Source organism: Streptomyces milbemycinicus, from assembly GCF_002154605.1.
GTDB lineage: Bacteria > Actinomycetota > Actinomycetes > Streptomycetales > Streptomycetaceae > Streptomyces > Streptomyces milbemycinicus.
The window spans coordinates 1-46,081 of sequence record NZ_MUNE01000172.1 but is presented as its reverse complement, the minus strand read 5'-3'; the positions used below and the strand labels follow the sequence as shown (position 1 = coordinate 46,081).

At 71.4% G+C, this 46,081-nt stretch carries 43 protein-coding genes; 19 read left to right on the top strand and 24 right to left on the bottom strand.

Going from position 1 to position 46,081, the window contains the following annotated elements; all coding sequences use genetic code 11:
* Window positions 1-738 (bottom strand): beta-ketoacyl synthase N-terminal-like domain-containing protein (locus CCN51_RS15395; RefSeq protein ID WP_211303225.1); only part of this gene is annotated, 738 nt, incomplete at its 3' end.
* Between the two features lie 96 nt (window positions 739-834).
* Window positions 835-2,031 (bottom strand): cytochrome P450, encoded by a 1,197-nt coding sequence (locus tag CCN51_RS15390; RefSeq protein WP_014180967.1) that lies wholly within the window; start codon window positions 2,029-2,031, stop codon window positions 835-837.
* A 194-nt stretch (window positions 2,032-2,225) separates the two neighbouring features.
* Between CCN51_RS15390 and CCN51_RS15385 the strand changes: the two genes are divergently transcribed.
* Entirely contained in the window at window positions 2,226-3,239 is a 1,014-nt protein-coding gene (locus CCN51_RS15385) for a LacI family DNA-binding transcriptional regulator (RefSeq protein WP_014180966.1), read from the top strand.
* Window positions 3,239-4,189, top strand: a complete 951-nt coding sequence (locus CCN51_RS15380) for an AraC family transcriptional regulator (protein WP_014180965.1) — start codon at window positions 3,239-3,241, stop codon at window positions 4,187-4,189. Before CCN51_RS15385 ends, CCN51_RS15380 begins: the two co-directional genes overlap by 1 nt.
* Here the strand turns inward: CCN51_RS15380 and CCN51_RS15375 are convergent.
* Window positions 4,149-5,333: a glycosyltransferase gene (locus CCN51_RS15375; protein ID WP_014180964.1), complete on the bottom strand. Its 1,185-nt coding sequence runs from the start codon at window positions 5,331-5,333 to the stop codon at window positions 4,149-4,151. The genes CCN51_RS15380 and CCN51_RS15375 overlap by 41 nt on opposite strands.
* Before the next feature lie 351 nt (window positions 5,334-5,684).
* Here CCN51_RS15375 and CCN51_RS15370 point away from each other — a divergent pair, with 351 nt between their 5' ends.
* The gene (locus CCN51_RS15370; protein ID WP_014180963.1) at window positions 5,685-7,520 is read left to right on the top strand and encodes a glycosyltransferase family 2 protein; all 1,836 of its coding nucleotides are present in this window, start codon (window positions 5,685-5,687) and stop codon (window positions 7,518-7,520) included.
* A 9-nt stretch (window positions 7,521-7,529) separates the two neighbouring features.
* Here CCN51_RS15370 and CCN51_RS15365 read toward each other — a convergent pair whose 3' ends face one another.
* From CCN51_RS15365 to CCN51_RS15350, 4 genes are all read right to left on the bottom strand, one after another.
* Window positions 7,530-8,591 carry a glycoside hydrolase family 6 protein gene (locus CCN51_RS15365; RefSeq protein ID WP_014180962.1) on the bottom strand — a complete coding sequence of 354 codons (1,062 nt, stop codon included), beginning with the start codon at window positions 8,589-8,591 and terminating at the stop codon, window positions 7,530-7,532.
* Between the two features lie 139 nt (window positions 8,592-8,730).
* Window positions 8,731-9,417, bottom strand: coding sequence for a cytochrome b/b6 domain-containing protein (locus CCN51_RS15360; protein WP_078610710.1), 687 nt, complete (start codon window positions 9,415-9,417; stop codon window positions 8,731-8,733).
* Window positions 9,401-10,195: a molybdopterin-dependent oxidoreductase gene (locus CCN51_RS15355; RefSeq protein WP_014180960.1), complete on the bottom strand. Its 795-nt coding sequence runs from the start codon at window positions 10,193-10,195 to the stop codon at window positions 9,401-9,403. Before CCN51_RS15355 ends, CCN51_RS15360 begins: the two co-directional genes overlap by 17 nt.
* A gap of 103 nt (window positions 10,196-10,298) precedes the next feature.
* The gene (locus CCN51_RS15350) at window positions 10,299-11,954 is read right to left on the bottom strand and encodes an FAD-binding dehydrogenase (RefSeq protein ID WP_014180959.1); all 1,656 of its coding nucleotides are present in this window, start codon (window positions 11,952-11,954) and stop codon (window positions 10,299-10,301) included.
* A 486-nt stretch (window positions 11,955-12,440) separates the two neighbouring features.
* Here CCN51_RS15350 and CCN51_RS15345 point away from each other — a divergent pair, with 486 nt between their 5' ends.
* Genes CCN51_RS15345 through CCN51_RS15330 form a run of 4 tightly spaced genes read left to right on the top strand, consistent with a single transcriptional unit; the run spans window position 12,441 to window position 14,592 of the window.
* Window positions 12,441-13,103 carry a hypothetical protein gene (locus tag CCN51_RS15345; RefSeq protein ID WP_014180958.1) on the top strand — a complete coding sequence of 221 codons (663 nt, stop codon included), beginning with the start codon at window positions 12,441-12,443 and terminating at the stop codon, window positions 13,101-13,103.
* A 45-nt stretch (window positions 13,104-13,148) separates the two neighbouring features.
* Entirely contained in the window at window positions 13,149-13,733 is a 585-nt protein-coding gene (locus CCN51_RS15340; protein ID WP_014180957.1) for an NUDIX hydrolase, read from the top strand.
* Window positions 13,734-13,745: 12 nt separating this feature from the next.
* Window positions 13,746-14,174: a YidH family protein gene (locus CCN51_RS15335; RefSeq protein WP_014180956.1), complete on the top strand. Its 429-nt coding sequence runs from the start codon at window positions 13,746-13,748 to the stop codon at window positions 14,172-14,174.
* A gap of 4 nt (window positions 14,175-14,178) precedes the next feature.
* Entirely contained in the window at window positions 14,179-14,592 is a 414-nt protein-coding gene (locus CCN51_RS15330; protein ID WP_014180955.1) for a DUF202 domain-containing protein, read from the top strand.
* 73 nt (window positions 14,593-14,665) lie between these two features.
* Here CCN51_RS15330 and CCN51_RS15325 read toward each other — a convergent pair whose 3' ends face one another.
* Together CCN51_RS15325 and CCN51_RS15320 are read right to left on the bottom strand one after the other, a co-directional pair.
* A complete protein-coding gene (locus CCN51_RS15325) occupies window positions 14,666-15,592 on the bottom strand; it encodes an NADP-dependent oxidoreductase (RefSeq protein WP_014180954.1) in 927 nt (308 codons plus the stop codon).
* Between the two features lie 113 nt (window positions 15,593-15,705).
* Entirely contained in the window at window positions 15,706-15,957 is a 252-nt protein-coding gene (locus tag CCN51_RS15320; protein ID WP_014180953.1) for a hypothetical protein, read from the bottom strand.
* 203 nt (window positions 15,958-16,160) lie between these two features.
* On the opposite strand from CCN51_RS15320, the gene CCN51_RS15315 reads away from it, so the two are divergent.
* Both CCN51_RS15315 and CCN51_RS15310 read left to right on the top strand, forming a co-directional pair.
* On the top strand, window positions 16,161-17,183 hold the full coding sequence (locus CCN51_RS15315; RefSeq protein ID WP_043487943.1) for a phosphotransferase family protein: 1,023 nt from the start codon (window positions 16,161-16,163) through the stop codon (window positions 17,181-17,183).
* 7 nt (window positions 17,184-17,190) lie between these two features.
* On the top strand, window positions 17,191-18,405 hold the full coding sequence (locus CCN51_RS15310) for an acyl-CoA dehydrogenase family protein (RefSeq protein ID WP_014180951.1): 1,215 nt from the start codon (window positions 17,191-17,193) through the stop codon (window positions 18,403-18,405).
* Between the two features lie 19 nt (window positions 18,406-18,424).
* On the opposite strand, the gene CCN51_RS15305 is transcribed toward CCN51_RS15310, so the two are convergent.
* The 5 genes from CCN51_RS15305 to CCN51_RS15285 all read right to left on the bottom strand — a co-directional run bounded on the left by CCN51_RS15305 (window position 18,425) and on the right by CCN51_RS15285 (window position 25,814).
* Window positions 18,425-19,018 (bottom strand): TetR/AcrR family transcriptional regulator, encoded by a 594-nt coding sequence (locus CCN51_RS15305; protein WP_405385174.1) that lies wholly within the window; start codon window positions 19,016-19,018, stop codon window positions 18,425-18,427.
* 45 nt (window positions 19,019-19,063) lie between these two features.
* A complete protein-coding gene (locus tag CCN51_RS15300; protein ID WP_014180949.1) occupies window positions 19,064-20,725 on the bottom strand; it encodes an AMP-binding protein in 1,662 nt (553 codons plus the stop codon).
* Between the two features lie 51 nt (window positions 20,726-20,776).
* Entirely contained in the window at window positions 20,777-21,556 is a 780-nt protein-coding gene (locus CCN51_RS15295; RefSeq protein ID WP_238545498.1) for an SDR family oxidoreductase, read from the bottom strand.
* Window positions 21,557-21,674: 118 nt separating this feature from the next.
* Window positions 21,675-22,724: a LysR family transcriptional regulator gene (locus CCN51_RS15290; RefSeq protein ID WP_014180947.1), complete on the bottom strand. Its 1,050-nt coding sequence runs from the start codon at window positions 22,722-22,724 to the stop codon at window positions 21,675-21,677.
* 273 nt (window positions 22,725-22,997) lie between these two features.
* Window positions 22,998-25,814 carry a penicillin acylase family protein gene (locus CCN51_RS15285; protein ID WP_014180946.1) on the bottom strand — a complete coding sequence of 939 codons (2,817 nt, stop codon included), beginning with the start codon at window positions 25,812-25,814 and terminating at the stop codon, window positions 22,998-23,000.
* Between the two features lie 190 nt (window positions 25,815-26,004).
* Between CCN51_RS15285 and CCN51_RS15280 the strand changes: the two genes are divergently transcribed.
* Both CCN51_RS15280 and CCN51_RS15275 read left to right on the top strand, forming a co-directional pair.
* Window positions 26,005-26,679: a hypothetical protein gene (locus CCN51_RS15280; RefSeq protein ID WP_014180945.1), complete on the top strand. Its 675-nt coding sequence runs from the start codon at window positions 26,005-26,007 to the stop codon at window positions 26,677-26,679.
* 171 nt (window positions 26,680-26,850) lie between these two features.
* On the top strand, window positions 26,851-27,315 hold the full coding sequence (locus tag CCN51_RS15275) for a MaoC family dehydratase (protein ID WP_014180944.1): 465 nt from the start codon (window positions 26,851-26,853) through the stop codon (window positions 27,313-27,315).
* A 16-nt stretch (window positions 27,316-27,331) separates the two neighbouring features.
* Here CCN51_RS15275 and CCN51_RS15270 read toward each other — a convergent pair whose 3' ends face one another.
* Window positions 27,332-27,733 (bottom strand): MerR family transcriptional regulator, encoded by a 402-nt coding sequence (locus CCN51_RS15270; protein WP_014180943.1) that lies wholly within the window; start codon window positions 27,731-27,733, stop codon window positions 27,332-27,334.
* Between the two features lie 53 nt (window positions 27,734-27,786).
* Between CCN51_RS15270 and CCN51_RS15265 the strand changes: the two genes are divergently transcribed.
* Both CCN51_RS15265 and CCN51_RS15260 read left to right on the top strand, forming a co-directional pair.
* Window positions 27,787-28,620 (top strand): class I SAM-dependent methyltransferase, encoded by an 834-nt coding sequence (locus CCN51_RS15265; RefSeq protein WP_014180942.1) that lies wholly within the window; start codon window positions 27,787-27,789, stop codon window positions 28,618-28,620.
* Window positions 28,621-29,225: 605 nt separating this feature from the next.
* On the top strand, window positions 29,226-29,456 hold the full coding sequence (locus CCN51_RS15260; protein WP_014180940.1) for a hypothetical protein: 231 nt from the start codon (window positions 29,226-29,228) through the stop codon (window positions 29,454-29,456).
* A 339-nt stretch (window positions 29,457-29,795) separates the two neighbouring features.
* Here the strand turns inward: CCN51_RS15260 and CCN51_RS15255 are convergent, their stop codons facing one another.
* A complete protein-coding gene (locus tag CCN51_RS15255) occupies window positions 29,796-30,398 on the bottom strand; it encodes an ArsR/SmtB family transcription factor (RefSeq protein ID WP_043487938.1) in 603 nt (200 codons plus the stop codon).
* 218 nt (window positions 30,399-30,616) lie between these two features.
* Between CCN51_RS15255 and CCN51_RS15250 the strand changes: the two genes are divergently transcribed.
* Window positions 30,617-30,889, top strand: coding sequence for a hypothetical protein (locus CCN51_RS15250; protein WP_106436464.1), 273 nt, complete (start codon window positions 30,617-30,619; stop codon window positions 30,887-30,889).
* 180 nt (window positions 30,890-31,069) lie between these two features.
* Here CCN51_RS15250 and CCN51_RS15245 read toward each other — a convergent pair whose 3' ends face one another.
* Window positions 31,070-31,696 (bottom strand): TetR/AcrR family transcriptional regulator, encoded by a 627-nt coding sequence (locus CCN51_RS15245; RefSeq protein WP_014180937.1) that lies wholly within the window; start codon window positions 31,694-31,696, stop codon window positions 31,070-31,072.
* Window positions 31,697-31,895: 199 nt separating this feature from the next.
* Here CCN51_RS15245 and CCN51_RS15240 point away from each other — a divergent pair, with 199 nt between their 5' ends.
* Window positions 31,896-32,678: a TIGR03084 family metal-binding protein gene (locus CCN51_RS15240; protein WP_014180936.1), complete on the top strand. Its 783-nt coding sequence runs from the start codon at window positions 31,896-31,898 to the stop codon at window positions 32,676-32,678.
* A 163-nt stretch (window positions 32,679-32,841) separates the two neighbouring features.
* Here the strand turns inward: CCN51_RS15240 and CCN51_RS15235 are convergent, their stop codons facing one another.
* From CCN51_RS15235 to CCN51_RS15220, 4 genes are all read right to left on the bottom strand, one after another.
* A complete protein-coding gene (locus tag CCN51_RS15235) occupies window positions 32,842-34,134 on the bottom strand; it encodes an MFS transporter (RefSeq protein WP_014180935.1) in 1,293 nt (430 codons plus the stop codon).
* A 3-nt stretch (window positions 34,135-34,137) separates the two neighbouring features.
* Window positions 34,138-35,577, bottom strand: coding sequence for a CitMHS family transporter (locus CCN51_RS15230; protein ID WP_014180934.1), 1,440 nt, complete (start codon window positions 35,575-35,577; stop codon window positions 34,138-34,140).
* 130 nt (window positions 35,578-35,707) lie between these two features.
* Window positions 35,708-37,954 (bottom strand): molybdopterin oxidoreductase family protein, encoded by a 2,247-nt coding sequence (locus CCN51_RS15225; RefSeq protein ID WP_014180933.1) that lies wholly within the window; start codon window positions 37,952-37,954, stop codon window positions 35,708-35,710.
* Window positions 37,955-38,041: 87 nt separating this feature from the next.
* On the bottom strand, window positions 38,042-38,686 hold the full coding sequence (locus tag CCN51_RS15220) for a TetR/AcrR family transcriptional regulator (RefSeq protein WP_014180932.1): 645 nt from the start codon (window positions 38,684-38,686) through the stop codon (window positions 38,042-38,044).
* Window positions 38,687-38,775: 89 nt separating this feature from the next.
* Between CCN51_RS15220 and hmgA the strand changes: the two genes are divergently transcribed.
* The 3 genes from hmgA (at window position 38,776) to CCN51_RS15205 (ending at window position 42,222) form a co-directional block, all read left to right on the top strand.
* On the top strand, window positions 38,776-40,110 hold the full coding sequence (gene hmgA / locus CCN51_RS15215) for a homogentisate 1,2-dioxygenase (RefSeq protein WP_014180931.1): 1,335 nt from the start codon (window positions 38,776-38,778) through the stop codon (window positions 40,108-40,110).
* Window positions 40,107-40,856: a GntR family transcriptional regulator gene (locus CCN51_RS15210; RefSeq protein ID WP_014180930.1), complete on the top strand. Its 750-nt coding sequence runs from the start codon at window positions 40,107-40,109 to the stop codon at window positions 40,854-40,856. The genes hmgA and CCN51_RS15210 overlap by 4 nt, the downstream gene beginning before the upstream one ends.
* 127 nt (window positions 40,857-40,983) lie before the next feature.
* Window positions 40,984-42,222, top strand: coding sequence for a type ISP restriction/modification enzyme (locus tag CCN51_RS15205; RefSeq protein WP_014180929.1), 1,239 nt, complete (start codon window positions 40,984-40,986; stop codon window positions 42,220-42,222).
* A gap of 309 nt (window positions 42,223-42,531) precedes the next feature.
* Here CCN51_RS15205 and CCN51_RS15200 read toward each other — a convergent pair whose 3' ends face one another.
* The 3 genes from CCN51_RS15200 to CCN51_RS15190 all read right to left on the bottom strand — a co-directional run bounded on the left by CCN51_RS15200 (window position 42,532) and on the right by CCN51_RS15190 (window position 44,429).
* A complete protein-coding gene (locus CCN51_RS15200; protein ID WP_043487934.1) occupies window positions 42,532-42,795 on the bottom strand; it encodes a hypothetical protein in 264 nt (87 codons plus the stop codon).
* A gap of 126 nt (window positions 42,796-42,921) precedes the next feature.
* Window positions 42,922-43,857 carry an anti-sigma factor gene (locus tag CCN51_RS15195; protein WP_078610709.1) on the bottom strand — a complete coding sequence of 312 codons (936 nt, stop codon included), beginning with the start codon at window positions 43,855-43,857 and terminating at the stop codon, window positions 42,922-42,924.
* Window positions 43,854-44,429: a sigma-70 family RNA polymerase sigma factor gene (locus tag CCN51_RS15190; RefSeq protein WP_055414044.1), complete on the bottom strand. Its 576-nt coding sequence runs from the start codon at window positions 44,427-44,429 to the stop codon at window positions 43,854-43,856. The genes CCN51_RS15195 and CCN51_RS15190 overlap by 4 nt, the downstream gene beginning before the upstream one ends.
* A gap of 204 nt (window positions 44,430-44,633) precedes the next feature.
* On the opposite strand from CCN51_RS15190, the gene CCN51_RS15185 reads away from it, so the two are divergent.
* The coding region (locus CCN51_RS15185; protein WP_086859641.1) for a DUF4331 domain-containing protein at window positions 44,634-46,081 on the top strand (1,448 nt) is incomplete at its 3' end.

Here is a 46,081-nt window from a genome sequence, read left to right as displayed (position 1 = left end):
GAACTCCACGAAGGCGCCCGGCGTGGCCATCACCGTCACCCCACCCGCCAACGCCAGCGAGCACTCACCGCCGCGCAACGCCTGCACCGCCGAGTGAAGCGCCACCAGCGACGACGAACACCCCGTGTCCACCGTCACCGCGGGACCCTCCAGCCCCAACACATACGACACCCGCCCCGACAGCACACACGCGAGGTTCCCGGTAGCGGCGTAACCCTCCACGTCACTGCCGGCCATGGCGGTGAGCATCATGTATTCCTGCGATGTCACACCGGCGTAGACGCCCGTGCTGCTCCCCACGAGACCGTGCGGGTCGATTCCGGCGTGTTCGAACGTCTCCCAGGCGGTCTCCAGCAACAGCCGCTGCTGGGGATCCATCGCCACCGCCTCACGCGGCGAAATACCGAAGAATTCCGCGTCGAAACCCCCCGCGCCGGACAGAAAGGCGCCCCGGCGCACATAACTCGTACCCGCGCTGTCCGGATCGGGATCGAACAGGTTTTCCAGATCCCAGCCGCGGTCCTCCGGAAAATCGGCCAGCCCTTCGCCTCCGGCCGCCACCAGCTGCCACAAGTCGTCCGGATTCTCGACCCCGCCGGGAAAGCGGCACGCCATTCCGACGATCGCGATCGACTCGGGTTCCGTGGACTCCGCTTCGCGCAGACGCCGACGAGTGTCACGCAGTTCCGCCGTGACCCACTTCAGGTGGTCGAGAAGCTTCGCCTCGTCCTTCGCCATCGCTGGCGCCTCCTCTTTGCGGGACCGAGATAAGATCATTCTTGACGGGTTCTCTTAAGCTGTCCTAACCGACCTCCCGCTTTCACCAGGAGTGGTTCAGAAGGTGCAGCTCAACTCTTTGAAGCCCTCAATGAAGCTCGATGCCAGCCGGACCGGCTCGCCCTCCACGCGGATGTCCGGCAGTGAGGCGAGGAGTTCGCGGAGCATGGCGATGATCTCGATCCGGGCGAGATGAGCACCAAGGCAGAAGTGCGGCCCCACCGCGCCGAACGACAGATGCGGGTTGGGGTCCCGTGTGATGTCGAACCGGTACGCATCCTCGAAGACCTTCTCGTCGTGGTTGGCGGACCAGTAGAAGAGGAAGATCTCGTCGCCCTTGCGGAACCGATGGCCGTTCATCTCGCAGTCGCCGGTCGCGGTCCGGCGCATCCAGTTGATGGGCGTGCCCACCCGGAGGATCTCCTCGACGGCGCCCCTCGCGTGGAGTTCGAAGTCCGACAGCAGGAGTTGCCGCTGATCAGGATGTTCGGTCAGCAGAACCAGGGCCTGGGCGATGACGTTGCGGGTCGTCTCCATGCCCGCGTTGATGAGGAGGATGAAGAACGAGACCAGTTCCTGGTTGGTCAGTTGCTCTCCGTCTTCCTGCACCTGGACCAGCTTGGTGATCACATCGGGGCCGGGACGGGCGAGCCGGTCCTCGCGGAGCCGTCCGATGTAGTCTCCGAGGTCTCGCAGGGCTCCCAGCACCGCCGCCGCCATCTTCTCCGGGTCGGCCGCGAGTTCGGGATCAGCCCCTCCCATGATCGTGTTCGTCCGCTCGAAGAGGAATTCGTAGTCTTCCCCCGAAATTCCCATCATGGTGCTGAGGACGGCGATCGGCATCTCCGCCGCCGGGCGGATGAAGTCGCCGGGTCCGCGCTCGATGAGCTCGTCCACGATCCGCCGGGCCACCCGCCGGGACATGGCATCGAACTTGGGCACCATTCCTCGGCCGAACGACCGCGCGACGATGCGCCGTAATCTGGAGTGCTCCGGATTGTCCATGTTGATCATGGAGCCATAGAACTCGTCCATCTCCGGCGGCAGGATCGCCGTGGCGCCCTCCGAGGAGAAGTCCTGAGGGCGGCGGCTCACCTCGCAGATGTCGGCGTGTTTCGACAGCGCGTAATAACCGGATGCCAACGGCCCCCAGGGCAGCCGCGGCGGAACGAATTCCGGGCCCGGCAGCGCGCGCAGCTTCTCGAACACCTCGGCCCGCTCATCACGCGGCCGCAGCCAGAAGGACGGATCCATGAAGTCGGGAGGCCTGTTGGCTTTGGCGGACGATGCGGGGGTGGCTTCCGTGGGAGACACAACGCCTCGATTCAAGCTCGGACAGGTACAAAACCGGTCCGCGCAAGTCTCGCAACCGCCTCTTAAGAGTTCCTAACACAACGGCAGGGGACGCCCTGTTTGACGCCGGTGGAGCGGGGTGCCAACCTCGGGGCGTGCAGGTGACGATTCGGGACGTCGCGAAGGCGTCGGGGGTGTCCCCGTCCACCGTGTCGCGGGCCCTGGCGCCCGGCGGGGCGGTGAGCCCCGTGACGCGCGAGCGGGTGCGGGCCGCCGCCGACCGGCTCGGCTACCAGCCCAACCAGGCGGCGCGCGGGCTGATCACCGGGCGTACGGGCCATCTGGGCGTGATCGTCCCGGATCTGCTGAACCCCTTCTTCGCGGACATCTGCAAGGGGGTGCAGGCGCGGGCCCGGGGGCTTGGCCACACGGTGTTCGTGAGCGACACCGAGCGGGACGAGGGCCTGGAGCTGGACGCCATCCGCACACTGGCCCCGCAGGTGGACGGGATCGTGCTGTGTTCACCGCATCTGAGCGGCGAGGAGCTGGCGTCGCTCGGGGACTTCACCGACAAGCCGATCGTGCTGCTGCACCGCAAGGAGCCCGGGTTCGGATGCGTCACTGCCGATCTGGTGGAGGGGATGACCGATGCGCTGACCCATCTGCACGCGCTGGGCCACCGCAGGATCGCGTACGTCGGCGGGCCGCGCAGCTCGTGGGCGGCGCGGGAGCGGGCGGCCGGTGTCGAGGCGGTGGCCGCGTCGGGGTTGGTGGAGATCGTCCAGGTGGGGAGCGTGGCGCCGCATTTCGACGGCGGGGTGACCGGGGCCGCCGATGTGGTGCTGGCCAGCGGGGCGAGTGCGGTGCTCGCGTTCGACGACATCGTCGCGTTCGGGCTGATCAGCCGGTTCACGGTGCGCGGGGTGCGGGTGCCGGAGGAGATGAGCGTGGTGGGCTGTGACGATATCGCCCTGTCGGGGATGGCGGCGCCGCCGCTGACCACGGTCTCGGTGCCCAAGGCGCATGGTGCGCGGGCCGCCGTCGATCTGCTGTGCCGCATACTGGCCACCCCGGCCGCCGAGGGCGAGCAGCCTCCGCAGCGGGTGCTGCCCACCCATCTGGTGGTACGGGGCTCGACGGCCGCCCTCGACCGGCGGCAGCGGGCGTGATGGATCCACTCGCCGGTCTCCTGGACGGGCCGAGGGCCCGGGGGGCGTTTCTGCTCCGGATGGTGATGGACCCGCCCTGGTCGGTACGGATCGAGGACCGGGCCCCGCTGTGTGTGATGACCGTGGCGCGCGGTGAGGCATGGGTGGTCCCGGACCGGGGCGCGCCTCAAAAAGCGGTGCGTCTTGGCCCGGGGGATGTGGCGGTCGTGCGCGGCCCCGATCCGTACACGGTGGCCGGCGATCCGGCCACCGAGCCCCAGGCATGGATCCTGCCGGGCGAGGTGTGCCGCACCGCGGCGGGCGAGGACCTGGCGGAGCGGATGGCGCTGGGCGTGCGCACCTGGGGCAACAGCGAACACGGTGCGGCGACGGTGCTGGTCGGCACGTACCGGATGGACGGGGAGATCAGCCGGCGGCTGCTGGACGCGCTGCCCCCGCTGCTGGTGCTGGAGCGTGAGCGTTGCGATTCGCCGCTGCTGCCGTGGCTCGGCGAGGAGATCGTCAAGGAGGAGGCGGGCCAGACGGCCGTGCTGGACCGGCTGCTGGATCTGCTGCTGATCTCGGTGCTGCGGGCGTGGTTCGCGCGGCCTGAGGCGCGGGCCCCGGCCTGGTACCGGGCGCTGGGCGACCCGGTGGTCGGCCGCGCGCTGCGGCTGCTGCAGAACAACCCGGGCCATCCGTGGACGGTGGCGCTGCTGGCGGCGGAGGCCGGGATCTCCCGCGCGGTGCTGGCCCGCCGGTTCACCGAGCTGGTCGGCGAGCCGCCGATGGCGTATCTGACCGGCTGGCGGCTGGATCTGGCCGCCGATCTGCTGCGGGAGCCGGACGCCACCCTCGGGGCGGTGGCCCGGCGGGTCGGCTACGGCAGCTCCTTCGCGCTGAGCGCCGCCTTCAAGCGGGTGCGCGGGGTCAGCCCGCGGGAGCACCGCTCCGCGGCCAGCGCAGGGTGACGGCGGGGCCGCGGGCGCAGCCGTCGGGCCCGCAGCTGACGGAGCGTTCGTACAGCAGGGCCAGGCGGCGGGCGGTGCGGACGATGTCGTAGCGCTCGACGGCGGCGGGCACCGGGTGCCGTACGGGGCCGGCGGCGGCCCGCTCGCGCAGGGCGTCGGCCAGGGCGGCGGTGCCGGGCCCGATGCGGCGGGCGCCGGGGGCCGCGCCGGGCGGCAGTTCGTCGAGGGCCGGGCAGACGCCGTGGAGCACCGGGAGCCCGGCCGCCACGGCTTCCAGGGCGGCGAGCCCGAACGCCTCCTCCGCGGACGGTGCGACGAACACATCCATGGCGGCCAGCAGCCCGGGGATGTCCGCGGGCCGGTCCCCGGTCCCGGCCACCGCCCCGTCGCGCTCGCCGAGCAGCCGGATCCGGTCGGCCACCCCGAGCCAGGCGGCCAGGTCGTGCAGCGCGGTGCGTTCGGGTCCGTCCCCGACCAGCAGCAGCCGGGCCTGGGGCAGTTCGGCGACGGCCCGCAGCGCCACATCGAAGCGCTTGGCCGCCACCAGCCGGCCGACCCCGCCGACGACGAAGGCGTGCGGGGGGATTCCGAGGCGTGCGCGGGCGGCCGTGCGGGCGGCCGGGGTGAAGCTGAAGTGGCGGGCGTCCAGCCCGTTGGGCACCAGGTGGATGCGGTGGTTGGCGACGCCCCAGCCGCGCAGCCGGTCGGCGACGGCGGCCGAGACGGCGACGGTCGCCGAGCCCAGGCGTTCGGTGGCGAGATAGCGGGCGCGGGTGCCGACGGTGAGCGGGCGGCCGTCGATATGGCGCTCGCCCAGGCTGTGCTCGGTGGCGACAACAGCGCCGACACCCGCCAGCCGGGCGGCGATCCGGCCGTGGACACAGGCCCGGTAGAGATGGGTGTGCACCAGGTCGTAGCCGCCGCCGCGGATGAACCGCGCCAGCCGGGCCGTCCCCATCGGGTCGCGGACACCCATCGGCAGATGGGTGACGGGCACACCGTCCGCCCGGATGCCGTGGCCGGCGGCCCCGGGCGCGGTCAGGGTGAGGACGTCACAACGGGCGGGCAGGTGGCGCAGCAGCAGCCGCAGTTGCTGTTCGGCGCCACCCGCGCCGAGGCGCGAGATGATGTGCAGCACTCTCATCGGGCGACCGGGCCCCATCTTCCGTATATCGCACGCCGCATGGCGCGGGTTTACTCGCGCATCCCGCAACCCACAGCCAACACGCGCGGTCGGAACATGCACGCTGAATCACATCCGACCATGACAGATGGCGGGATGTAAATCACGTAAGACGCGCGGCGATAGGCCGTCGGAGTGGCGGCCCGACCGGCACATCGGCAAGGCGCGAGAGGGCGCGCCGAAAATCCGATTTGCACAGCCATTCCCCAGCGGATTGTTACCTTCTCATCTCGCGCGATGACATGACGAATGTAGGCCGTCCGGGTCATCGCCGCGCGATATTGCGTCCCGACGACCCGCGGGAGTGCCCAGATGTCCGCACCTACCCCCGTCAGAGACACGGCCGAGATCGGAGCCGCGCCCAGCACCGCTCCCCCTCCCGCGCGGCCGGCGCACCACGAGATGGCCCCCTGCCGCCAGGGCCCGAACGGGAGTTATGAGTACCAGCGGTACAGCCAGCTGGCGGGCCCGCTGACCCAGCCCCCGTCCGGCCGCCCGTACCGGGTGCGCTGCCGGAGCCTGCTGGCGCAGGAGCCGCACCGCGTCCGCGCGGCGCTGCTGCTGTGTGCGGCGCCGGTGTGCTCGGCGCTGCTGCTGCTGTGGCTGCTGCAGCCCCAGCACTGGGTGCACCGCGACGGTGTGACGGGCTGGGAGACGGCCGCGGACCGGACGATGCTGTTCTCGATCGCGCTGATCGAGGCGTTCCGCCTGTTCACCGTGGTCTCCAACGCGCACGCCACGCTGGTGGCCCGCGACCCGGTGCCGGTGACCGCCGAGCCCGGGACCCGGGTCGCGTTCCTGACCAGCTTCGTCCCCGGCAAGGAGCCGATCGACATGGTCCGGGCGACGCTGGAGGGGGCGATGCAGGTCAGACACGCCGGGAGGCTCGACGTATGGCTGCTCGACGAGGGAAACGACGAGGAGGCCAAGGAGCTGTGCGCCCGGCTGGGCGTACGGCATTTCTCCCGCAAGGGCATCGAGAAATGGAATCAGCCCAAGGGATCCTTCCGCGCCAGGACCAAGCACGGGAATTACAACGCCTGGCTGGACGCCCATGGCGACGACTATGAATTCATGGCCTGTGTGGACACCGATCATGTGCCGCTGCCCAACTTCCTGGAGCGCATGATGGGTTACTTCCGCGATCCCGATGTCGCCTTTGTGGTCGGTCCGCAGGTGTACGGAAATTACGATACGGCGGTCACCAAGGCGGCCGAGAGCCAGCAGTTCCTCTTCCACGCGCTGATCCAGCGGGCCGGAAACGCCTATGGCGGCCCGATGTTCGTGGGGACCAACAACGCGGTGCGCATCGCCGCGCTGCGGAGCATCGGCGGGCTGTACGACTCGATCACCGAGGACATGGCCACCGGCTTCGAGCTGCACCGCCGCCGCAACCCCGTCACCCGGAAGAAGTGGCGCTCGGTCTACACCCCGGACGTACTGGCCGTCGGGGAGGGCCCGAGCACCTGGACGGACTTCTTCACCCAGCAGCTGCGCTGGAGCCGCGGCACCTACGAGACGGTGCTCAAGCAGTTCTGGAAGGGGCCGTTCACGCTGTCGCCGGGGAAGCTGCTCAACTACTCGCTGATGATCGCCTACTACCCGATGACCGCGCTCAACTGGATGCTCTCGGCCCTGTCCTGCGCGCTGTTCCTGGTGCTCGGCGCGTCCGGGATCCATATCCCGGCGGAGATGTGGATGATGCTCTACAGCGACGCCGCGGCGCTCCAGATCGGCCTGTACATCTGGAACCGGCGGCACAACGTCTCCCCGCACGAACCGGAGGGCTCCGGCGGGGTGGCGGGAATGCTGCTCTCCGCGCTGTCCGCCCCGATCTACGCCAAGTCGCTGTGCGACGCGCTGCTGCGGCGCAAGAGCCGGTTCGTGGTCACGCCCAAGGGCGACTCCTCCAGCCCCGACCGGCTGTCCACCTTCCGTATCCATCTGGTGTGGGCCGCGGTCTTCGGCGGCTCGCTGGTCGCCTCGCTGTTCCTGGGCCACACCCACGCCGCGATGCGCACCTGGGCGATGCTGGCGCTGGCGCTGTGCCTGGCGCCGATGGCCATCTGGTCCGGCGGGCTGCTGCTCACGCGGCGCGGACGGCGCACCGCCCCGGCGGTGCCGACGGCCCGCGCCGAGGCCCACTGACGCTTGTGGTCACCTTTCGCGCAGGTTGGCGTTACGGGCCAGGTCGAGCGCGTACTCCGTCCACCAACGACCCGCAGGCGGGCCGCCGTTGCAGGGCCCGTCGGACTCTCCCGGACGCTTGATCCACAGATACGCGTCGATGGCGGGGTCGCCCGTACGGGTGCTCGGGGGATCCCCCAGAGCCCGCCCCGGGGGGTTGCACCAGCTCTCCTGGCCGTCGCTGGCGGAGCGCACGGCGCCCATGTCACCGCTCTTGCCGTCGTCGCCCTCGCCCCTGACGGAGGTGAGCGGGCCGTTGCCGTTGCGGCTGGTGTCGATGATGAAGTGGACCCTGCCGAGCTGGAGGGACAGCCGACGGCCGTAAGCGCGGGTCACCGCCGTCGGCTGGAAGTTCGAGACGTTCAGGGCGAAGCCGTCCGCCTGGTCGATGCCGCTTTTCATCAGCGGCTCCACCAGCCGCTCGGTGTCCTTGATCCACCCCGGGTTCCCGGCGTCCAGATAGATCCGGGTGGCGGGCATCGCGGAGAGCATGGCGACCGCGTCGCGCAGCAGGGCCAGCCGCGGTGCACGCAGCGGCTTGGGAATGCAGCCGTCGACCACCTGAGCAATCGCGTCGGGTTCCAATACGACAATCGCCCTTCTCTCACCGATTCCGGAGACGATCTCACGGATCCAGTCCAGATATTCGGCGTCGCTTCCCGCCCCGCCCCGGGAGTATCTTCCGCAGTCCCGGTACGGAATGTGATAGGCGACCAGCACCGGCGTACGGTGCTCCCGCGCCGCGGATTCGGTGATAAACCGGACCCGTTCGCGCGGATGCGGGCCGAGCCATTCGGCGATCGGCTCGTCGGCGATCCGCCGCATGAGCTCCGCCTCCGCGTAACGGCCCGCGCGCCGCTGCTCACGGGCCTTCCGGGCGGCCGGGTTGTCCGGGTCAACCCATAGCCCGCTCTGCCGGTCCGACCCGCCTGACGTGCCGAGACATCCGCTCAGCGCGAGGAGCGCGGCGGCACATCCCACAAGCGGCGCCCACTGTCGCGCGGTGACTCTCCCGAGCCCTTTCTCGGCCATTCGAGCACACCTTTTCCCCGGAGTTTCCCGGCCTCGGAATTGACGGCACGTGTCGCATCATGGCATCGGGAACGGGCGGCGGCTTTCAATTCACGCTTGTGTTGCCCCGCCGCCATCGGGGCGAATTTTGCCGTGAGACTTACCCGTCGCGGTCCTCGTCGGTCCGCCACAGCGGGTGTTCGCGGGCCGCCCACCTCCGGTCGACCGTTCCGGTGCGCAGACCGCGCCGGGCCTCCGGGTCGCCGAGCGCCATGCCGATGTGCCCGAGCAGAACGATGCCGACGGCCAGCGCCAGCCAGTCATGGACGAACGTGGCGCTGATGCGCCAGACCAGCGGGGCCAGATCGGTGAACCACATCAGCAGCCCGGTGCCCGCCATCACCAGCACGGCGCCGCTGATATAGGCGGCGTACAGCTTCTGCCCCGCGTTGAACTTGCCCGCCGGGCGCGCCCCCTCGCGCGTGTCGCGCCGCAGCACCGCGCGCAGCCAGCGGCGGTCGTGCGGGCCGAAGCGGTTGAGACGGGTCAGGTCGGCGCGGAAGGCGCGGGAGACCAGGCCCAGCAGCGTCGGGACCGGGGTCAGGATGCCGGTCCACTCGTGCACCGTGACCACCAGGGCGCGGCGGCCCACGAGTTCGGCGAGCTGCGGCAGATACAGACAGGCCGCGCTCACCACACAGGTGCCCAGGAGGACGGCGGTGGTGCGGTGGATCCACCGCTCGGCCGGGGTGAACCGGGCCACGCGGGGGCGGGGCCCGGTACGGGCGTGTGCGGCGGGGCGTACGGGGGCGGGACCACCGGGGTGCGCGTCAGGTCGTGGCGGCATCATCGCGTCCGTTCGACTTGCCGACCCAGGCGTCCACGTCATAGCCGCGGTCCTCCCAATAGCCGGGCTGTACCTCGTGAGTGACCTCGATACCGGAGAGCCACTTCGCCGACTTGTAGAAGTACATGGGGGCGACGTACAGCCGCACCGGGCCGCCGTGGGAGTGGCCCAGCGGCTCGTCCCGCATCCGCAGGGCGACCAGGACGTCGTCCCGGCGGGCCTGTTCGAGGGTCAGGCTCTCGCTGTACGCCCCGTCGAAGCAGGTGAAGCGGACGGCCCCGGCCCCCGGCCGGACCCCGGCGGCGTCCAGCAGTGTGGCCAGGCGTACGCCCTCGAAGGAGGTCTGCGGCACGCGCCAGCCGGTGACGCACTGGACGTCGTGGATGATGCGGTGCTGGGGCAGCGCACGGAGGTCGGCGAGCCGGTAGCCGGCGGGTTTGTCGACAAGTCCGCCGACGGTCAGCCGGTAGTTCTCGGCGTTCTTGTGCGGGACGGAGGAGGTCACCGAGTAGTAGCGGAACCCGCCGCCGTTGGGGAGCAGCCCGGTCACCCCGGTGGGGTCGTTCTCCGCCGCCACGGCCAGGAACTTCTCCAGGCGGCGCTGCAGCCAGGGCGCGGCGGCCATGCCGCCCGCGCCCAGGGCGAGCATGCCGAGGATGACGCGCCGGCCGACGGGGGTGCCGCGGCCGGCGGCGGTGTCCGGGTCGGGGTTATCCGGGTCGGGGGTTGTATCCGGGTCGGCGGCGGGGTGCTCCGCGGCGCCGGGATTGCGGTCCATGTCCCTGATGAGAGCACTCCGGAGGTGGCGGGCGCCAGGCTCTTCGGCCTTTCGTCAGACTTCCGTCAGAAGTCGGCGCACCCGCTCTGCCCCACCGGCCGCCCTACCCCACCGCCTTCGCCGCCGCGCGGCCCGCCGTACGGCCGGAGAAGAGACAGCCGCCGAGGAAGGTGCCCTCCAGGGAGCGGTAGCCGTGGACGCCCCCGCCGCCGAACCCGGCCGCCTCGCCCGCCGCGTACACACCGGGCAGCGGCTCCCCGCCCTCGGCCAGCACCCGCGCCGACAGGTCGGTCTCCAGGCCGCCCAGCGTCTTACGGGTCAGGATGTTGAGGCGCACGGCGATCAGCGGGCCCGCCTTGGGGTCGAGGATGCGGTGCGGGGCGGCGGTGCGGATGAGGCGGTCGGCGAGGTATTTGCGGGTGCCGCGCAGGGCCGTGATCTGGAGGTCCTTGGTGTAGGGGTTGGCGATCTCCCGGTCGCGGGCGACGATCTGGCGGCGCAGCTCGGCCTCGTCGATCAGCGGTTCCTTGGTGAGCTCGTTCATCCGCCGTACGAGGCCGGGGAGCGACCGCTCGACGATGAAGTCCGCGCCGTGGTCCATGAACGCCTGGACCGGGCCCGGGGCCCCGCCCCGCCCGCGGTTCAGCACATCGCGGACGCTCTTGCCGGTCAGGTCCGGGTTCTGCTCGGAGCCGGAGAGCGCGAACTCCTTCTCGATGATCTTCCGGGTGAGGACGAACCAGGTGTAGTCGTAGCCGGTCCGCATGATGTGTTCGAGCGTGCCGAGGGTGTCGAAGCCGGGGAACAGCGGCACGGGAAGCCGTCTGCCGCGGGCGTCGAACCACAGCGAGGAGGGGCCGGGCAGGATGCGGATGGCGTGCCGGGGCCAGATGGGGTTCCAGTTCTCGATGCCCTCGGTGTAGTGCCACATCCGGTCGCGGTTGATCAGCCGCGCGCCCGCCGCCTCCGCGACGCCCAGCATCTTGCCGTCCACATGCGCGGGGACGCCGGAGAGCATCCGCTCGGGCGGGGTGCCAAGACGCTCGGGCCAGTTCTGGCGGACGAGTTCGTGGTTGCCGCCGATCCCGCCGGAAGTGATGATCACCGCCTGGGCGCGCAGCTCGAAGGCGCCGGTGACCTCGCGGCTGCTGGGGGCGCCGCGCTCGGCGTCGCTGGGCTCCAGGATCTCGCCGGTGACGGTGTCGACGGCGCCCGCGCTACGGGACAGCCCGGTCACCCGGTGCCGGAAGCGCAGCTGGACCAGGCCGCGGGCCGCCGCGGCCCGCACCCGCCGCTCGAAGGGCGCGACGACGCCGGGGCCGGTGCCCCAGGTGACATGGAAGCGGGGGACGGAGTTGCCGTGCCCGGTCGCGTCGTAGCCGCCGCGCTCGGCCCAGCCGACGAGCGGGAACAGCCGCAGCCCCTGGGCATGCAGCCAGGCGCGCTTCTCCCCGGCCGCGAAGTCCACGTACGCCTCGGCCCAGCGGCGCGGCCAGTGGTCCTCCTCGCGGTCGAACCCGGCCGTGCCCAGCCAGTCCTGCCAGGCCAGTTCGCGGCTGTCGCGGATGCGCAGCCGGCGCTGCTCGGGCGAGTCGACGAGGAAGAGGCCGCCGAAGGACCAGTGGGCCTGGCCGCCGAAGGACTGTTCGGGCTCCTGGTCCAGCAGGATCACCTTGCGGCCCGCGTCGGCGAGTTCGGCGGTGGCCGCCAGGCCCGCGAGCCCCGCCCCGACCACGATCACATCCGCGTCGTACGCCATGGTTTCTGGTGTCCCGTTCTGTCAGGAGCGCGCAGGAAGGCCGGCGGCCGGGCCGTGGTGCCCGGGCACCGGTGGTGTCGGTCGATCCTGCCTACCGGCCGGTATGGCGTCAACCCGCCGGGCGGGCAGCGGCCGCTACGAGCTTCACGGCGCCCGGCCTAGGGTCTGTCGTCAAAGGGGGCGTCCGGCCGCGAGCGGCGTCTGGTGCGGTGCATCGCAAGGCGGAGCATCGTCCTCGTACTGGGCGTACTCGGGCGGTGCGACAACGCAGCGAGGCGCCGTGCCAGGCGTCGGGAGCAGGGCGCCCCCTTTGACGACAGGCCCTAGGGCCCCAACTCCCGCCCGGCGCCGCCATGTGCGACGTAACGCCAATAAAGGGGACAATCGATCGCCGAGATGGACAGCGGGTTCGGCGGGCGGGCATCATCAAGCACCATGGCTGACCACCATCCTTCTCCCTCGCGACCGCGCAGCGCGGACAAGCGTGTGGTGAGTCCTACGCTGGTCACTCCCGGCCCCCAGCCCGTCGAGCTCGCCGGGTCCTGCGCCGAGGACGAACCGCAGGTGCTGCGGGGTGAGGTGGTCGGCCCCCGGCACGCCCGCCGACGCCCCGTCAGCGACCGGCGCAAGGCCGCGGCCGGGGCGATTCTGCTCTCCGCCACCGGCGCCGCCACCGCACTCTTCCTGATGCTGGGCAAGGACGGCCGCCAGGCCGCCGCCGCGCCCGCACACGACGCGCCGTCGTCGGCGCCCGACGCGAGCGCGGACGACGCCGTCCCGGTGGCCGACGCGGTGGCCGGCGCCAAGCCGCTGCCGGGCGCGTCGCGCACCGCCGAGCCCGCGGCGGCCCCCAGCGTCCCGACCGCACAGCCCAAGGCCCCGTCCACGGCGCCCACCAAGCCCCCGGCGCGCACCCAGCAGCCGTCGCGCCCCTCCTGGCCGTCCCAGTGGGGAGGCCAGGGGCGGACCGCCGAGGACTGGCAGCGAGACCGGGAGGAGGCGGCCCGCTGGGCGAAGGAGTGGGCGGACCGGTACGGCTCCGGCCAAGACGGCTCCGGCCATGACGGCTCCGGCCGCGGGGGGCGCCACCAGGGCGGGTCGGGCTACCCGGGGTACCCGGGCGGAGGACACGGAGGACAGTGGCGCTGACCGCGCCCCGTACTGCTTGAGCCGCCGTTCTGCTTGGATGGCGGCATGTCTGACAAGGAACTGCTGCAGGAGCCGCGTTCCGCCGATGAGCTGCTGGACATCGTGGACGAGCGGGACCGGGTGGTGGGCCAGGCCCGGCGCGCCGACGCCACGGCCCGCCGACTGCGCCACCGGGCCGTCTTCGTGCTGACCCGGGACGGTGCGGACCGGATCTTCGTGCACCGCCGCACCGCCGACAAACTCGTCTTCCCCTCGCTGTACGACATGTTCGTCGGCGGTGTCGTCGGCGCGGGCGAGTCGTACGACACGGCGGCGCTGCGCGAGGCCGAGGAGGAGCTGGGGGTATCCGGGCTGCCGGCGCCGACGCCGCTGTTCTCCTTCCTCTACGACACGCCCGAGCACACCTGGTGGTCGCGGATCTACGAGGTCCGCTGCGAGCTGCCGGTCACCCCGCAGGCCGAGGAGATCGCCTGGCACGCCTTCCTGGACGAGGAGGAGCTGGGGCGGCGGCTGGCGGAGTGGACATGGGTGCCGGACGGCGTGGAGGCATATCGGCGGCTGCTGGAGTGGCGCCACCAGGGCCGGTCTCCGGCAGGTCCGGAGGGTCCGGAGCCTCCTGACGAGCCCTAGTAGGCTTGTCCCATGATCGACGCCAACCGCACGCCGACCCGGGGCAGGCTCGCCTCCGCCGTCGCGGATGTGCGGCTGTGGTTCGCGCCCGAGCGGCTGCGCGCCGAGGGGGAGACCCCCGACTACCGCTTCTCCCTCGCCAACGAACGCACCTTCCTGGCCTGGCTGCGCACCGCGATGGCGCTGGTGGGCGGAGGCTTCGCGGTCGATCAGTTCCTGCCGGACACGAACAGCGCGCTGCGGCTCGCGGCGGCCCTCACACTGCTGGCGGGGGGCGCGGTGTGCGCGGTGCGGGCGCTCAACCACTGGGTCCGCTGTGAGCTGGCGATGCGCCGCGGCGAGGACCTGCCGGTCTCCCGCTTCCCGGTCGTGCTGGGGCTGGCCGTCGGGGTGATCGCCCTGGTGATGGTGGGTCTCGTCGCGGTCCGCTGGGGCGGCTGAGCCGATGGCCGGGCCCGATTCGCCCACGGGGCCGCAGGACCCCGAGCGACCCGATCCCCAGTCACCCGATCCCCAGTCGCCCGAGTCGCCCGATCCGGGGTCCGAGGGTGGTCCCTGGAAGCGGGACCCCGGGCTGCAGCCGGAGCGGACCCGGCTGGCCTGGCGGCGTACGACGCTGGCCTGTGCCGTCGCCGCTTCGCTGGCCGCACGGCAGGCCCTGCACAACGGGACCGGGCCGGTGTCCGTGCTCTGCGCGGCGCTGGCCGCGCTGGCCTGGCTCGGCTTCCTGGGTGTGGCGGGCCGCCGCATCCGGGCGATGTCCGCGCCGCGTCCGCCCGCACTGTCCCCGCGGGCGGCCGCGGCGGCGGCAGGCTGCACCCTGGCGCTCGTGGCCTTCGGTGCCGCGCTGACCCGATGACGCGCTGACCCGCCGACGCGCTGATCCGGTGACGCGCTGATCCACCGACGGCCTGATCCGCCGAAACTCGTCGCTAGCCGACCGTGACGACGATCTTGCCGCGGGTGTGGCCCTCCTCGTTGAGTCGGTGCGCGTCGGCGGTCTTCTCCAGTGGGAAGACGGACGAGACCTCCACGCCGAGGGCGCCGCGCTCGGCGATATCGGTGAGGTCCTGGAGATCGTTCGGGTCGGGCCGGACGAAGACATAGCGGCCGCCGAGGGCGACGACCGCCTGGTCGGCGATGGAGGCCAGCCGCCCGCCCGGGGCCAGCAGCGGGACGGATTCGGTGAGCGCTTCGCCGCCGACGGTGTCGAAGACGGCGTGCACCCCTCCGGGGGCCAGCGTCCGCACCCGGTCGCGGAGCCCGTCCCCGTAAGTGATCGGCTCAGCGCCCAGCTGGCGCAGGTACTCGTGGTTGCGCTCGCTGGCGGTGCCGATGACGCGGGCGCCGAGGTGCCGGGCCAGCTGGATGGCCATGGAGCCGACGCCGCCCGCGGCGGCGTGCACCAAAACGGTGTCGCCCTCGGCCACCTCCAACACCTTGACCAGCGTCTGGTACGCCGTGAGACCCGCCAGGGGAATGCCCGCGGCCTGCGTGAACGTGAGGTTCCGCGGCTTGCGGGCGAGCGTACGCAGGGGGGCTGCGGCGTATTCGGCGAAGGTGCCCCGGGACAGGAAGTCCTCGCGGACGTATCCGATCACCTCGTCGCCCGCCGCGAACTCGGTCACCGCCGGGCCGGTCCGCTCGACGACGCCCGCGACGTCCCAGCCCGGGATGACCGGGAAGACCGCCTCCAGGACGGAGTCCAGATAGCCCGCCCGGGCCTTCCAGTCGACCGGGTTGACGGCCGCGGCCCTGACCTTGACCAGGACGGAGTCGGGGCCGACCTTGGGCTCGCGGGCCTCCCCGTACTCCAGGACCTCGGGGCCGCCGTAGCGGCGGTAGGTGATGGCCTTCATGGGGCGCTCCTTGCGTTCCTGCGCGGTGTGCGGGCCGGACGGCGAGCGCGGCCGGAGCCCGCGCTCCCGTCTTCGACGCTCCCGCGCCCGCCGACCCGGCGCAATCCGGGCGGCTAGCCCACGCTGAAGTTGCGGCAGGTGGAGCTGCCGCTCTTGGCGACGAAACTGGGTCCGACGGGGATCGCCCGATCGCCCCCGCCGCCGCGGCTGTCGCAGTCGCTCTTCTGCACCTCTACCGCAGGGCCGTCGCCATCAGTGGCTCCGTACGACATCGGCTGCTGCGCCTGGGCCGCGGGGCCCCCGCCGATGGCCATGGCGGCGGCAATGGAAGCGCCCAGCACCACGGCTCGCATCATTCTCTTCATCAGACTGCCTTTCTGAAATGCACGCGTCGGCGTTCGCCCGCAGCCTGCCGAACGGCGTAATGCGACGGGGACAACGACACGGCCGCGTACCTCGAACGGCCCAGCACTGGACTCCATACCGACTGGTCGGCATCATGATGCGGGACCGTCCGACCACCCGCCCCGCGACCGCCCGCAGCACCCCCAACGGAGGCAGAGACCCGATGAACTCAGGCAATCCGCCAGGACTCGACCTCGAACGGCTCCGCGCCCATCTGGACCGTGAGCGGCCGGGGCTGGTGCGCGGGCCGCTGCATGCCGAGCTGATCGAGGGCGGCCGGTCGAATCTCACCTATACGGTGGACGACGGCACGGCCCGCTGGGTCGTGCGCCGACCGCCGCTGGGCCATGTGCTGGCCACCGCCCACGACATGCGGCGCGAGCACCGGGTGATCGGCGCGCTGCACCCGACCAGCGTGCCCGTGCCGGAGCCGGTGCTGCTGTGCGAGGACGAGTCGGTCCTCGGATCGCCCTTCTACGTCATGGAGTTCGTCGAGGGCACGCCGTACCGCACGGCCGAACAGCTCACCCCGCTCGGCCCGGAGCGCACCCGCCGTGTCGTGCTCAACCTGGTGGACACCCTGGTCGAGCTGCACGCCGTCGACCCGGCCGCCGTCGACCTCGCAGACTTCGGGCGCCCGGAGGGGTTCCTGGAGCGGCAGCTGCGCCGCTGGGGCAAGCAGCTGGCCGCCTCCCGCAACCGTGAGCTGCCCGGGATCGACGAGCTGCACGAAGCGCTCGGCAAGGCGCTGCCCCTCTCCCCCGAACCCGCCGTGGTCCATGGCGACTACCGGCTGGACAACGTGCTCGTGGGCGCCGATGACCGGATCAAGGCGATTCTCGACTGGGAGATGTCCACACTCGGCGATCCGCTGACCGACCTGGGCCTGCTGGTGATGTACAGCGAGCAGCAGGAGACGTCCGACTCGCCGATCACCACGACCAGCGGCGCCCCCGGCCACCCCGCGCCGAGCGAGCTGATCGAGCGGTACGCGGCCGGTTCGGGCCGCGATGTCGGCGGCGTCGCCTGGTACACGGCGTTCGCGTACTTCAAGCTCGCCGTGATTCTCGAAGGCATCCACTACCGCTTCACCCTCGGCCAGACCGTCGGCGCCGGCTTCGACCGCATCGGCGAAGTCGTCCCGGTGTTCGTCGAGAGCGGCCTCACCACGCTACGGAAGGGCTGAGACAGCCATGGACTTCGCATTCGACGCCCGCACCGAGGAGCTGCGGGCCAAGCTGCTCGCCTTCATGGCGGAGCACGTCCACCCGGCCGAGGCGGTGGCCGAGGAGCAGCGCGCCCGGCTGGACTCCCCCTGGCTGACCCCGCCGGTCGTCCAGGAGCTCAAGGCGGAGGCGCGCAAGCAGGGCCTGTGGAATCTGTTTCTGCCCGACGCCGAGCTGGGCGCGGGGCTGACCAATCTCCAGTACGCCCCGCTCGCCGAGATCACCGGCCACAGCCCCCAGCTGGCCCCCACGGCCCTGAACTGCGCCGCCCCCGACACCGGAAACATGGAGGTGCTGGCCCAGTTCGGCACCGAGCAGCAGCGCAAGCAGTGGCTGGAGCCGCTGCTCGCGGGCGAGATCCGGTCGGCGTTCGCGATGACCGAGCCCGAGGTCGCCTCGTCCGACGCGACCAACATCGAGACCCGGATCGAGCGGGACGGGGACGACTACGTCATCACCGGCCGCAAGTGGTACATCTCCGGGGCGATGAACCCGGACTGCAGGATATTCATCGTCATGGGCAAGACCGATCCGGACGGTACCGACCTCCGCCGTCAGCAGTCGATGGTGCTGGTGGAGCGGGAGACCGAGGGCGTCGAGGTGCGCCGGGCCATGCGGGTCTACGGCTACGAGGACCACTACCACGGCGGCCACGCCGAGGTGGTCTTCCACGGTGTGCGCGTCCCGGCCGCCAATCTGATCGGGGAGGAGGGCGGCGGCTTCGCCATCGCCCAGGCCCGGCTGGGCCCCGGCCGTATCCACCACTGCATGCGGCTGATCGGCATGGCCGAGCGCGCGATCGAGCTGATGTGCCGCCGGGCGGTGTCCCGTACGGCCTTCGGCAAGCCGCTCGCCCGGCAGGGCCAGGTCCACGCGTGGATCGCGGACGCGCGGGTGGCCGTCGAGCAGCTGCGGCTGCTGGTGCTCAAGACGGCCTGGCTGATGGACACCGTCGGCAACCAGGCGGCGCACACCGAGATCCAGGCCATCAAGATCGCCACCCCGCGCACGGTCGTCGACATCCTGGACCAGGCGGTGCAGCTGCACGGCGCGGGCGGGGTCAGCCAGGACTTCCCGCTGGCCGAGCTGTGGGCCGCGGCGCGGACGCTGCGGCTCGCGGACGGACCGGACGAGGTGCACCAGCGGTCGCTGGCGCGGCGGGAGCTGAAGAAGTACCTCTAAAACCCCCTAAAAACCGCTGTCACGGCCGCAGGGCGCGCAGCAGCAGGTCGGCGAGGTGGTCGGCGACCTGCTGGGGGTTGAGCGGTCCGTCGGGGCGGTACCAGGTGCCCAGGTGGTGGATCGAGCCGAAGTGGTAGTCCACCACCAGGTCGGCCGGGGTGTCCGAGCTGAACACCCCGGCCCGCTGGCCCTCCTCCACCAGGGCGCGGAACCGCTCGTGGTAGCGCCGCCGCTCCGCCCGTACCTGCTTGTGCTTCTCCGGGCTGAGATGGTGCATGGACCGGAAGAAGATCGTCGCATCGTCGAGGTTGTCGATGGTGGTGACGACGACGTCGGCCGCCGCATCGCGCAGCCGCTGCTCGACGGGCGCGTCCGCGTCCGCGAAGGCGTCCAGGCGCTCCTGCTGCAGCCGCAGCACCCGTCCGTAGATCTCGTGCAGCAGATCGTCCTTGGAGCCGAAGTAGTGGTAGAGGGCGCCCTTGGTGACCCCGGCCGCCTCGACGATCTCCTGGACGGAGGTCCGGTCGTAGCCGCGCTCGGCGAAGAGGCGGGTGGCCGCGGCCAGCAAGCGCTGTGGCACCGGTTTCACCCCTCCCCTGTCGTCGTGGCTCATCCTGGCCATCTGGTAGCCACCTGCCTCTCGTTCGTGCCGGGTTCGCTACTCCCGGGGGCTCCGCGACTCCCGCAGCTCCCGTCTGAGGATCTTGCCACTGGCCGTCTTGGGCAGCTCGGGCAGGATCTCTATCCGGCGCGGATACTTGTACGCCGCGAGCCGCTGCGCGCAGTACGAGGTCAGCTCCTCCGGCGCCACTTCGGCGCCCGGCCGCAGGCTGATGTACGCCTTGACCGTCTCCCCGCGGTACGGGTCGGGGACGCCGACGACGGCCGCCTCGCGCACGGCGGGGTGGGTGTACAGCACATCCTCCACCTCGCGTGGCCACACCTTGAAGCCCGAGGCGTTGATCATGTCCTTCTTGCGGTCGACGACGTACAGCCAGCCGTCCGGGTCCATGAAACCGATGTCCCCGGTGCGCAGCTCCCCGTCGGGCAGGGCCGCCGCGCTCGCCTCCGGTGCCCGCCAGTAGCCGGGCACCACCATGGGGCCGCGCACCGCGATCTCGCCCGGCTCGCCGAACGGCACGTCCCGGCCCTCGTCGTCGATGATGCGCACCACGGAGTCGGGGCCCGGCAGGCCGACCGCCAGGGTGCCCGAGACCGGGTCGACGGGGGCCCGCTTGCCGGGCGGGACGCTGGCGCAGGGGGCGGTGCACTCGGTCAGGCCGTAGCCGTTCTTGAGGTAGAGGCCGAAGTCCGCCTCGAACCGCTCGACCAGCGCGGGCGGCACTGGAGCCCCGCCCGAGGAGGCGAGCAGGAAGGACGCGAAGTGGTCGCGGGTCACCTTCGGGTGGGCCCTCAGCGCCATGAAGGCGGTGGAGGGGCCGACGGTGTACGCGGGGCGGTACTCGGCGAAGGCGTCGAGGACGACACCCGGCTCGAAGCGGTAGGCCATGGCGAGGGTCCCGGCGTCCGCGATGGAGGTGGACAGCTCGCAGACCATGCCGGTGATATGGAACAGCGGCGCGAGCACGAAGATCGTGGACCCGTCGGGCAGCTCGTGACCGACATGTTGCCGCTCGGCGTTGTAGGCGATGTTGCCGTGGGTGTTCAGGGCGCCCTTGGGGGTGCCGCTGGTCCCCGAGGTGTAGCTGATCAGCGCGATGTCGTCGGGGCCGGGCTCCGGCACGTCCGGCCGCGCCGCGCCGCCGCGGGCCGCCGCGAGCAGATCGTCGGTGTCCTCGGGCGCGGGGATGCGCCGATGGGTGAGGACGCGGGGGTCGTCGCGGGTCTGGAAGTCGTACGCGTCGGCGGTGAGCGCGATACGTACGGAGGAGGCGGCGGCCGTTTCGCGCGCGTACTCCTCCCAGGCGTGGCCCGCGCACACCAGGGCGCTGACCTCGGCGTCGGCCAGGATATGACCGAGCTCGCCCCCCTTGTACATGGGGTTGACCGGCACCACCGTGCCGCCCGCCTTCCACGCGCCGAGCAGGGCGAGCACGAAGTGCGGGGTGTTCTGCAACATGATCGCGAGCCGGTCGCCGGGCCGGAAGCCCCGCGCGGCGAGATGCCCGGCGATGCCGTCGGAGAGCTCATCGGCCTCCCGATAGGTCACCTGCCCGTCGAAGTAGGCGAACGCGGCCCGGTCGGGCCTGGTGCGCACGGCGTCCCGGAAGGCGTGCAGCACGCTGGGCCGGGGCCGGATCGATTGGCGCTGCACCTCGGTGAGCTGAGCCAGCCATGGCTGGTCCTGGTATGAGGTCATGAGGGCGGCCCTGTCTGCTCGGGGATGGGCGTGCGGGGGCGTACGCGCGGATCAGCCGGTGGCCTCTTCGACCTTGCGCTGGAGGTGGTTCATGTGCGCGAGCCAGCGGTCGGTGTCGGTGGCGCGGGCCGCGTAGTACTCGGCGACCTCGGGGTGCGGAAGGATCAGGAAGCGCTCGTGCGCGATCCCGTCGAAGAGGGCGTCGGCGACCTGCTCGGGCTCGATCGCCGTCGGCACGAGGACGAGGTCGCCGGTGGGCCCGGTGGCGCGCAGCATATCGGTGCGGACGCCCTGCGGGCAGATCGCGTGGACGCTGACACCTCGATGGCGGTAGGTCGTGGACAGCCACTCGGCGAAGGCGAGCGCGGCGTGCTTGGACACGCTGTACGGGGCCGAGCCGACCATGGTCAGCAGACCGGCGGCGGAGACGGTGGAGACGAAGCGGCCGCTGCCGCGCTCCAGCCACTCGGGCAGCAGCTCACGGGCCGCCCGGACATGCGCCATGACGTTGACGTCCCAGGCGTCCGCCCACAGCAGCTCGTCGGCCTCGGGGCCGCCGATGGGGGCGATGCCGGCGTTCGCGCAGTAGATGTCGATGCCCCCGCCGAGCGCCGCCCGCGCCTCGGGGACCACACGGGAGGCATCGCCCGGCACGGCCACCGCGCCGATCTCGTCGGCGACGGCCTTCGCCTTGTCGGCGTCGATGTCGTTGACCACGACCCGGGCGCCCTCGGCGGCGAAGCGGCGGGCCAGGGCGGCGCCGATGCCGCCTCCCGCCCCGGTGACCACGGTTCGCGCTCCACGTACGGCGTCTCCACGCACGGTATCCACGCATGCTCCTTCGCCGGGGGTCGACTGCGTCGCTCAGCCGCGTCGCTCAGCTGCTCGGCAGACTAACCAGTCGGTATGTGTAAACGGAAGGGGCACGACGGGGTGCGGGAGAGACGCGCTACTGGCCCTCCCCGACCTCGCCCGGCTTCTTCATCACGCTCCGCCAGCGGGCGTTCTCGCCCGCCAGGGCGTCCCACAGGACGTTGAGCGGGTGGGCGGCGTCCCATGCGGTGCGCTCTCCACCGCGTACGAACACCCCGACCAGCACGGCCAGATCCGGCCCGAGGTCATCCGCCAGCTGGAGCGTCCGCAGCCCCGCGCCGCTCTGCAGCCGCCCGTCGGCGACCGCTTCGCCGATCCCCTGGGTCACCAGCACACAGCCGCGCAGCACGCCCGAGGAGAGAAGTTCCAGGCCGTACTGCACGGTGTCGATCTCGGCCGCGATATGCAGCTCCTGGCGGTAGCGGGCGCCGAACCAGCCGCGCAGAAAGCCGGGTATCAGGCCGTCGGCGGAGACCGCGAGCGGCAGTCCGGGGAGTTCGCGGACCGAGAGCCCGGGGCCCGGCAGTTCGTCCTCGGAGAGGTTGGTCACCAGGGAGAGCCCGCTGCGCCGCCACTCCATCACCTCGAAGCCGTCCAGCCGGCTGTCCCCGTCCCCGGTGGTCAGCACGGAGCCACAGACCAGGTCGAGTTCCTTGGAGCCGAGCCGGTCCAGCAGATCGCGGGTGCGCACATGCTCGACCTTGAGCTCCACGCCACGGCTCTCGAAGTCCTCGGTCACCAGTTCCACGGCGCCCAGCAGAAAGCCGAGGGTGTAGCGGGTGGAGCCCACGTTCAGCCGGCTGCCGAGCCGGCGGCGGCAGCCGTGCACCGAGTCCAGCCAGTCCTGCAGCGTGCCGCGCGCGAGTTTGGCCAGGGCTTCCCCTGTGGGGGTGAAGAGCACGTCACGGCTCCGGCCGCGCTTGAGTACGAGCGGTTCACCGCACAGCGCGCCGAAGTTCCGGTTCATGGTGTCGAGTTGTTTCTGAACGCTGGACTGTTCCCGCCCCAGCAGCCGGGCCGCGCCCAGTGCGGTACCCGCCTCGTGGACCGCGAGCAGCGTGCGGAGCTGGTCCATCGTGGTGTCGAGCAGTGCCGTGGGGTACTGCCACCGGGAGTTTAAGGGCATGCCGGCCTTCCGCTCCGAGCTTACGAATTCCGGCTTCGCAGCATAGTCCAATGGGCCCCGGCAAACTGATCCGGAGAACAGCGTTGATTTTCTTGCGATTTGTATTCGGGAATTCGGCCGACCGCATTCCGCGCGGGGATTCAGCAATTCCCGCAGCCGCTGACGACGACGGCAGCGGACAAGGGCGGGGCGGATGGGACAGGGCCGACACACCGGCGCCGCGGCGGGCCGTTGTGCCGGCCCGCCGCGGCGCGAGGTTGGGGTGTGATGCCGTCAGCGGTGCGTCGGGAACTCCACGACCTGCTGGTACGTCGGCCGGTTCTGCCAGTGCACCTTGTCGTGGGTGACGCCGCCCAGCGGGCGCTGGATGATCGAGTCGGCGCACCACTGGTCGCCCGCCGAGCAGTTGGCGTCGCCGGGGTAGACCTCGGTGGCGGGTTTGGCCGCGGCCTGCTTCAGGCTGGTCAGGAGGGCGTCACGGCACGCGGACAGGTCGCCGGCGCCGCAGTACTTCCTGGCGAGCGGGCCCTGGACATCCTCGCCGAGAACCGCGCGCAGGTCCTTGTCGACGTAGGACCACCAGCCGTACTGGAAGGAGGACCCGGCGTGCGATCCGGTGGGGCCGTGGCCGGCCGAGGGCGCCTCGTCGACGGTCAGATTGGCGCGCAGCGCATCGTACAGATCGGTGCCCAGCTGAGGTTTGAACTCGGCCTCCACCAGAAGCGGCCACCAAGCGTCCATGATCCGTACGGCGTCGGCGTGTCCATAGGTGTGCGAACCGGCGGATGTCTCACGGCGCTGGGCGCCCGCCGTCTGCCAGGACTCCAGCTGCTGCACGGCCTTGGCCGCCTGCGGATCGGTGACCGGCGCGCTGCGCAGGACCTTCAGCAGCTCCGGCAGCACGTCCTCGCCGCGCAGGTCGGTGACGGCGGCCTCGGCCATGGCGCGGGTGAGGGCCGCGCGGGTCACCCCGCCCTTCTTCACCAGGGCGCGCACCCGGTCGTCGAGGAGGTTGCCGCGGTGCACCGAGCCGTTGCCGAAGCCGGCCGCGGTGTAGCCCTTGGCCTGCCGGTTGTTCCAGCTGACGTAGTAGTCCTGGTCGATGGACTGGGGGTGCTGGGCGGCCGGGGCGTAGGCGGCGGTGTTGACCGTCGGGTCGAAGTCCCGCCACTCGTACGCCGCCTCGCCCTTGATCGGAAGCGAGGGGTCCACGTCCGCCGCCCGGACCAGGTTCAGCCCGCTGTTGTAGTAGGCGGTCTGCCGGGAGTCGGCGTAGAACCAGTTGAAGGTGTAGTTGATGTGCTGCGCGGCGCTCTGGAAGGACTTGGCGTCCTTCACATAGCCGGGGTCGTTGAGCATCTGGAAGCCGACGATGGAGTCGGCCTCGTGGCGGTAGCTGGCGCGCAGCAGGGTGTAGGCGACGGGTTTGCCGTCGACCGTCGCGCGATGGGTCACCAGCCCGTACTTGGTGCGGTAGACCTGCATCCGGTACGAGCCTTCGGCGGTGGAGTCGGCGAGGGTCGGCTTCCACGCGTTTCGGCGCTCGATCTTCTCCATCGGCAGGCAGGAGCCGTGGTAGCGGTAGTACGTCGAGTCCTTCGTGGGAGCAGACCCGTCCGGCGTGCACAGCTCGACGGCGAAGGTGTCGGTGACGTCCTGGGCGGAAGTGGTGGCGCTCCAGGCGTAGTCCTGGCCGCGGCCCAGCTGGATGTACATCCCCACGCCCGCGAAGGAGGCGCCGCGGGCGCTGATGCCCGGGCCCTGGAGCTCCTGGAGCATCAGCAGCTGCGGGGCGAAGTAGCCGGTCTGCGGGCCGAAGACGGCGACGGGATGGCCGCTCGCGGTGTACTTGCCGGAGACCAGGAGCGCGTTGGACATGCCGTGCTTGCGGCTGAACAGATCGCGGGGCAGCACGCCGTTGTCGTAGATACCGCGCAGGGCCTCCAGTTTCTTCGAGGCCTCGACCTGCTGCGTCGCCCCGGTCTTGGCGCTGCCGGTCTTGTCGTAGACCAGCTGTTCGGGAGTGAGCGAACCGGGGTCGGGCAGGGCGGTGCCCTTGGCGTTCGCCGGTTTGCCCGCGTACGGGAAGCTGGTGCCGTCGTGCACGGTCAGCGCGGCCTCGGGGTCGTCGCGCTCCCGGAAGGACTCCCACACCTTGGTGCCCTCGGCGATGCCGTACTTCTGCTGGGCGGCGAGCAGCGACAGCGCCGACTCCACCTCTCCCCCGCCGCCGTTGCCGAACAGGGCGCCGACGACGGAGGCGAGGGCGATCAGATCGGTGAGCTTGAACGGCTCGATCTCGCCCACGTTGGTGATCGCGTCGATCTTGCCGGTGAGGACGTACTCGCCGGGGAAGTAGCGGCCGTCCTTCGCCTGTTTGCGGTAGGCGTTGATGCCGTCCACGTACGACTGGGCGTCGGCCAGCGCCTGTCTGCCGCGCTCGCCCTGGGTGGCGAGGATGTAGTCGATCTGGGCCTGGTAGTCCTCCTCCTTGTACGGCGCCTGGCTGAAGAAGCTCTGCTCCAGGCCCTGGTTGGCCTCGGCGCCGCCGGCGAAGGAGGTCAGCTCACCGCGGCCGACATGCCGGAAGAGGTCCATCAGCCACAGCCGGTCCTGGCCGGCGGCGTATCCGGCGCCGAACTCGGTGCCCTCGCGGGTGGTGCCCTCGATATGGGGCACCCCGGTCTTCTTGTCGCGGGTGATCGTCACATCGTCGCGGGGCTTGGTGACCGAGGCGACCTGGTCGGCGGGCACCCCGAACGACGAGTCGTTGAAGAAGTCGGTCAGCTTGTCATCGGTGAGCGTCGGATACCCGCCGACCAGGTTGTTGTAGGGGCCGAGCTGGTCGGTGCTGTGCTCGGGGTGGGTGCCGAACGCGCGGTTGGCGAGGATCTCGGCGAGCGTGGCGTTGCCGTTCTGGCCCGGCGGCAGGATGTCCGAGCACTGGCTCTGGCAGTAGTCGGTGACGGCCGCGGCGGCCGGCGCCGCCTGCGCCCGCTGCGGGAGCGGCCCCGCGAGCGCGGCGCCTAGGGCCAGTACGGCCGTGGTGGCGATCGCGGTACAGGTGAGCTTGCCGGTTCGTCGTCGCATATACGCTCCTCCCGGGTGCCGTTGGGACGGGAGGTTACCGGCGGTATGACCGGCCCGGAAGATGAGCAGCCGTCACCTTTCCCTGAAATCCAACTTCCTTGCGGATTTCCGGAATCGAATGGATCCGGATCGCGCTCCGTTACGTCCATTCGACAACGAGTCGGGTCCGCACCCGCGGAGGTGGAAAGAGATGGCCGGTTTCAGAGCACTCGCACGAGACGTCCGCAACCCACGCAGGCACATCACCGCGCGCCGCACCTCGCTGCGCAAATGCCTCGAACGGTTCGCGCCGTACGGGCATCGAGCGACGTGGCACCATCTGTGCTCCCGGGCCGGGATCGCCCTGGAGGACCGTCACCCCGAACCGGCACGACTGATCACGGCGCTGGAGGAGCTGGAGGAGGCGCGGGCCCTGTGGCTCGCGTACGAGGCGGACTTCGCGGCCCGGCGCCGGCAGGAGAAGCACCACGGCATCCGCCAGCCGAGCACCGTGGACGACTGGCATCTGCACACCTGGGGCGGAAACCACATCATGCCCTGCGAAAGCCCGTCGGCCCACCCCGACGACCGGCTGGCGGAGGTGCTGCGCCGGCTGATCCTCGCAATGGAGTCGGGGCCGGCCTCGACCTGCCCGGTCTGCACACAGGACCGGCTGACCTGGCACGACAACCTGGGCCGCTACCCGTGGGAGGGGCCGATGTGCGGCCCCTGCGGCATCGTCGTCCCCGCACCGGTGCTCACCCCCGAGGCACTGGCCGCCGCCCGCCACACCAGGTCCGGCCGCGCCCCGAAGTCCGGCCACTCCGCCGCATCCACCTCAGCCACCGCGTCCGCCCGGCCCCATAGGCGGTACGCCACCGTATGACACAGCCATGACCAAGATCTGAGGCGCGCCCGTCGGAAACCGGCGGGCGCGCCGCCGCGCGGGCCGGCGCGCCGCCGCGTCGGGCGCCACGGCGGTGGCTCGTTGACAGGTGGCGCCCACCCGTCCATGCTGAGCAGTCGCTTAGTGGTCGGATGCCAGGGAGGCCGTGACATGGCAGAGCCAAGGATCTTCACCTCACCCGAAGAGCTGCGTTCGGCGGTCGGGGAAGACCTCGGCCCCAGCGACTGGCTGGAGATCGACCAGAAGCGGATCGACCTGTTCGCCGAGGCGACCGGCGACCATCAGTGGATCCACGTGGACCCGGAGAAGGCAGCCGCGGGCCCCTTCGGCACGACGATCGCCCACGGCTATCTGACGCTCTCCCTGCTGCCCGCGTTCACCCCGCAGTTGCTGACGGTCGAGGGGGTGCGCATGGGGATCAACTACGGCGTGAACAAGGTCCGCTTCCCCTCCCCCGTCCCGGTCGACTCACGGCTGCGCGCCACGGGACGGCTGGCGGAGGTGACCGAGGTGGCCGACGGCGGTATGCAGGTGACGCTGGTGGTGACCGTGGAGCGCGAGGGCGGACAGAAGCCGGTGTGCGTGGCAGAGTCCGTGGCGCGCTACTACCTCTGAGCCGTGCCGCGCGGAATCACCGCCGCGCGGCGAGATAGTCCCGCACATGCTCCTGGAAGTGCGGGCACTCCGGCAGGTCGGCGTGGGCACAGCTCAGCACGCCGGCCAGCCGCTCGCTCCTGCGGTCGAGTTCGGCGCGCTGCCGTTCGATGTCGGCCAGCTTGGCGCGGACCAGGTCGCGCCACAGGTCAGGGCTTGAGGCGCGGTGCTCGTCCATGGTCGCGATCTCTTCGAGCGTGAAGCCGACCTCCTGGCACAGCCTCAGCCGGGCGATCCGCGAGGCTGCCTGCGGGGCGTAGCGCCGCTGGCCGCCGCTGCGTTCCGGCGCGGGCAGCAGGCCCTTGCGCTCCCAGTAGCGGATCTTCGAGGTGGGCACGCCGGTCGCCGCCGCCAGCTGCCCGATCGTCCACTGCGCCATCGCCCGTCCTTTCCGGTTGACTTGATCCCAGGTTCAAGCCCAACGCTGATCGTATGACGACGGAAATCGCCAATCACGAGCAGTACGAGACCTGGAACGGCGACGAGGGACGCCACTGGGCACTGTCGCAGCCCCGGTACGACGCGATGCTGGAGCCGCTGACGGCACCGCTGCTCGACGCCGCCGCCCTCGCGCCCGGGGACCGGGTGCTCGATGTCGGCTGCGGCTGCGGGGCCACTACGCGGGCGGCGGCCGCGCGGGCCGCCGGGGGCGAGGCGCTGGGGGTGGACCTGTCCGGTCCGATGCTGGAGCGCGCCACGCTCCTGGCCGACGACGAGGGCATACGGAACGCGAGGTTCCTGCGGGCCGACGCGCAGACGTACGCCTTCCCGCCCGCCTCCCACGACGCCCTGGTCAGCCGGCTCGGTATGCATGTCTTCGCCGATCCGCCCGCGGCGTTCGGCAATCTGGCCGCCGCTCTGCGCCCCGGCGCCCGGCTGGCCTTCCTCAGCTGGCAGCACCCCCGGAACAGCGAGTTCGCACGGGTCCCGGCCCTGGCGCTGCGCGGTACGGAACCCTCGGGCGAGGGGCAGGCGTTCTCGCTGAGCGACCCCGCCCGGGTGCGTGCACTGCTGGCCGGCGCGGGCTTCACGGGGGTCGCGGTGGAGGCGGTGGAGGTGTCGCTGCGGGTCGGGGACACGCCCCTGGACGCGGTGGAGTTCATGGCGGGCACGGGCGCCCTGCGCACGGCGCTGGCCTCGGCCGACCACCCGGCCCGCGAGCGCGCCCGGCACGTACTCACCGAGGCGCTGGAGCCGTACGCGTCCCCGGACGGCGTCCGGCTGGGGGCCGCCCTGTGGCTCACCACCGCGCGCCGCGCGGGATAGGGCCCTGGGAAACCCCCCGCCGTCCGACTCGGGGGAACCAATCGGGGACGACGGAGGCCGCTTCAGAGGGCCGGTATTACCAGGAGGGCTGGACCAGGTCGGGGGACACTCCCGCTGGCCGGTCTACTTGACAGTGGTTCCGGGGCGGGGCGGGATCGGGATACTCGGGTCGTCGGTCCGCTCTCCTCGCACCTCGCGCACCGCATAGTGGACGTGGTCGGTTCCGATTCCGGCCGGGATCGGGCCGGACCGTGAACTCACGGAACCGGTAGGTAGCGCGCGTCATGCCCGCCCCTTCCCTGCGTAAGCGCCCCTCTTGCCGTGGTCCGGGTGTCGCCTCAGCAACACGGAACGGCGCTATGCGGCGGGAGAGATCTCTGTTCGCCATTCGGCCAGCGCGTCGGTGACGAGCCCGGTGCGCATGTGATCGGCCGCAAACGGCAGGATCATCACACCGGTCACGCTCGACCAGGGAACTTCAGCAAGATCCTGTTACAAGCTCTTTGCTTGATCCTGATGATGGAGGCTTGCGTTCCGCCTGGCGTATTAATCAAGCTCCCCCTGTGTTACTTCGCAGGTTGAAAGACAAACGGAGGGAGATTGTGATGCGTAAGCGTTCAGCAGTTCTCACCCTGGGTGCCGCCCTACTGGCAGCCACCGCCGTCAGCGCCCCCGCCCAGGCAACCTCAACAGCGTCGTGGCTGCTGGTGAAGACCTATGCCACCAAGGCCGCTTGCGTGGACGCCGGACAGCAGTACCAGCGTGAGGGCTTCAACGAGTACAAGTGCGAGTACGTCTCCACCGCCGCGACGAAGTACTGGCTGTACATACGCTAGAGCGTGCCCGGCTGATCAAGGGATCTTGACACCCAGTGCTGGGCGTAGGCGCCACCCAACGGTGGCGCCTACGCCCAGCCCCCGGCTGCGGCGCACGAGGGCGAGGACCGAGGCGGTTCAGGCCGCCCGGACCGTGGATCCTGGCCTGGATCGCGTAGTAACGGCCCTCGTGAATACGCAGCTCTGGCATGCCCACAAGCTGCCACAGCTCGCAAGCTGGGGGCACGTGGATTCCTGACCATGCCCGCCTGTCAACCGAACCGGAGCTACACGGCGCAGCGACGGTTACTGGACGGCCCTTCGAGCATAAGGGGCGATCGACTTAGATCGGACACCCTCTTAACGCCCGTCCGCCTCCGCGGGCAGGGCGAAACCAGAACCCTCGTCAGGCAGCATGACCATGCGTACGGCCATGCGGCGAGAGTCGGGGGGGCGGTTGCCTGGCTCCGTCACGTACTTGTGCAGCAAGGTCTGGTACTCCTCGGCGAACGCCGCTATCTGATCCTTCGTCATCCACACGCCAGAGCGGTAGATCTGATTCCAGCCCGCCGAGGTGTCATAGCCGGCGTACGCCTTGACGACCAGGTTCAGGTCCTGCGTCATCTTGAGCGCACCGATCTCCAGCGCGGCCTCGCGCTCGTCGGCTGTCATCGCCAGCCCCGGGGGCGTGAAGATGTCCGTCATAAGCGATTTCCACCAGCGTTCCCGGCCGTTGGACCGCTCCTCGATCTCGGCGATCAGCTTGAGATCGGCGAGCTTGCGCAGGTGGTAACTGGTCGTGCCGGTGCTCTCGCCAAGCGCCTTGGCGACGCTGGTGGAGTTCGCTTCACCATGCTCGCCGAGGTAGCTCAGGATGTCGCGGCGCACCGGGTTGGACAGCGCCTTGGAGAATGCCTTGAGGTCCGGGCCGGTAAGCACTCGTGTCTCGGGACGCTCAGCCATGCGGCCACCCTACTGCAGAGAGTCTCTGCAGTGATTGCAGAGATTTTTTGCAGAACATCTCTGCAGGGGCTACGGTGGAAGGCATGACGGCCCACGGATGGGCCGAACACTCGGGGGCGGGATGCAGAAGGAAATGATCAAGAGGGCGCTCGCGACTGCAGACATACCGCAGGTGGCGGCTACCGCTTGGACGTCTATTGGGTCGGAGGGGGCCACCCGTGTCTGACTCACTGAATGCCCGGATGCGCGACGACATCGACGACCAGGTCGCCGAAGCATTCGACGCGTATCTGGCGGACCGCCTGGCCGAGCCGGGTCCCCTCCGTGCCGCACTGGCCACCAGGCGCAGTGCAGGGGTGGTACTGGGCACGATCAGTCTGGGCGCCCTCGCTACAGCATGGGCGCCGACCGGCGCCACGGTCGTCTGCTGGGTTTGGGGTGCAATCGCCTTCGTCGACGTGGCTTGGCTACTGACCGCTCGCCGCCATTGACGTGCTGCCCAGAAGATCGGCTTGCGTTCCTCCCGGCCTCTTCGTAGCAGACGGCGACGCCCGGGCAACTGGACTTGTTCGCTGTTCCGGCCACCCCGACCCGGAGGCCGTCCTCCAGGCGATCGCCGACCTGCTGCGCGCGGCGGACGGCTGACGCCAGGGAAGCCCTGATGTCAGGGCCTACCCCGCCGCGCCCACCATGCGCAGCGCCAGCCCGGCGTAGAGCTCGCCGACCTCGTCGGGGGTGCTGCGGCCGTGGGGGTTGAACCAGCGGGCTACGTCGATGCACAGCGACAGGACGGCGACGGCGGTGCCGCGAACGTCGGCGACGTCGAAGTCGCCTGCCTTCACCCCGTCCTCGACGATCGCGCGCACCGCGCCGTCCGAGGCCCGCCGCATCGCGGTGATCTCGGCGGCGTGGTCCTCGGCGAGCGCGCCGAGCTCGTACTGGACCACGCGGGCGGTGGTGTGGTGCTCGGCGTGCCAGCGGACGAAGGCGCGTACGGCGTGGGCGAGCCGTTCGGCAGGGGTGCCGGCGCCGTCCCTGGCCCCCTCGAGGATGTCGAGGGCGAAGCGGTGGCCGACCTTGCTGATCTGGTAGAGCAGCTCTTCCTTGGTCTTGTAGTGGATATAGAGCGCAGCGGGGCTCATACCGGCGCGGCCCGCGATATCGCGGGTGGTGGTGGCGTGGTAGCCGCGCTCGGCGAAGGCGTGCACCGCGGCGGTCATCAGCCGCCGGGCCGCGTCCGGGGTGACGTCGCGCCACGCCTCGGGGGTGCCCTCGGTGTTCTTCGCCTCCGCATCCATGGCGGACACCCTACATGCCGGTGAGCAAGCGCTTAGCCTCACTCGGGCGGCTCCGACAGCTCAGGAGGCTCAAGCCGCCGTCGAGGAAGCGCGGCGGTCCGTGGTGCGACGAGCCCCACCACCGAGTGGGCAGACTCCGGCGACATCGGAGTCTGCCCGCACACGTCGCCTTCGCCGCCGGTCAGGGAGAAGTGTCACCATGGCGCACATGCTGAACTACAACCTCGCCGTCCCCGGTGTGGATGACGCCGGTGTCCTGGCCGCCCTGGTGGCTGAGGGCGATGAGCTCGACGTCCTGGTCAGGGCAGTGGACGACTGGTCAAAACCGACACCGGCACCGGGCTGGACGGTCGCCCACCAGATAGCCCATCTCGCGTGGGCGGACGCGAACGTACTCAGCGCCTTACGCACTCCGGACGCGTTCGGCGCCGAGCTCGGGCGGGCGGAAGCCGAAGGCAGCGGGTACGCCGACAAGGCCGCCGCCGAGGGAGCGGCCAAACCGCGGTCGGTACTCCTGGACGAGTGGCGGGCCGGTCGAGCGGAACTGGCGGCGGCACTGCGCGACACGCCATGGGATCACGCATTCCCCTGGTACATGTCGAAGGTGACCCCGGCCCTCATGGTGCCCCTTCGTCTGATGGAAACCTGGGCACACGGGCAGGACGTCTTCGATGCGGTGGGCGTGGAGCGCCGCCCGACGGATCGACTGCAGCACGTGGCTTCGCTGGGGGTGTTGGGACGGGCGCTGTCCTTCGCCGCCGTCGGACTGCCCGAGCCGGCGGACCCCTTTCGCGTCGAGCTGACAGCTTCTGACGGACGGACCTGGGTGTGGGGCCCCGAGGCTGCCGCGCAACGGGTACAGGGCAGCGCCATGGACTTCTGCCTGTGTGTCACCCGGCGTCGCCCCTGGTCCGAGACCCGCATGACGGCGACCGGCGAGGACGCACAGAAGTGGCTGGAGGTGGCGCGCGTCTTCCTCTAGGAGCGTGTCGGGTGGCTGGTCATGCGCGATGCGTGACGGTCGCGATCTGCCCTCCGGGCACGGCGACGGCCCCGGAATGATCACGTGGTGTGTGCCGGTGCGACAACTCCGAGGCCCTCAGCGGCCCATGCTCGGCGTAATCAACCGGCCACCCGACAGGCTCTCAGACGGGCGGGCGCGCGCCGCGTGCCTCGGCCGAGGGCTCCGTACGGGGCGCAGGCGCCTCCGGCGGGGCGGGTGGGGTGCCGCGCCCCGCGGAGCGTACGGGGCGTATCGCGACGCCCGCGGAGGCGAGCAGCAGCACGCCGAGCATCACAAAGGGCGCCGCGGTTCCCGCGAGCCCCGCCAGCAGGCCCGCGGCGGCGGGGGCGGCGACCTGGCCGAGGCGGTTGCCGGTCAGCCGCAGCGCCAGGGCGGTGGAGCGGGCGCCGTCCGGGGCGGCCTGGACGACGGTGGTCATCGACAGCGGCTGGCCGACGCCGAGGCAGAAGCCGAGCGCGGCCAGCAGGATCCCGAGCCCCCAGGCGGGCACCGGCAGGGCGAGCGCCACGCACAGCAGCCCGGCCCCCAGGCAGCTGACGGCCATCAGGACCGTGCGGCCCATCAGCCGGATCATCGGGGTCATCACGAGCCGGCAGGCGACGGTGGCGGCGGCCCGCACGCTCAGCAGCAGGCCGATGACCGCGGGCGCGATGGACCGCTGTTCGCCGACGACGGGGAGGTAGGCGGTGAGGATGTCGGTGGCGGAGAGCACGGCGAGGCTGATGAAGATGCCGGAGGCCACGCCCCGGGTGCGCAGGATGCCGGCCACGGAGACCCGGCCGGACGCCCTGCCAACCTCGGATGACGCCCCGGTCCGCGTACCGTCCGCCGTCGGTGTGCGGTGCTCGATGCGCCACAGGGACGTGACCGCGAAGGCCGCGACGACGGCGGATACGAAGAGCGCGGCCGCGCTGGTCCTGGCCAGGGCGTCCGCGTGCTCGGAGACCACCTGGCCGGCGGCGATGGGGCCGATGAGCTGGCCGAGGGAGGCGCCGATGGTGAAGTGGCCGAAGTTGCGGTCCTGGTCCTCGGGGGCGCTCTGCCGGGCCACCAGGGACTGGGCGCCGATCACAAAGGACAGATGGCCCAGGCCCATCACCCCGCTCCAGAGGGCCATCTCCAGCAGCGATCCGGCCCGGCCGCTGAGCGCACAGCCGGTCGCGATCAGCGCGACCCCGATGGGCAGCAGCGGGGCGCAGCGCCCGTGATCGGTGCGGCGCCCCAGCGGTACGGCGGCGAACAGCGGCAGCAAAGCGTAGACGCCGGCGATCACGCCGACCGCCCGGGCGTCGGCGCCCAGCGCGAGAGCCCGGTAGGAGACGGCGGGCCGCGCCATGCTCACCGCCCCCTGCGCGAAGGCGAAGGCGATGACCAGGCGCAGCAGCCAGCCCCTACCGGGCTCTCGTATCTTCACAGGTCAGATGATGCCGAACAGCAGACCGGCGCCGAGCACCACCAGTGAGGTGAGCGCCGCCCACTTCACCACGAAGCGGGTGTGGTCGCCGAACTCGACCTTCGCCATACCGACCAGGACGTAGACGGCCGGGACCAGCGGGCTGGACATGTGCAGGGCCTGTCCGACCAGGGAGGCGCGGGCGATCTCGACCGAGTCGACCCCGTGGGCGGCGCCGGCCTCGGCGAGGATCGGCACGATGCCGAAGTAGAAGCCGTCGTTGGACATGAAGTAGGTCAGCGGGATGGACAGGATGCCGGTGACCAGGCCCATGTGCGGGCCCATTCCGTCCGGGATCCCGTCGACCAGCCAGCGGGCCATGTGCTCGACCATGCCGGTGCCGGTGAGCACACCGGTGAAGACGGCGGCGGCGAAGACCATGCCGGAGACGTTGACGACGTTCTCGGAGTGGGCCGCGATACGGGCCCTCTGGTCGGCGACGCGCGGGAAGTTGACGGTGAGCGCGATGGCGGCGCCGAGCAGGAACAGGACCGGGATCGGCAGGTCCTCGCGGATCATCATGGTCAGCAGCCCGATGGTGAGGGCCGCGTTGAACCAGTACAGCTTGGGGCGCAGGGTGGCCCGGTTGGGGTCGAGCCCCTGGTGCTCGTCGTCGCCGTCCTCGGCCGCCCCGGCCGCCCCATGCGTCTCGGGCGCCTCGGCGTCGGTGCCGCCGCCCGCACCGCCGGTGGCCTTCTTGCCCTTACGACCCTTGGCACCGGAACCGGCACCGGAACCGGCGCCGACCAGCACCGTCTCGGGGTCGGCGGTGACGTCCTCGAGGGTCAGCGTCCCCAGGCGCTTGCGCTCGCGCAGGCCGAGGCCGTAGGCGAGGGCGAAGACGAAGAGCAGACCGGCGGCGAGGGCCGGGATCATCGGAACGAAGATGTCGCTGGCGTCCAGCTTGAGCGCGGCGGCGGCGCGGGCGGTGGGGCCGCCCCAGGGGAGCGTGTTCATCACACCGTTGGCCATGGCGGCGACACCGGTCATGACCACCAGGCTCATCTTCAGCCGCCGGTACAGCGGCACCATGGCCGACACGGTGATCATGAAGGTGGTGGAGCCGTCGCCGTCGAGCGAGACAATCGCGGCGAGTACGGCGGTGCCGACGACCACCCGCATCGGGTCGGCCTTGCAGAACCGCAGGATGACCCGGACGATCGGGTCGAAGAGGCCGACGTCGATCATCACCCCGAAGTAGATGATGGCGAACATCAGCATGGCCGCGGTGGGCGCGAGGTCACCGACGCCCTTCAGGACATAGTCCCCCAGGTGCGCCCCCTTCCCGACGATGACGCAGAAGAGCGCCGGGATGAGCACCAGCGCGCCCATCGGGGTCATCTTCTTCATCATGATCAACACCAAGAAGGTGGCGATCATGACGAATCCGAGGATTGTCAGCATATTTGGCTACCTCACGTTCACCTTTGAACTCCCCCAGAACTGGCGGACGAGGTGACGTTAGGTGCCGCAACTTTCCGTTAACAAGGTCTTGACGCGTGAGCAATAAGCGCAAAACCCCAGGTCAGCCGGGTTAGCTGGGTGTGGCGGGCGGATTGACCACCGTGAGCTGCACCGGACAGCCGTTGAGCACCGCGGTGCCGGACAGCGGATCGAGGCGGGAGCCGTCGTTGAGCTGATTGACGTTCACCCCGGCGTGCGCCGCCGCGACCGACATCCGGGTGCCGGGCCGGTCGTGCCCCCAGCCGTGCGGCAGGCTGACCACCCCGGTCCGTACCGCGTCCGTCACCTCCACCGGCGCCTCCAGCTCCCCGCCGTCCCCCTTGACCCGCACCAGACCGCCGTCGGCCACGCCCAGCCGGGCCGCGTCCTCGGGGTGCAGCTGGAGGGTGCAGCGGTTGCTGCCGCCGACCAGCGCGGGGATGTTGTGCATCCAGCTGTTGTTGGAGCGCAGATGGCGCCGGCCGACCAGCAGCAGCAGCCCATCCGCGCGCCCGCCCAGCGCCCGGCGCAACCGCTCCACCTCGGCGGCCATCGGCTCCGGGCACAGCTCGACGGTGCCGCTGCGGGTCCTGAGCAGGCCGGGCAGTTGGGGGCGCAGCGGCCCCAGGTCGATGCCGTGGGGGTGGGCCAGCACCTTGGCCAGGGTCAGCCCGTCGGGGTCGGCGCCGAAGCCGTCGCCGTACGGGCCGAGCCGCAGCATCATGTCCAGCCGCCGCTCGTCGCCGCCGACCCCGGTCAGATGGGCGGCGAGCTCTCCCCGGTAGCGTCCGTACACCGGCGACCCGGGGTCGGCCACGGCTTTGCCGAGGGCCGCGTCGATCGCCATGGCGTCCACGGCCGCCGGGTCGGCGCCGCCGTGCCCGCCCGCGCACAGCACCAGCCGCGCCAGGATCTCGGACTCGCTCAGCCGGTCCGCGTCCAGCGGGACGGCGGGGCGGCTGTAGCGGACCTGGTTGCGGACGGCGAGGGTGTTGAAGGCGAAGTCGAAGTGGGGGCTCTGGCTGGGCGGGGGCGGCGGCAGGACGACGTGCGCACGGCGCGAGGTCTCGTTCAGATACGGGTCCACGCTCACCATGAAGTCGAGCCCGGCCAGCGCCCGGTCCAGCCGGTCGCCGTCCGGCGCGGAGAGCACGGGGTTGCCCGCTATCACGATCAACGCCCTGACCTGCTCCTCCCCCGGCGTCTCGATTTCCTCGGCCAGCGCGGCCGCGGGCAGCTCGCCCTTCGCCTCGGGGTGCCCGCTCACCCTGCTGCGCCAGCGGCCGAGCGCGAACCCCTTCCCGGGGCGCGGCGGGCGCGGCGCCCTGCCGGTGGCGGAGAGCGGGAACATGGCCCCGCCGGGCCGGTCGAGGTTGCCGGTGAGGGTGTTCACCACATCGACCAGCCAGCTGGTGAGGGTGCCGAACTCGACGGTGGTGGAGCCGATCCGCCCGTACACGACGGCGCGCGGCGCGGCGGCCAGCTCACGGGCGAGCGTACGGATCTCCTCAGCGGGTACATCGCAGGCCGCGGCCACCGCCTCGGGCGGGAAGTCCGCCGCGAGCCGCCGCACCTCGTCCGCGCCCGTCACCGGTTCGCCGACGGGCCCCGGTGCCACCAGGTCCTCGGCGAACAGCACCTGCACCACCGCGAACAGCAGCAGCGCGTCCGTACCGGGCCGGATGGCCAGATGCCGGTCGGCGGCCTCGGCCGTACGGGTGCGGCGCGGGTCGACCACGGTGAGCCGTCCGCCGCGCCGCCGCAGGGCCCGAAGCCGCCCGGGGAAATCGGGGGCGGTGCACAGGCTGCCGCCCGAGTCCAGCGGGTTGGCGCCGATGATCAGCAGGTGGTCGGTGCGGTCCAGATCGGGCACCGGGATGGCGTTGGCGTCGCCGAAGAGCAGCCCGCTGGAGACGTGCTTGGGCATCTGGTCGAGGGTGCTGGCGGTGAAGACGTTTCGGGTGCCGAGCGCGCCGAGCAGCAGTGGCGGATACAGCCCGCCGGCCATGGTGTGGACGTTCGGGTTGCCGAGGAATATGGCCGCCGCCTGCGGCCCGTACCGCTCGATCAGCGGCCGCAGCCCGGCCTCCACCGCGGCGAACGCCTCGTCCCAGCCCGCCGGCTCCAACCGCCCGCCGCGCCGCACCAGCGGCCGGCGCAGCCGGTCCGGGTCCGCGTCGAGCTGGCCGAACGACGCGCCCTTGGGGCAGATGAAGCCGTGGCTGAAGACATCGGCACCGTCCCCGCGCGCCCTGGTGACCCGGCCCTCCTCGATGGTCAGGGTCAGCCCGCAGGTGGCCTCGCACAGCGGGCAGATGCGCAGAGCGGTACGGCTCATCGGTCCCTCCTGGGGACGGCGGCGGCAACGGTGACGCGACGGCTTCTCACCCTACCGACTGGTACGCATGTGGGGGAGGGCGGGCGTTCAGTCGAGCACCCCCGCCAGATACGAGCGCAGCAGCTCCTTGGTCTCGGCCACGATCACCGGGTCGCCCTCCGGGTGGACACGGAACGCCAGCCGCAGCAGCGCGTCCGCCGTCTCGACGGCGAGCAGGAACGCCACCCGCACCCGCTCCCCCGCCTCGCCGGACTCCTCAAGACCCAGCCGCTCGCCCAGCAGCCCGCGCAGCCGGTCAGCGACCAGGTGGTTGGGCTGCTCGGGCGGGGCGGTCACGGGCACCGGCATGCCGAACTCGACCAGCGCGAAGCCCGGCGCCCCGCGCTTCATCGCCAGATACTCGTCGACCACCACATCCATGGCCTCCCGCCAGCCCCCGCCGTCCGTACCCGGCTTCGCCAGGCGCTCGGTGATGCGCGCGGCGTACTGGTCGAGATTGCGGTGGGCCAGGGCCTCGGCCATCGCCCGCTTGTTGGAGAAGAAGCGGTAGACGGAGCCGATGGGCACGCCGGCGCGCTCGGCGACAGCACGGGTGCTGAGGTCCTCGTAGCCGGTCTCGTCGAGGAGTTCGGCGCAGGCGTCGAGGATCCGGCCGAGGCGCTCGGCGCTGCGGCGCTGGACGGGGGCGCGGCGGAGGGGCGGTATGGGCACGCCACCATCCTGCCCGATCATTGACGCACTCGGTTTCGATTCCTATGGTCATACATAGGAATCGCATGAGGAATCGAAACGCCGAATGACCAAGTGGCGGGAGCCGGACGATGAGCGGCGGTACGGACATCGAGCGGGCGCGCAAGACGGCCGAAGGGCTGGTGTACTCCCCCGGTTTCGGCAATGAGCACAGCAGCGAGGCCATCGCCGGCGCGCTGCCCATCGGCCGCAACTCCCCCCAGCGCGCCCCGCTCGGGCTGTACGCGGAGCAGCTGAGCGGCACCGCCTTCACCGAGCCGCGCGCCCATAACCGCCGCTCCTGGCTGTACCGCATCCGCCCGTCCGCCGCGCACCCGCCGTTCGTCCGGGTGGACAATGGCGCACTGCGCGGCGCGCCGTTCACCGAGTGCGCCCCGGACCCCAACCGGCTGCGCTGGGATCCGCTGCCCGAGCCCGCGCCGGGCACCGACTTCCTGGCCGGCCTGTGGACGCTCGGCGGCAACGGCGACGCCACGCGCCGCTCCGGTATGGCGATCCATCTCTACGCCGCGAACGCGCCCATGGTCGACCGGGTGTTCGGCGACGCCGACGGCGAGCTGCTGATCGTGCCCCAGGAGGGCGGGCTGCTGCTGCACACCGAGTTCGGCCGGCTGCGCGCCGAACCGGGGCATATGGCGCTGGTGCCGCGCGGTGTGCGCTTCCGGGTCGAACCGCTCGACCCCGCCGTGCGCGGCTACGTCTGCGAGAACCACGGCCGCCCCTTCGTCCTCCCCGACCTCGGCCCGATCGGCGCCAACGGGCTGGCGGGCGCGCGGGACTTCCTGGCCCCGGTCGCGGCGTACGACGACATCGACGGGCCGGTGGAGGTGGTCAACAAGTTCTGCGGCAACCTGTGGTCCGCGACGTACGACCACTCCCCGCTGGACGTCGTCGCCTGGCACGGCAACCACGTCCCGTACGTGTACGACCTGCGCCGCTTCAATGTGCTCGGCTCCATCAGCTACGACCACCCGGACCCGTCGATCTTCACGGTCCTCACCTCGCCCTCGGACACCCCCGGCCTGGCGAACGTCGACTTCGTCGTCTTCGCGCCGCGCTGGCTGGTCGGCGAGGACACCTTCCGGCCGCCGTACTTCCACCGCAATGTGATGAGCGAGTACATGGGCCTGATCGAGGGCGCGTACGACGCCAAGACCGCCGGCAAGGGGGGCTTCGTGCCCGGGGGCGGCTCGCTGCACAACATGATGTCCGCGCACGGCCCCGACCGGGAGACCTTCGAGCGGGCGAGCGCCGCGGAGCTGACGCCGCGGAAGGTCGACGACGGGCTGGCCTTCATGTTCGAGACCCGCTGGCCGGTGACGGCCACCCGGCAGGCGCGGGAGGCGGACCACCTCCAGCAGGGTTACGACGACGTCTGGCAGGGCCTGGAGCGGCACTTCCGGTGACCACCTTCGCCCCCGACTCCCTCACCCTGAACCGCAAGCTGCCGCTGTGGTACCAGGTCTCGCAGTCGCTGCGGGCCTCCATACTGGGCCGCGGCCCCCACGAGCCGCTGCGCCTGCCCACGGAGGACCGCCTGGCCGCCCACTACGGGGTCAGCGTCCTGACGATGCGGCAGGCCCTCAAGGAGCTGGAGTCCGAAGGGCTCATCAGCCGCCACCGCCGGCGCGGCACCTTCATCGAGCCGAACGCGCGGCGCGGCGCACCGGTCCGGCTGCTGGGCTCGGTGGACGCGATCGTGGCCCAGCAGTCCGGCGAGCGCACCACCGTGCTCGGCCACGGGCCAGTCCCCGTACCGGCGGAGCTGGCCGAGCACTTCCCGGGCCTGCGCGAGGCCGTCTCCTACCGGCGGCTGCGGAGCGACGCGGCGGGCGGCGAGCCGACCAACTGGGCCGAGAACTTCGTCCGCCCGGAGCTCGCGACGCGCATCGACGTGGCCGACCTGGCGCGCTGGCCGATGACCAAGGTGCTGCGGGACGCGGTGGGCGTCCGCATCAGCCGCATCACGGACACCGTCGAGGCCCGTCTGGCCGACCCGGAAACGGCCCGGCTGCTACGGGTCCCGCTGCTCAGCCCGATCCTGCACTACACGGGGGTGACCTACGACGAGTCGGGCCGGGCGGTCGACGTGGCCCGCATCCACTACCGGGGGGACCGCTTCTCGTTCACGGTCACGGTCGAGGCGCGGTGACCGCCGCCGGCTGAACGGGCGCATGCACGGCGCGCCGGGGCGCGCTCGGTGCGCGGCGCGCGGTGGCAGGGCCGTGGATACGATGCGGGGTGGGAGTGGGAGATCGTGCCGGGGGAGGGGCTGCGGTGTGACGGCGACACAGGCCACCGAGGCCGACCGGGCCGTATGGGCCGACGCACCGCTGCTGGCGGATCTGATGCCCTGGTCCGTGGGGCCGCTGCGGCTCGGGCGGGCGTGGGTGATGGGTCCGGATCCGGCGGTGCTCAAGGCGCGCTGGGAGCGGCTGGTCGGGGCCGGTGACGAGGCGGGGCGGGCGGCGCTGTTCCGGCCGACCCGCTCCCGTACGCTGCACACCGCCGTGCCCCAGCTGCCCGGGCAGCGGACCTCCACCGCCCCGCTGGCGGGCGAGCGCGGGCCCTGCCCCGAGCCGGTGCGAGTGACCCATGGGCCGTACGACCAGCAGTGGCTGATCCCCGACCACCGGCTGATCGACGCCGCCCGGCCCGAGTTGTGGCGGGTGGCCGACGAGCGGCAGATGCACGCCGTCGAGGGGGCCGGTCCTGACCCGGGTCCGACGCTGACGTTCTCGGCGCTGCTGCCGGACGGCTACTCCCCCGCGGGCCGCCCCGGGCGGATCCGGCCCCTCTACCGCCGTCCCGGGGGCCGCGAGCCCAACGTGGCGCCGGGGCTGCTCGACCTTCTCTCGGCCAAGCTCGCCCGGCCGGTGGCGGCCGAGGACTTCATGGCCTGGGTCGCCGCGGTCGCCGGTCACCGCCCGGAGGGGTGCGCGGTGCCGCTGACCGCCGACCCCGAAACCTGGGAGGCGGGGGTGGAACTGGGCCGCCGGGCGCTGTGGCTGCATACCCGCGGGGCGCACAGCAGCGAACGCCCGCGCATGCCGGGCGGCCAGCGCCCCTACGTACGCGCCGCGCTCCCCGAGCGCGGGCTGCCCGAGACCCTGGCGTACGACCCGGACGAGGCGGCCCTGCACCTCGGCGCGGGGCGGATCTCACCGGTGCCGCGCGGCGCATGGGAGTTCCATGCGGGCGGGGCGCGGGTCCTGGAGACCTGGTTCGAGCGCCGTACGGCCCGTGGCGAGCCCGGCACGCTGGAGGCCGTCGTCCCGGCGGTCTGGCCGCGCGAGTGGACGTCCGAGCTGCTGGAGCTGATCACCGTGCTGGCGCTGCTCGCCGAGGAGCGCCCGGCGCGGCGGGCGCTGGCCGAACGGCTGGCGGCCGGGCCGCGCATGGGCCCGGCGGAGCTGGGTGAGGCCGGTGTGCTGCCGGTGCCGGACGCGGCCCGTCGCCCGGCGTCCGTGCTGGACCATCACGAGGAGGGCCCGGGCGGGCAGTTCGCGCTGGTCTGAAGCCGGAGGCGGATGCCGTACGGACGGGGCGCTCAAGGCGACGCACACGCCTCCGGGGCGAGGACGTGTGCGTACAGGTGCCGCGCGCGTCGTCGTCCGCATCCCGGGAGAACGACCGTGGCACGGGCTCACCGGCTGGAGCGGGGCCGGAATCTCCGTGCCCGGGATGCGGACGACGACACAGCTGTCGCGGAGCGGACGGCAGACGACCACGGCGGACCCTGGGGATGGACCAACCGGGCCAACCGGGCTTTTCGGGCTCACCAGGCCGACCGGAACCAACCGGCCGGGCCAAGTACGCCCAAAGGCTCAGTGGCGGCTGCCGAACAGCGAACGGCGCAGCCTCCGCAGCGGCGCGAACAGCGACACCCTGGCGCCCCTGTTCCGCTCGGTGCGCGCGTGGTCCCGTGCGGTCAGCTCCTGCATCAGCACCGTGGCGCCCTCGGCCTCCCGCTGCGGCACGGCAGGGCCGCCCAACACCGCGAGATGGCGGTCGAGCCGAGCGCTGGTCGACCCGCTCCCGCAGTTGATGGCAGGCACTCGTGGCCTGCTGCGTACTGTTATCTGCTCCATGTCACTCCCCACCCGTCGAGGGCACCCGCCCCGGGCAGAGTAACCCTACCTCGGCGAGCCGTCACCCACGCACCCCAGGTCGCTGATTCACCTCCGCGTCAAGGGCGTTGACGCGTCCATCGCGAATCATGGATCACCAAGGGCGAGTTGCACGACTGGATTCGTGGTGGGCCGGGTCGATCCGCCGTCCGGCTCCAAGGTCACCGCAAGGCGCTCGGTATGCGCGCCGAAGCCGCCCGTGACCAGAGACGTCCCTTCCCCGCTGCCCTTCAGGAGACCGGCCGAGCGGGGGGTGGCGGACCCTTCCGGCGCCCCTCCCGACGACCCTTCCGACGACCCTTCCGGCGCGGCGTCGATCATCCAGAGCTGATACGTCCGCCCGTCGGGCGGCGCCGGCAGCCCGGAGACGGTGACCACGGCGGCGCCGAGCCGGCGCGAGGTGACGGCGTTGATACCGCGCCCCTGGACGTCGCGTCCGCTGACCCCATGGGCGTCCGGCGCCGACAGGACCTGCTCGACGGCGCGCGTCGCACCGCGCTCCTGGTCGAGCCGGTCGCGAGTGCGGACCAGTTCGACGCCGAGCACGGCGGCCGCGATCAGGGACAGGGCGGCGACGGCCCCGGCGAGCCGCAGACCGAACACGGGGCGCCGGAGGTAGCCCCCGCCGCGCGCCCGCCGCCCGCCGGGCCCTGAACGGCCCGCGTGGGCGGCGCGCGCGGGCGGCGCGGCATATCCGCCGTCCGCCGCCGAGGACGCCTCCTGTGGGGTGGCCTGGGCGGCCGCCAGCACCCGCTGCCGCATCTGGGGCGGCGCCGGGGCGGCCACCGCGCGCGCCAGCCGTACCGCGCCCTGCGCCAGATCGCGCACTTCCTGGGCGCACCCCGGGCAGCGGGCGAGATGCCGCTCGTACCGCCGGCGCTCCTTGGGGTCCAGCGCGTTGAGGGCGTACGCGCCCGCTAGGACGTGCGCCTTGCGCCCCCTGCCGCCCCGATACGCCGGGGCTCCGCCTGACCGGTCAGATGGTCGGTCGGTTGACCGGTCAGCGGGCCGGTTGGAGGTCATACCGCTGCTCCCAAGCACTCGCGCAGCCGCGTCAGCCCGTCCCGCATCCGCGTCTTGACCGTCCCCAACGGTACGGCCAGCCGATGCGCCACCTCCCGGTAGGAATACCCCTCGTAGTACGCGAGGGTGACCGACTGCCGCTGCAGTTCGGTGAGTCGGGTCAGACAGCCGCGCACCCACTCGCGCTCAAGACGCCCCTCGACCGCCTCCGCCACCTGGTCGAAGGCCGGGCCCTCCGCCTGCCCGCCGACCCGCGCCTCACGGTCGGCCGCCGAGCGGGCGGACCGGACCCGGTCCACGGCGCGGCGGTGGGCGAGGGTGAGGATCCAGGCGAGCGCGGAGCCGCGGCGCGGGTCGAACCGCCCGGCGGTGCGCCAGACCTCCAACAGCGTCTCCTGCGCGACCTCCTCGGACTGCGCCGGGTCCCGCAGCACGCGCCGCACCAGCCCGTACACGGGCCCCGAGACCATGCCGTACAGGTCCTCGAACGCACGGTGGTCGCCGACGGCGACCAGCGGCAGCAGGTCGTCCGGGCCGCGCCCGCGCTCCCCTGCACGTCCCTGTCCGCCCACCCACCCGCGTACCGGTCCCCGTTCTCCCGTCTGCTCCACACTCACGCGGCAAACCCCGCTTCCTGCCATCCGTCTCAGCTGCCCCGTCTTCGGTTGCTTCGCGACGCCGCCAAAAAAAATCCACCGACCCACCAATCCGGTCGGCCGACCGCTCCGAATAGCCGGCATCAGCCTGTCCACCACACGTACGAAGGACCGACCCAGATGACCTCAATCACCAAGAGGAGTGTGGCCGCGCTCGTGGGCGGAGCGCTGGCCGCAGGAGGGCTCGCGGTGGCCGGTGTGGCCACGCTCGGGCCCGGGGAGGCAGAGGCCTCCAGCCACCGGGAGGCGCCGCTGATCTCGGGCCAGCCGGAGTACGACACCACCGACGTCTACGCGTTCGTGAGCCCCGACAAGGCGGACACGACGACGCTGATCGCGAACTTCCTGCCGTTCCAGGACCCGGCGGGCGGCCCGAACTTCTACAAGTTCGCCGAGGACGCCCAGTACGACCTGCGCATCGACAACGACGGCGACGCCCGGGAAGACCTGGTCTACCGCTGGACCTTCAAGGACCACGTCCGTAACGAGGACACGTTCCTCTACAACACCGGCCCGGTCACCTCGCTCGACGACCACGACCTGAACTTCTTCCAGACGTACGACATCGAGCAAATCAAGATGCGGCACGGCAAGGCCGGCGAGCGCACGAAGGTCGCGGACGATCTGGTCGTGGCCCCCTCGAACGTGGGCAAGGCGTCCATGCCGGACTACGCGGCCCTGCGCGACCAGGCGGTGCGCAAGGTGTACGGCGGCGCCACGGCCTTCGCCGGCCAGGCCGACGACCCGTTCTTCGCCGATCTGCGCGTCTTCGACCTGCTGTACGGCGGCGACCTGTCCGAGGTCGGCAACGACACGCTCAAGGGCTACAACGTCCAGTCCCTGGCCCTCCAGGTGCCCACCGACCAGGTGCAAGAGTCCCATGAGCAGCCGGTGATCGGCATATGGTCCACCACCCAGCGCGCGGACGCCTACGGCGACTACAAGCAGGTGTCCCGGCTCGGCATGCCGCTCGTCAACGAGGTTGTCAATCCCCGTAAGGACAAGGACAAGTTCAACGCCTCGGAGCCCAAGGACGACGCGCAGTTCCTGGACAACGTGGACGACCCGGAGCTGCCCAAGCTGATCGAGCAGATCTTCAAGATCAAGGCGCAGGACGCCCCGCGCAAGGACCTCGAACAGGTCTTCCTCACCGGGGTCCCCGACCTCAACCAGGTCAAGGGCGTCAAGGCCTCCGAGATGCTGCGCCTGAACACCTCGATCAAGCCGACCGACAAGCCCAAGCGCCTCGGCGTCCTGGACGGCGACCAGGCCGGCTTCCCCAACGGCCGCCGGCTGACCGACGACGTCCTGGACATCGCGCTGCAGGTCGTCGAGGGCGAACTGCTCGGCGAGAAGAACGACCTGGGCGACGCGGTGGACTCCAACGCCGACCAGAAGTTCGGCGGCTACTTCCCGTACATCGGGCTGCCCAACTCCGGCTCGGACGTCAAGAGCTCCACCAAGAGCGCCACGACCACGGCCGACGGCCGCACCCTGCTGAACGGCGGCTCCGGCATCGTCTCCACCTCCACCGAGGACAACAACACCCTGCTCGCCACGTCCGCCGC

What these genes read in the sequence shown, in the direction of transcription:
- CCN51_RS15390 (WP_014180967.1), bottom strand. Translation starts at nt 2,031, where the DNA reads ATGGATCCGTCCTTCTGGCTGCGGCCGCGTGATGAGCGGGCCGAGGTG.
- CCN51_RS15380 (WP_014180965.1), top strand. Translation starts at nt 3,239, where the DNA reads ATGGATCCACTCGCCGGTCTCCTGGACGGGCCGAGGGCCCGGGGGGCG.
- CCN51_RS15375 (WP_014180964.1), bottom strand. Translation starts at nt 5,333, where the DNA reads ATGAGAGTGCTGCACATCATCTCGCGCCTCGGCGCGGGTGGCGCCGAA.
- CCN51_RS15370 (WP_014180963.1), top strand. Translation starts at nt 5,685, where the DNA reads ATGTCCGCACCTACCCCCGTCAGAGACACGGCCGAGATCGGAGCCGCG.
- CCN51_RS15365 (WP_014180962.1), bottom strand. Translation starts at nt 8,591, where the DNA reads ATGGCCGAGAAAGGGCTCGGGAGAGTCACCGCGCGACAGTGGGCGCCG.
- CCN51_RS15360 (WP_078610710.1), bottom strand. Translation starts at nt 9,417, where the DNA reads ATGCCGCCACGACCTGACGCGCACCCCGGTGGTCCCGCCCCCGTACGC.
- CCN51_RS15355 (WP_014180960.1), bottom strand. Translation starts at nt 10,195, where the DNA reads ATGGACCGCAATCCCGGCGCCGCGGAGCACCCCGCCGCCGACCCGGAT.
- CCN51_RS15350 (WP_014180959.1), bottom strand. Translation starts at nt 11,954, where the DNA reads ATGGCGTACGACGCGGATGTGATCGTGGTCGGGGCGGGGCTCGCGGGC.
- CCN51_RS15340 (WP_014180957.1), top strand. Translation starts at nt 13,149, where the DNA reads ATGTCTGACAAGGAACTGCTGCAGGAGCCGCGTTCCGCCGATGAGCTG.
- CCN51_RS15335 (WP_014180956.1), top strand. Translation starts at nt 13,746, where the DNA reads ATGATCGACGCCAACCGCACGCCGACCCGGGGCAGGCTCGCCTCCGCC.
- CCN51_RS15330 (WP_014180955.1), top strand. Translation starts at nt 14,179, where the DNA reads ATGGCCGGGCCCGATTCGCCCACGGGGCCGCAGGACCCCGAGCGACCC.
- CCN51_RS15325 (WP_014180954.1), bottom strand. Translation starts at nt 15,592, where the DNA reads ATGAAGGCCATCACCTACCGCCGCTACGGCGGCCCCGAGGTCCTGGAG.
- CCN51_RS15320 (WP_014180953.1), bottom strand. Translation starts at nt 15,957, where the DNA reads ATGAAGAGAATGATGCGAGCCGTGGTGCTGGGCGCTTCCATTGCCGCC.
- CCN51_RS15315 (WP_043487943.1), top strand. Translation starts at nt 16,161, where the DNA reads ATGAACTCAGGCAATCCGCCAGGACTCGACCTCGAACGGCTCCGCGCC.
- CCN51_RS15310 (WP_014180951.1), top strand. Translation starts at nt 17,191, where the DNA reads ATGGACTTCGCATTCGACGCCCGCACCGAGGAGCTGCGGGCCAAGCTG.
- CCN51_RS15305 (WP_405385174.1), bottom strand. Translation starts at nt 19,018, where the DNA reads ATGAGCCACGACGACAGGGGAGGGGTGAAACCGGTGCCACAGCGCTTG.
- CCN51_RS15300 (WP_014180949.1), bottom strand. Translation starts at nt 20,725, where the DNA reads ATGACCTCATACCAGGACCAGCCATGGCTGGCTCAGCTCACCGAGGTG.
- CCN51_RS15290 (WP_014180947.1), bottom strand. Translation starts at nt 22,724, where the DNA reads ATGCCCTTAAACTCCCGGTGGCAGTACCCCACGGCACTGCTCGACACC.
- CCN51_RS15285 (WP_014180946.1), bottom strand. Translation starts at nt 25,814, where the DNA reads ATGCGACGACGAACCGGCAAGCTCACCTGTACCGCGATCGCCACCACG.
- CCN51_RS15280 (WP_014180945.1), top strand. Translation starts at nt 26,005, where the DNA reads ATGGCCGGTTTCAGAGCACTCGCACGAGACGTCCGCAACCCACGCAGG.
- CCN51_RS15275 (WP_014180944.1), top strand. Translation starts at nt 26,851, where the DNA reads ATGGCAGAGCCAAGGATCTTCACCTCACCCGAAGAGCTGCGTTCGGCG.
- CCN51_RS15270 (WP_014180943.1), bottom strand. Translation starts at nt 27,733, where the DNA reads ATGGCGCAGTGGACGATCGGGCAGCTGGCGGCGGCGACCGGCGTGCCC.
- CCN51_RS15265 (WP_014180942.1), top strand. Translation starts at nt 27,787, where the DNA reads ATGACGACGGAAATCGCCAATCACGAGCAGTACGAGACCTGGAACGGC.
- CCN51_RS15260 (WP_014180940.1), top strand. Translation starts at nt 29,226, where the DNA reads ATGCGTAAGCGTTCAGCAGTTCTCACCCTGGGTGCCGCCCTACTGGCA.
- CCN51_RS15255 (WP_043487938.1), bottom strand. Translation starts at nt 30,398, where the DNA reads ATGGCTGAGCGTCCCGAGACACGAGTGCTTACCGGCCCGGACCTCAAG.
- CCN51_RS15245 (WP_014180937.1), bottom strand. Translation starts at nt 31,696, where the DNA reads ATGGATGCGGAGGCGAAGAACACCGAGGGCACCCCCGAGGCGTGGCGC.
- CCN51_RS15240 (WP_014180936.1), top strand. Translation starts at nt 31,896, where the DNA reads ATGGCGCACATGCTGAACTACAACCTCGCCGTCCCCGGTGTGGATGAC.
- CCN51_RS15230 (WP_014180934.1), bottom strand. Translation starts at nt 35,577, where the DNA reads ATGCTGACAATCCTCGGATTCGTCATGATCGCCACCTTCTTGGTGTTG.
- CCN51_RS15225 (WP_014180933.1), bottom strand. Translation starts at nt 37,954, where the DNA reads ATGAGCCGTACCGCTCTGCGCATCTGCCCGCTGTGCGAGGCCACCTGC.
- CCN51_RS15220 (WP_014180932.1), bottom strand. Translation starts at nt 38,686, where the DNA reads ATGATCGGGCAGGATGGTGGCGTGCCCATACCGCCCCTCCGCCGCGCC.
- hmgA (WP_014180931.1), top strand. Translation starts at nt 38,776, where the DNA reads ATGAGCGGCGGTACGGACATCGAGCGGGCGCGCAAGACGGCCGAAGGG.
- CCN51_RS15200 (WP_043487934.1), bottom strand. Translation starts at nt 42,795, where the DNA reads ATGGAGCAGATAACAGTACGCAGCAGGCCACGAGTGCCTGCCATCAAC.
- CCN51_RS15195 (WP_078610709.1), bottom strand. Translation starts at nt 43,857, where the DNA reads ATGACCTCCAACCGGCCCGCTGACCGGTCAACCGACCGACCATCTGAC.